Origin of the sequence: Microbacterium sp. LWH11-1.2, assembly GCF_038397745.1 — a bacterium.
Classification (GTDB): Bacteria; Actinomycetota; Actinomycetes; order Actinomycetales; family Microbacteriaceae; genus Microbacterium.
Window position 1 is genome coordinate 1,074,705 of the sequence record NZ_CP151636.1, and the last position, 56,235, is coordinate 1,130,939.

The 56,235-nt window shown below is 68.5% G+C and carries 53 protein-coding genes (2 of these 53 running past the window's edge); 28 read left to right on the forward strand and 25 right to left on the reverse strand.

Annotated features, from left to right (window positions below; translation table 11 throughout):
- From gyrB to dnaA, 5 genes are all read right to left on the reverse strand, one after another.
- Positions 1-1,187: the 5' portion of a DNA topoisomerase (ATP-hydrolyzing) subunit B gene (gyrB, locus tag MRBLWH11_RS05035; protein WP_243408736.1), read on the reverse strand. The gene continues 898 nt to the left of window position 1, outside the view; only the first 1,187 of its 2,085 coding nucleotides appear in the window; it begins with the start codon at positions 1,185-1,187; the stop codon falls past the left edge of the window.
- 118 nt (positions 1,188-1,305) lie between these two features.
- Positions 1,306-1,809 (reverse strand): DciA family protein, encoded by a 504-nt coding sequence (locus MRBLWH11_RS05040; RefSeq protein ID WP_341946966.1) that lies wholly within the window; start codon positions 1,807-1,809, stop codon positions 1,306-1,308.
- Positions 1,802-3,031, reverse strand: a complete 1,230-nt coding sequence (gene recF, locus MRBLWH11_RS05045; protein WP_341946967.1) for a DNA replication/repair protein RecF — start codon at positions 3,029-3,031, stop codon at positions 1,802-1,804. Before recF ends, MRBLWH11_RS05040 begins: the two co-directional genes overlap by 8 nt.
- Positions 3,032-3,381: 350 nt before the next feature.
- Positions 3,382-4,524, reverse strand: a complete 1,143-nt coding sequence (gene dnaN, locus MRBLWH11_RS05050; RefSeq protein WP_116633973.1) for a DNA polymerase III subunit beta — start codon at positions 4,522-4,524, stop codon at positions 3,382-3,384.
- Between the two features lie 494 nt (positions 4,525-5,018).
- Positions 5,019-6,410, reverse strand: a complete 1,392-nt coding sequence (dnaA, locus tag MRBLWH11_RS05055; protein ID WP_116633341.1) for a chromosomal replication initiator protein DnaA — start codon at positions 6,408-6,410, stop codon at positions 5,019-5,021.
- A 318-nt stretch (positions 6,411-6,728) separates the two neighbouring features.
- On the opposite strand from dnaA, the gene rpmH reads away from it, so the two are divergent.
- From rpmH to MRBLWH11_RS05115, 12 genes are all read left to right on the forward strand, one after another.
- Entirely contained in the window at positions 6,729-6,866 is a 138-nt protein-coding gene (rpmH, locus tag MRBLWH11_RS05060; RefSeq protein WP_045278552.1) for a 50S ribosomal protein L34, read from the forward strand.
- 6 nt (positions 6,867-6,872) lie between these two features.
- Complete coding sequence (gene rnpA / locus MRBLWH11_RS05065) at positions 6,873-7,229, forward strand: ribonuclease P protein component (protein WP_116633342.1); 357 nt, start codon at positions 6,873-6,875, stop codon at positions 7,227-7,229.
- Positions 7,226-7,576 carry a membrane protein insertion efficiency factor YidD gene (yidD, locus tag MRBLWH11_RS05070; protein WP_116633343.1) on the forward strand — a complete coding sequence of 117 codons (351 nt, stop codon included), beginning with the start codon at positions 7,226-7,228 and terminating at the stop codon, positions 7,574-7,576. Before rnpA ends, yidD begins: the two co-directional genes overlap by 4 nt.
- A gap of 3 nt (positions 7,577-7,579) precedes the next feature.
- Positions 7,580-8,650: a membrane protein insertase YidC gene (yidC, locus tag MRBLWH11_RS05075; protein ID WP_116633344.1), complete on the forward strand. Its 1,071-nt coding sequence runs from the start codon at positions 7,580-7,582 to the stop codon at positions 8,648-8,650.
- The gene (locus MRBLWH11_RS05080) at positions 8,647-9,138 is read left to right on the forward strand and encodes a R3H domain-containing nucleic acid-binding protein (RefSeq protein ID WP_116633345.1); all 492 of its coding nucleotides are present in this window, start codon (positions 8,647-8,649) and stop codon (positions 9,136-9,138) included. The genes yidC and MRBLWH11_RS05080 overlap by 4 nt, the downstream gene beginning before the upstream one ends.
- Positions 9,139-9,177: 39 nt before the next feature.
- Positions 9,178-9,819, forward strand: a complete 642-nt coding sequence (gene rsmG, locus MRBLWH11_RS05085) for a 16S rRNA (guanine(527)-N(7))-methyltransferase RsmG (protein ID WP_341946972.1) — start codon at positions 9,178-9,180, stop codon at positions 9,817-9,819.
- Positions 9,820-10,088: 269 nt separating this feature from the next.
- A complete protein-coding gene (locus MRBLWH11_RS05090; protein ID WP_341946973.1) occupies positions 10,089-10,451 on the forward strand; it encodes a VOC family protein in 363 nt (120 codons plus the stop codon).
- A gap of 1,484 nt (positions 10,452-11,935) precedes the next feature.
- Entirely contained in the window at positions 11,936-12,811 is an 876-nt protein-coding gene (locus MRBLWH11_RS05095; RefSeq protein WP_243408738.1) for a ParA family protein, read from the forward strand.
- Positions 12,811-13,779 (forward strand): ParB/RepB/Spo0J family partition protein, encoded by a 969-nt coding sequence (locus MRBLWH11_RS05100; RefSeq protein WP_341946975.1) that lies wholly within the window; start codon positions 12,811-12,813, stop codon positions 13,777-13,779. Before MRBLWH11_RS05095 ends, MRBLWH11_RS05100 begins: the two co-directional genes overlap by 1 nt.
- Positions 13,780-13,839: 60 nt before the next feature.
- On the forward strand, positions 13,840-15,288 hold the full coding sequence (locus tag MRBLWH11_RS05105; protein ID WP_341946976.1) for a sugar porter family MFS transporter: 1,449 nt from the start codon (positions 13,840-13,842) through the stop codon (positions 15,286-15,288).
- Positions 15,289-15,297: 9 nt separating this feature from the next.
- Entirely contained in the window at positions 15,298-15,633 is a 336-nt protein-coding gene (locus MRBLWH11_RS05110; protein WP_116633351.1) for a tryptophan synthase subunit alpha, read from the forward strand.
- Between the two features lies 1 nt (position 15,634).
- The gene (locus MRBLWH11_RS05115) at positions 15,635-16,162 is read left to right on the forward strand and encodes a GrpB family protein (RefSeq protein WP_341946977.1); all 528 of its coding nucleotides are present in this window, start codon (positions 15,635-15,637) and stop codon (positions 16,160-16,162) included.
- A gap of 296 nt (positions 16,163-16,458) precedes the next feature.
- Here MRBLWH11_RS05115 and trxA read toward each other — a convergent pair whose 3' ends face one another.
- The 4 genes from trxA to MRBLWH11_RS05135 form a co-directional block, all read right to left on the reverse strand.
- Entirely contained in the window at positions 16,459-16,782 is a 324-nt protein-coding gene (gene trxA, locus MRBLWH11_RS05120) for a thioredoxin (protein ID WP_116633353.1), read from the reverse strand.
- 68 nt (positions 16,783-16,850) lie between these two features.
- Complete coding sequence (gene trxB / locus MRBLWH11_RS05125) at positions 16,851-17,825, reverse strand: thioredoxin-disulfide reductase (protein ID WP_116633354.1); 975 nt, start codon at positions 17,823-17,825, stop codon at positions 16,851-16,853.
- A 102-nt stretch (positions 17,826-17,927) separates the two neighbouring features.
- Positions 17,928-19,544, reverse strand: coding sequence for a murein biosynthesis integral membrane protein MurJ (gene murJ / locus MRBLWH11_RS05130; protein WP_341947803.1), 1,617 nt, complete (start codon positions 19,542-19,544; stop codon positions 17,928-17,930).
- Positions 19,537-21,693 carry a DUF6049 family protein gene (locus MRBLWH11_RS05135; protein ID WP_341946978.1) on the reverse strand — a complete coding sequence of 719 codons (2,157 nt, stop codon included), beginning with the start codon at positions 21,691-21,693 and terminating at the stop codon, positions 19,537-19,539. The genes murJ and MRBLWH11_RS05135 overlap by 8 nt, the downstream gene beginning before the upstream one ends.
- A 99-nt stretch (positions 21,694-21,792) precedes the next feature.
- Here MRBLWH11_RS05135 and MRBLWH11_RS05140 point away from each other — a divergent pair, with 99 nt between their 5' ends.
- From MRBLWH11_RS05140 to MRBLWH11_RS05160, 5 genes are all read left to right on the forward strand, one after another.
- Positions 21,793-23,331, forward strand: a complete 1,539-nt coding sequence (locus MRBLWH11_RS05140; RefSeq protein WP_341946979.1) for a methyltransferase — start codon at positions 21,793-21,795, stop codon at positions 23,329-23,331.
- A gap of 28 nt (positions 23,332-23,359) precedes the next feature.
- Positions 23,360-24,415, forward strand: a complete 1,056-nt coding sequence (locus MRBLWH11_RS05145) for an LLM class flavin-dependent oxidoreductase (protein ID WP_116633357.1) — start codon at positions 23,360-23,362, stop codon at positions 24,413-24,415.
- Between the two features lie 158 nt (positions 24,416-24,573).
- A complete protein-coding gene (locus MRBLWH11_RS05150; protein WP_341946981.1) occupies positions 24,574-25,395 on the forward strand; it encodes a DUF4258 domain-containing protein in 822 nt (273 codons plus the stop codon).
- Between the two features lies 1 nt (position 25,396).
- On the forward strand, positions 25,397-25,633 hold the full coding sequence (locus MRBLWH11_RS05155; RefSeq protein WP_116633358.1) for a DUF2283 domain-containing protein: 237 nt from the start codon (positions 25,397-25,399) through the stop codon (positions 25,631-25,633).
- A 72-nt stretch (positions 25,634-25,705) separates the two neighbouring features.
- On the forward strand, positions 25,706-27,649 hold the full coding sequence (locus MRBLWH11_RS05160) for a carboxypeptidase regulatory-like domain-containing protein (RefSeq protein WP_341946982.1): 1,944 nt from the start codon (positions 25,706-25,708) through the stop codon (positions 27,647-27,649).
- A gap of 12 nt (positions 27,650-27,661) precedes the next feature.
- On the opposite strand, the gene MRBLWH11_RS05165 is transcribed toward MRBLWH11_RS05160, so the two are convergent.
- The 3 genes from MRBLWH11_RS05165 to MRBLWH11_RS05175 all read right to left on the reverse strand — a co-directional run bounded on the left by MRBLWH11_RS05165 (position 27,662) and on the right by MRBLWH11_RS05175 (position 33,067).
- Positions 27,662-29,413: an alkaline phosphatase family protein gene (locus MRBLWH11_RS05165; protein WP_341946983.1), complete on the reverse strand. Its 1,752-nt coding sequence runs from the start codon at positions 29,411-29,413 to the stop codon at positions 27,662-27,664.
- A gap of 177 nt (positions 29,414-29,590) precedes the next feature.
- Positions 29,591-32,122 (reverse strand): metallophosphoesterase family protein, encoded by a 2,532-nt coding sequence (locus MRBLWH11_RS05170; RefSeq protein ID WP_341946984.1) that lies wholly within the window; start codon positions 32,120-32,122, stop codon positions 29,591-29,593.
- Between the two features lie 135 nt (positions 32,123-32,257).
- A complete protein-coding gene (locus tag MRBLWH11_RS05175; RefSeq protein WP_341946985.1) occupies positions 32,258-33,067 on the reverse strand; it encodes a CPBP family intramembrane glutamic endopeptidase in 810 nt (269 codons plus the stop codon).
- A gap of 174 nt (positions 33,068-33,241) precedes the next feature.
- On the opposite strand from MRBLWH11_RS05175, the gene MRBLWH11_RS05180 reads away from it, so the two are divergent.
- Together MRBLWH11_RS05180 and MRBLWH11_RS05185 are read left to right on the forward strand one after the other, a co-directional pair.
- Positions 33,242-33,535, forward strand: coding sequence for a hypothetical protein (locus MRBLWH11_RS05180; RefSeq protein ID WP_116633362.1), 294 nt, complete (start codon positions 33,242-33,244; stop codon positions 33,533-33,535).
- A 23-nt stretch (positions 33,536-33,558) separates the two neighbouring features.
- Positions 33,559-34,986, forward strand: coding sequence for a CCA tRNA nucleotidyltransferase (locus tag MRBLWH11_RS05185; protein WP_116633363.1), 1,428 nt, complete (start codon positions 33,559-33,561; stop codon positions 34,984-34,986).
- Positions 34,987-34,993: 7 nt separating this feature from the next.
- On the opposite strand, the gene MRBLWH11_RS05190 is transcribed toward MRBLWH11_RS05185, so the two are convergent.
- Genes MRBLWH11_RS05190 through MRBLWH11_RS05210 form a run of 5 tightly spaced genes read right to left on the reverse strand, consistent with a single transcriptional unit; the run spans position 34,994 to position 37,727 of the window.
- The gene (locus tag MRBLWH11_RS05190) at positions 34,994-35,386 is read right to left on the reverse strand and encodes a PIN domain-containing protein (RefSeq protein ID WP_341946986.1); all 393 of its coding nucleotides are present in this window, start codon (positions 35,384-35,386) and stop codon (positions 34,994-34,996) included.
- Entirely contained in the window at positions 35,373-35,699 is a 327-nt protein-coding gene (locus tag MRBLWH11_RS05195; protein WP_341946987.1) for a hypothetical protein, read from the reverse strand. The genes MRBLWH11_RS05190 and MRBLWH11_RS05195 overlap by 14 nt, the downstream gene beginning before the upstream one ends.
- Positions 35,700-35,754: 55 nt before the next feature.
- Positions 35,755-36,393: an HAD family hydrolase gene (locus tag MRBLWH11_RS05200; protein ID WP_341946988.1), complete on the reverse strand. Its 639-nt coding sequence runs from the start codon at positions 36,391-36,393 to the stop codon at positions 35,755-35,757.
- On the reverse strand, positions 36,390-37,133 hold the full coding sequence (locus tag MRBLWH11_RS05205; protein WP_341946989.1) for a GntR family transcriptional regulator: 744 nt from the start codon (positions 37,131-37,133) through the stop codon (positions 36,390-36,392). The genes MRBLWH11_RS05200 and MRBLWH11_RS05205 overlap by 4 nt, the downstream gene beginning before the upstream one ends.
- A gap of 24 nt (positions 37,134-37,157) precedes the next feature.
- Complete coding sequence (locus MRBLWH11_RS05210) at positions 37,158-37,727, reverse strand: dihydrofolate reductase family protein (protein WP_341946990.1); 570 nt, start codon at positions 37,725-37,727, stop codon at positions 37,158-37,160.
- 157 nt (positions 37,728-37,884) lie between these two features.
- Here MRBLWH11_RS05210 and MRBLWH11_RS05215 point away from each other — a divergent pair, with 157 nt between their 5' ends.
- The 4 genes from MRBLWH11_RS05215 to MRBLWH11_RS05230 all read left to right on the forward strand — a co-directional run bounded on the left by MRBLWH11_RS05215 (position 37,885) and on the right by MRBLWH11_RS05230 (position 43,052).
- Positions 37,885-39,375 carry an amino acid permease gene (locus tag MRBLWH11_RS05215; protein WP_341946991.1) on the forward strand — a complete coding sequence of 497 codons (1,491 nt, stop codon included), beginning with the start codon at positions 37,885-37,887 and terminating at the stop codon, positions 39,373-39,375.
- Between the two features lie 32 nt (positions 39,376-39,407).
- On the forward strand, positions 39,408-40,562 hold the full coding sequence (locus MRBLWH11_RS05220; protein ID WP_341946992.1) for an FAD-dependent oxidoreductase: 1,155 nt from the start codon (positions 39,408-39,410) through the stop codon (positions 40,560-40,562).
- A 61-nt stretch (positions 40,563-40,623) separates the two neighbouring features.
- Complete coding sequence (locus tag MRBLWH11_RS05225) at positions 40,624-42,039, forward strand: FGGY family carbohydrate kinase (protein ID WP_341946993.1); 1,416 nt, start codon at positions 40,624-40,626, stop codon at positions 42,037-42,039.
- 32 nt (positions 42,040-42,071) lie between these two features.
- The gene (locus tag MRBLWH11_RS05230; protein ID WP_341946994.1) at positions 42,072-43,052 is read left to right on the forward strand and encodes an ester cyclase; all 981 of its coding nucleotides are present in this window, start codon (positions 42,072-42,074) and stop codon (positions 43,050-43,052) included.
- A 63-nt stretch (positions 43,053-43,115) separates the two neighbouring features.
- Here the strand turns inward: MRBLWH11_RS05230 and MRBLWH11_RS05235 are convergent, their stop codons facing one another.
- From MRBLWH11_RS05235 to MRBLWH11_RS05245, 3 genes are read right to left on the reverse strand one after another with little or no spacing between them, the layout of a single operon-like run.
- Positions 43,116-44,111 (reverse strand): zinc-binding dehydrogenase, encoded by a 996-nt coding sequence (locus MRBLWH11_RS05235; protein WP_341946995.1) that lies wholly within the window; start codon positions 44,109-44,111, stop codon positions 43,116-43,118.
- A 35-nt stretch (positions 44,112-44,146) separates the two neighbouring features.
- Complete coding sequence (locus MRBLWH11_RS05240) at positions 44,147-44,503, reverse strand: MerR family transcriptional regulator (RefSeq protein ID WP_341946996.1); 357 nt, start codon at positions 44,501-44,503, stop codon at positions 44,147-44,149.
- Positions 44,500-45,111 (reverse strand): TetR/AcrR family transcriptional regulator, encoded by a 612-nt coding sequence (locus MRBLWH11_RS05245; RefSeq protein ID WP_116633368.1) that lies wholly within the window; start codon positions 45,109-45,111, stop codon positions 44,500-44,502. Before MRBLWH11_RS05245 ends, MRBLWH11_RS05240 begins: the two co-directional genes overlap by 4 nt.
- A gap of 108 nt (positions 45,112-45,219) precedes the next feature.
- On the opposite strand from MRBLWH11_RS05245, the gene MRBLWH11_RS05250 reads away from it, so the two are divergent.
- The 3 genes from MRBLWH11_RS05250 (at position 45,220) to MRBLWH11_RS05260 (ending at position 47,136) form a co-directional block, all read left to right on the forward strand.
- Positions 45,220-45,663, forward strand: coding sequence for a DUF6069 family protein (locus MRBLWH11_RS05250; protein ID WP_341946997.1), 444 nt, complete (start codon positions 45,220-45,222; stop codon positions 45,661-45,663).
- A gap of 83 nt (positions 45,664-45,746) precedes the next feature.
- Positions 45,747-46,340, forward strand: coding sequence for a short chain dehydrogenase (locus MRBLWH11_RS05255; protein ID WP_341946998.1), 594 nt, complete (start codon positions 45,747-45,749; stop codon positions 46,338-46,340).
- A gap of 28 nt (positions 46,341-46,368) precedes the next feature.
- Positions 46,369-47,136 (forward strand): class I SAM-dependent methyltransferase, encoded by a 768-nt coding sequence (locus tag MRBLWH11_RS05260; RefSeq protein ID WP_341946999.1) that lies wholly within the window; start codon positions 46,369-46,371, stop codon positions 47,134-47,136.
- Here MRBLWH11_RS05260 and MRBLWH11_RS05265 read toward each other — a convergent pair.
- A complete protein-coding gene (locus tag MRBLWH11_RS05265) occupies positions 47,073-47,642 on the reverse strand; it encodes a hypothetical protein (RefSeq protein WP_341947000.1) in 570 nt (189 codons plus the stop codon). The genes MRBLWH11_RS05260 and MRBLWH11_RS05265 overlap by 64 nt on opposite strands.
- A gap of 143 nt (positions 47,643-47,785) precedes the next feature.
- Here MRBLWH11_RS05265 and MRBLWH11_RS05270 point away from each other — a divergent pair, with 143 nt between their 5' ends.
- The gene (locus MRBLWH11_RS05270) at positions 47,786-48,184 is read left to right on the forward strand and encodes a hypothetical protein (RefSeq protein ID WP_341947001.1); all 399 of its coding nucleotides are present in this window, start codon (positions 47,786-47,788) and stop codon (positions 48,182-48,184) included.
- Here the strand turns inward: MRBLWH11_RS05270 and treZ are convergent.
- Genes treZ through MRBLWH11_RS05290 form a run of 4 tightly spaced genes read right to left on the reverse strand, consistent with a single transcriptional unit; the run spans position 48,181 to position 54,812 of the window.
- Complete coding sequence (treZ, locus tag MRBLWH11_RS05275; protein WP_341947002.1) at positions 48,181-49,944, reverse strand: malto-oligosyltrehalose trehalohydrolase; 1,764 nt, start codon at positions 49,942-49,944, stop codon at positions 48,181-48,183. The two genes, MRBLWH11_RS05270 and treZ, sit on opposite strands and share 4 nt — an antisense overlap.
- Before the next feature lie 13 nt (positions 49,945-49,957).
- Positions 49,958-52,306 (reverse strand): malto-oligosyltrehalose synthase, encoded by a 2,349-nt coding sequence (gene treY, locus MRBLWH11_RS05280; protein WP_341947003.1) that lies wholly within the window; start codon positions 52,304-52,306, stop codon positions 49,958-49,960.
- Positions 52,303-54,513 carry a glycogen debranching protein GlgX gene (gene glgX, locus MRBLWH11_RS05285; RefSeq protein ID WP_116633375.1) on the reverse strand — a complete coding sequence of 737 codons (2,211 nt, stop codon included), beginning with the start codon at positions 54,511-54,513 and terminating at the stop codon, positions 52,303-52,305. Before glgX ends, treY begins: the two co-directional genes overlap by 4 nt.
- Positions 54,510-54,812 (reverse strand): hypothetical protein, encoded by a 303-nt coding sequence (locus MRBLWH11_RS05290; protein ID WP_341947004.1) that lies wholly within the window; start codon positions 54,810-54,812, stop codon positions 54,510-54,512. Before MRBLWH11_RS05290 ends, glgX begins: the two co-directional genes overlap by 4 nt.
- 172 nt (positions 54,813-54,984) lie before the next feature.
- Between MRBLWH11_RS05290 and MRBLWH11_RS05295 the strand changes: the two genes are divergently transcribed.
- Positions 54,985-56,235, forward strand: partial view of a GAF domain-containing protein gene (locus MRBLWH11_RS05295; RefSeq protein ID WP_341947005.1) — the 5' portion only. The gene runs 81 nt beyond the window's last position; only the first 1,251 of its 1,332 coding nucleotides appear in the window; its start codon is at positions 54,985-54,987; its stop codon lies beyond the right edge, outside the window.

Genomic DNA, 56,235 nt, shown 5'->3' on the forward strand with positions numbered 1-56,235 from the left:
TTGCCGAGCTTGGTCTTCGTCTGGCCCTCGAACTGCGGCTCACCGAGCTTGATGGAGATGACCGCGGTCAGCCCCTCGCGCACGTCGTCGCCGGAGAGGTTGTCGTCCTTCTCCTTGAGCAGGTTGTTCGCACGGGCGTACTTGTTGACCAGGGTGGTCAGCGCCGCACGGAAACCCTCCTCGTGCGTGCCGCCCTCGTGCGTGTTGATCGTGTTCGCATAGGTGAAGACGTTCTCGGTGTACGAGGTCGTCCACTGCATCGCGACCTCGAGGGAGATCTTGCGCTCCGCGTCTTCCGACTCGAAGGCGATGATCTCGTCGTTCACGACCTCGGCGTGACGCACCTTGTTCAGGTACTCGACGTAGTCGACCAGACCGCGCTCGTAGAGGAAGACGTCGCCGCGCTGCTGCTCGACGCTCGTGCCGTCCTCTTCGATGACCTCGGTGTGTCCGGCGCGCTCATCGTGCAGCTCGATGCGCAGCCCCTTGTTCAGGAACGCCATCTGCTGGAAGCGCGTGCGCAGGGTCTCGTAGTCGAACTCGACGCCCTCGGTGAAGATGGCGGGGTCGGGCCAGAACGTGATGTCGGTTCCGGTCTCATCGGTCTCGGCGCCGCGCTCCAGGGCCTGCTGCGGGTGACCGCCGTCGGCGAAGCTGTGGTGCCAGGTGTATCCCTGGCGCTTGATGTCGATCTCGAACCGCGTCGAGAGCGCGTTGACGACCGACGAGCCGACACCGTGCAGACCGCCGGAGACCGCGTATCCGCCGCCCCCGAACTTTCCGCCGGCGTGCAGGATCGTCAGGACGACCTCGACCGTCGACTTGTTCGGGTCAGAGGAGTGCGGGTCGACCGGGATGCCGCGGCCGTTGTCGACCACGCGCACTCCGCCGTCTTCCAGAAGGGAGACGATGATCGCGTCGCAGTAGCCGGCGAGGGCCTCATCGACGGAGTTGTCGACGATCTCGTAGACGAGGTGGTGCAGACCGCGCGGACCCGTGGAGCCGATGTACATGCCGGGGCGCTTGCGGACGGCCTCGAGTCCTTCGAGGATCTGGATCTCGTCGGCCCCGTATTCGCCGGGCTGCTTCGAGGTGGGTGAGATCGGCGAGTGTCCGTTCACGGAGCCGTTCTCGGGGGTCCCTCCGTTGGTCGATTCCGTCTCGTCTGCGGGGGATTCAGGCGTCATCAGAGGGCATTCTCCACATCGATATCACGAACTCCCATTCTAGCGGGATTTCGTCACGATATGCGGCTCAGAGGCCGCGTGTGGCCCTCTGAGCGTTTCAGACCCCTCGCATGGTGCCCTACCCGTAGGTATCGCGTGGGCCCCGTCCTGGAACGGCTCTGGGACCCCATTTCCAGGAGGGAACGTCCGGTCCGATGAAGCGGAGGTTCTCCACACCGGCATCCGGATAGCGCCGACCGATCTCGGTGAGGATGGTCGCGCGCATGAACTGGAGGTTCTTCGCCCAGGCCGTCGAATCGCACTTCACGGTCAGCAGTCCGCGCTCCAGGGAGACCGGTTCGGAGTGCTTCGCCGTGTCGGCACCGGCGAGATCGGCCCACTGGCGCACCAGGTCCTCGCGTGCCAGGGTCGTCTGCCATCCGGAGTCCCGACTCAGCCGATCGAGCACGGCACCCAGGGATCCGGGATCCCGGCCGGGGGTGAACGGCGCGTTCTCGTCGTCGACGATCCGGCGCTTGCGTTTCCACGAGGTGGAACTCGGCTTGAGTCCTCGCAGACGCAGATAGGTGGCCACCGTCTCGGGAACCTCGGCGGCCGCAGGAGTGGACGCGGCGTCAGTCATCTTCGCCCGTCTCCTCTGCGCTGGGTCCCTCGGTCTGTCCAGGGGTTCGTTCATCGCTGATCGTGCCGGCGCTGATCCGCACCACATGGGCGTGCAGCACCGCGGGGATATCCTCCTCCACCGCCGCCGTGACCACCACCTGCTCGTACGCCGCGGTCAGTGACGCGAGTCGCTGACGACGGTCGGCATCGAGCTCGGCGAACACGTCGTCCAGGATGAGCACCGGGTCACCGGCGGGGGATTCGCTCCGCAGCAGTTCCGCCGACGCGAGGCGCAGCGCCAGAGCCACCGACCACGACTCGCCGTGCGAGGCGTAGCCCTTCACCGGCAGATCCCGCACCCGCAGCACGAGGTCGTCGCGATGCGGACCGGTGAGCGTGAGGCCCCGGTCGAGTTCATTGGAGCGCTTGGCGGCGAGAGAGGCGCGGAACATCTCGGCGATCAGACGTGTCTCGCCGACCTTGTCATACGGCGCCGGCCCATCGGCATCCGTCGGCTCGGCGACGTCTTCCTCAGGGTCGCCGCCGCTCACCGACAGGGCCCACTCGAGTTGAGGACGATGGTCTTCGCCGGCGATCGCCGCGTAGGCATCGGCCACCGGCTGCTGAAGATCGGCGGCGAGACGCTGACGAGCGGTGATGATCTCGGAGCCCAGCGCGACGAGCTTGTCATCCCACACATCGAGGGTGCTGAGACCCTCCCCGCGGATGCCGCGCGCACGCGCCGACTTCAGCAGGGCGTTACGCTGCTTCAGCACCCGGTCATAGTCGCCCAGCACCGCCGCCATCCGCGGTGTGCGCTGGATGAGGAGCTGATCGGCGAAACGTCGACGTGCGGACGGGTCGCCGCGCACGATCTGCAGATCCTCCGGAGCGAACAGGACGACGTGCGCATACCGCGGCAGCTCGTTCGCCTTCGACGGGGAGCCGTTGATGCGCGCCTTGTTGGATCCCTGACGATTCAGCTGCACCTCGACGAGGACCTTGCGCTCTCCGTGCGACAGCCGCGCGCGGATGATTGCGTACTCCTGGCCGTCGCGCACCATCGGCGCATCCGACGACACCCGGTGCGAACCCAGGGTCGCGAGGAAGACGACGGCCTCGGCCAGATTCGTCTTGCCCTGGCCGTTGCGGCCGACGAGAACGTTCGGGCCGCTGTGAAGAGCGAGTTCAGCGGTCGCGTAGTTGCGGAAATCGACCAAGCTCAGGTGTTCCACAATCACGAGGGTCAGCCTACCTTCGGGGTCCGACAGTCTTGGGGTGAGCAGGGTGGCGTCGAGGCGGACGCGGGGACGCTCCCTTCGTTCGCAGAGCGGGTTCCCTCCCGCTGCGCGGGCCCCTCCCGATGCTCACTCCGGGAGCATCCCCACGTCCTCAGGTTTCGCGTATCGCGAGGTTTCGCGTATCGCGTGGGAGATGCGAGGGATACGGGGGTGGCAGCGCCTCGCTTCGCTCTCCGACTGCGTGCGATATCCGCGGTTGCCTGGTCGTTGAGCGAGCGGAGCGAGACGAAACGTGCCCCCTTGCTGGGTCCCTGAGCTTGTCGAAGGGAGCCGAGACGGCGACGGGTAGGTCAGCGAAGGAGGAGGTTGGGCTGCAGCAGGTATTTGAACGAGTCGAGACCGGCCTGATCCACCGAGGTCTGGCTCGTGATGAGGACCGGACTCAGCTTGTTGGCGTTGTCGCTCGACGTGAAGGTCACGCGGACGAACTCGCTCTTCACAGCGCCGAGCGCCTCGATCAGGTACTGCGGGTTCAGACCGAGGGTGACCTCGTCGCCACCCGAGAGGATCGCGTCAACCGACTCGGACGCACGCGCGTGCTCGCTGCCCGAGGCATCCATCGTGACGCTGTCGCTCGTGAACGTGAACCGCAGCGGAGCGGCACGGTCGAGAACCAGCGACACACGACGCACGGCCTCGACGAGATCTGCCGTGTTGACCACCGCGTAGTGATCGGTCTGCTCGGGGAAGAGACGACGGACCGGCGGGAAGTTGCCTTTGATCAGCAGCGAGGTGACGGTCTTGTTCCCCGCGGTGAAGGCGATGATCTCACGCTCACCGGCACCCGAGAAGGCGATCTGGATCGTGCCGGCGTGGCCGAAAGTCTTCCCGACCTCGACGAGGGTGCGCGCGGGGACGAGCGCGGTGGCCTCGACCTCTTCGCCGTCCCACGGCACGTCGCGGATCGAGACCCGGTAACGGTCGGTCGCGACGAGGCTGAGGCTCTGGCCGGAGACGGCGAGCTGCACACCGGTCAGCACGGGGGTGACGTCGTCGCGCGACGCGGCGAAGCCGACCTGCGCGATCGCCGTGCCGAAGTCGTCGGCGGGAACCACACCGGAGGATCCCGAGACCTCGGGGATCGACGGATATTCCTCGACGGGCATGGCGGCGAGGGTGAATCGGGCGGAGCCGCAGGTGACGGTGATCCCACCGTCGTCTTCGACGGCGATCTCGATCGGAGCGTTCGGCAGACGGCTGGCGATGTCGGAGAGCAGGCGGCCGTGGACGAGGATCGTGCCGGGCGTCTCGACCGTGGCCTCGATGGTGGTGCGAGCGGATGCCTCGTAGTCGAAAGCCGAGAGGGTGAGGCCTGAGCCGTCTGCCTCGATCAGCACACCGGCGAGGATCGGCTGCGGGTTCCGCTGCGGGAGGAGCTTGACGACGAACGACACTGCCTCGCTGAAGACATCGCGGTTGACCTGAAACCTCACGGGTGCTCCCTTGTCGTCGATCTGTGACATGTCGTCGTCAGTCCTGCCGGTGCAGGGCTTCCCATGCTAGCCCCACACTCCCGCGTATCCCTACGCTCGGAGGTTTTGTGATCCGCTCGGCGCTCGTCCCCATCGTCTGGTGATCGGATCGCCGCTTCAAAGGGTTAACTCCTTAACGGTGTTAACCGCTGTGGATTCTGTGGATAACTCGGTGGATAGCAGACGCGAGTAAGGAACTACACGGCTGTCACTTGTGGAATCCCTGAGGAATCCGCGGGTTCACGGCATCCACCCTCTCTTCGCCGTCCCCGTAGTTATCCACAGGTTTGACGTCTGAGCTCACATTCGTCCCGATGGTTTCCCGGATCATCCACAAGTTATCCACATGTGCATAGAGGCATTTATCGGATGCTGCGCAGGCGTGTCGGGACAACGAAAAGGGGGACACGGCACCGGGATCGGTGTCGTGTCCCCCTTCCGGAGGCGGCGTGAGGTCAGCGCCGGCCGAGCTGCGTCGTGATCTCAGTGACCTGGTTGTAGATCGAACGTCGCTCCTTCATGAGCTCGCTGATCTTCTTGTAGGCGTACATCACCGTGGTGTGGTCCCTGTTGCCGAAGAGCTGTCCGATCTTGGGCAGCGAGAGGCTGGTCCGCTCACGGCACAGGTACATCGCGATCTGACGGGCGGTGGCGATCTGCTGCGAGCGACTGGAGCCGTAGAGGTCGTCGACCGTGAGCTTGAAGTACTGCGCGGTGGCCGTGATGATGTCGGTCGGCGAGATGATGTTGTCCTCGGCCGTGTCGATGATGTCGCGGAGCACGGTCTGCGCGAGGGAGATGTCGAGCGACGAGCGGTTGAGGCTCGCGAAGGCGGAGACCCGGATGAGGGCGCCCTCGAGCTCGCGGATGTTCGACGAGACCACGGTCGCGATGTACTCGAGCACCTCGTCGGGGATGTGGAGAGCCTCGCTCTGCGCCTTCTTGCGGAGGATCGCGATGCGCGTCTCCAGGTCGGGAGCCTGCACGTCGGTGATCAGACCCCACTCGAAGCGGCTGCGCATCCGGTCTTCGAAGCCGGTCAGGTGCTTCGGGGCGACATCGCTCGTGATCACGACCTGCTTGTTGTGGTCGTGCAGCGTGTTGAAGGTGTGGAAGAACGCCTCCTGCGTCTCGGCTCGACCCTGCAGGAACTGGATGTCGTCGATGAGGAGGATGTCGACGTCGCGGTAGCGCGCCTGGAACGCGGCTCCGCGGTTGTTTGCGATCGAGTTGATGAAGTCGTTCGTGAACTCCTCGCTCGAGACGTAGCGCACCTTGACGCCGGCGTAGAGCGATTGGGCGTAGTCGCCGATGGCGTGAAGGAGGTGCGTCTTGCCGAGTCCCGAGTCCCCGTAGATGAAGAGGGGGTTGTAGGCCTTGGCCGGCGCCTCGGCGACCGCGACCGCCGCCGCGTGTGCGAAGCGGTTGGACTGGCCGATGACGAAGTTGTCGAAGGTGTACTTCGGGTTGAGCCGGGATTCGTGGCGCAGCTGTGTGGGCTGCTCCATGGGTGACTCGACGCGCACGGGCTCGTGTCGGCCGAAGTCGGCGACGGCGATCGGTGCGGTCGGCTGCTCGGCGAGTTCGTGGTTCACGACGACGCGGTAGGAGGTGACCTCCTCGCCGATGTGGGAGAGGGCCTCCATGATCGGCAGCCGCAGACGCTTGTTGATCTGCGCGGCGGTGAGATCGTTGGGCACCTCGAGGTAGAGCGTCGCGGCCATCACACCGGCCGGGACCGCCAGGCTCAGGAAGCCCTGCAACTGCGGCGTGACCCGGTCGTCGTCCACCAGGAGCTCCTGCACCGTGGTCCAGATCGGAACGTCGGGCTGGGCTGGTGAGGACATGACGCTCCGGACGGGGATTCGATGAGGGCTCCGACGTGCCGTGCCCCTGTGGATAACTTCGGTTGCCACGGTAGTCATCGCGGCTGGGAACGGCAACCTGCCCCGGGAATTCCGCGCGCGTGTCATGCGCCCCGGGCGTGCCCCGGTTGTGGATAATGGCTGTGCGGTTCGTGACGGGTCCCCGCCGCTCCAGCGCGCAGATTTGCTCTGCGCGCCGGCAGGACGTACCCTTACTTGGTTGACTTATGCCATTTTTTTGGCAGTTCCCCATGTCTCCGGTCGCAGTGAACCCGGTGGCAGTATTCCCGGAGTGATTCCATGACTAAGCGCACTTTCCAGCCCAACAACCGTCGTCGCGCCAAGAAGCACGGCTTCCGCGCTCGCATGCGCACGCGCGCCGGCCGCGGCATCCTCGCTGCCCGCCGCGCGAAGGGCCGCACCGAGCTCTCCGCGTAGTCCGCTGTGCTCGCCCGCCCGTATCGGCTGACCCGCGGGAGCGACTATCGACTGGTCGTTCGCCGCGGATCGCGTTGTGGCGGGTCGAGCGTCATCACGTCGATGATGTCGACGGGTGAGAGCAGGGCCGCACGGTTCGGATTCATCATCAGCAAGCAGGTGGGCACCGCCGTGGTGCGCAACACGGTGCGTCGGCGTCTGAAAGCCGTCTGCGCGGATGCGCTCCCGCGCGTACCCGAGGGCACGGATGTCGTCATCCGTGCCCTTCCTGCATCCGCGACGGCGTCCTTCGCCGAGCTCAGCGCGGATGTGAACCGCTGTCTCGGCCGGCTGGCGCCGGTGTCGACGGCTGGCACCTCATGACCGCACTGCCGGCATCGTCGATCGGCTCGGCTCGGATGCAGTCCCGCGACCTCGTGCGCAGCATCCCTCTGATACCGCGGAATCTTGTGCTGGGATTCCTGACCGCGTATCGCAAGACCATCTCTCCTCTGTATGGAGATGTCTGTGCGTACTACCCCAGCTGTTCCGCTTACGCTGTAGGTGCGGTGCAGCAGCACGGCGCCGTGCGGGGAACGCTGTTCTCTGCGTGGCGCATCCTCCGCTGCAATCCCTGGACTCGCGGCGGCGTCGATGACGTCCGTCCGCACGAACACTTCCGCTACGACCTGACTGCTCACGGTTTCGTCGTCCCTTCCCGAAAGGACTGAACGGTGGGTCTTGACCTTCTGCTCGCCAGCACCACACCCAGCCCCGACGCTGCGGGAGGTGGTTTCGACCTGATCGGCACCATCCTCTGGCCGCTGAAGTGGCTGGTCGAGATGATCCTCGTCGCGTGGCACTGGCTCCTCACCGCGGTGGGTCTGCCCGCGGCATCCGGTCTCACCTGGGTCCTGTCGATCGTCGGTCTCGTCATCGTCGTCCGTGCCGCTCTGATCCCGCTGTTCGTCAAGCAGATCAAGAGCCAGCGAAAGATGATGGAAATCGCTCCTGAGCTGCGGAAAGTCCAGGAGAAGTACCGCGGCAAGAAGGATCAGCTCTCTCGCGAGGCCATGAGCCGCGAGACCATGGCGCTGTACAAGAAGCACGGCACGACGCCGATGTCGAGCTGCCTTCCGCTCCTCGTGCAGATGCCCATCTTCTTCTCGCTCTTCAGCGTGCTGAGCGACGTCAGCAAGCACGCGAAGGCCGGGATCGGCGGCGTCGGGTTCCTCAGCCCGGAACTGACGAAGGAGTTCTACGACGCCAAGCTGTTCGGCGTCGCCTCGCTGCATGAGACTCTCGGCAATGCCGTGGATGCGCAGAACACCACGGCGATCATCATCCTGGTCACGCTGGTCGTGCTCATGATCGGATCGCAGTTCTTCACCCAGCTGCAGATCATCTCGAAGAACCTGTCGCCCGAGGCCAAGACCGGCCAGGCGTACCAGATGCAGAAGATCATGCTCTACGTGCTGCCGCTCGGCTTCATCTTCTCGGGCATCTTCTTCCCGCTCGGCGTCGTCGTCTACTGGTTCATCTCGAACCTGTGGACGATGGGCCAGCAGTTCCTCGTCATCCGCGAGATGCCGACTCCCGGTTCCGAAGCCGCCAAGGCGCGCGAGGAGCGCCTCGCGAAGAAGGGCAAGGCGATCGATTCGTCCGGCAAGGTCGTCCCGATGGCTGCGTACGAGGCGGAGCAGAAGCGCCTGCTGGACGAGGCGGAGAAGGCCAAGGCAGAGGCACCGAAGCGTCAGCAGCCGGTGGGTAAGAAGCGCGCGAAGAAGAAGGGGAGCGGTTCATGAGTGAGGTCGTGACCGAGACCACCGAACCGACGGTGGCACAGCTGGAGAACGAGGGTGACGTCGCCGCGGACTACCTCGAGGAGCTGCTCGACATCGCCGACATCGATGGGGATCTGAACCTCGATGTCCGTCAGGGTCGCGCCTACGTGTCGGTCGAGGCAGAGGGCGATGGACTCGCTCTGCTCTCGGCGCCCGACACCGTGCAGGCGCTTCAGGAGCTCACGCGTCTCGCGGTGCAGAACCGCACGGGTTCGTTCTCGCGTCTGATCCTCGACATCGGCGGATCGCGCGACACGCGTCGCCGACAGCTCGAGACGCTGGTGGATGCTGCGGCCGCGAAGCTCGACGAGGGCTCGTCTCAGGCATCCCTGCCGTCGATGTCCAGCTACGAGCGCAAGCTGGTTCACGACATCGCTGCCGACCGGGGCCTCGTCTCCGAGTCGTATGGCGAGGGCGCCGACCGGCACACGGTGCTGCGTCGCCGTTGATGTTTCACGTGAAACATCGAATGGCGAGGGTCTGATCCCATGTCCGTGAGTGCGAATGGTGCCGAGCTCGAGGTCGAGCCCGAGATCGCTGCGGAGCTCTTCGGGGATCGGATCGACGTGGCTCGATCGTTTACGGCAGCCTTGGCGCGAGAAGGCGAGGAGCGCGGTCTCATCGGTCCGCTCGAGCTCCCGCGCCTGTGGACCCGACACATCCTCAACAGCGTGATCGCTGCGCCGCTCTTCCATGGATCCGTCGCGGACATCGGTTCCGGTGCGGGACTGCCGGGCCTGGTACTGGCGATCGCCCGATCGGACGTGCAGTGGACGCTCATCGAGCCCATGGAGCGACGGGTCACCTGGCTCAACGAGCAGGTCACTGCTCTCGGGTTGGACAATGTCGATGTCGTGCGAGCCCGGGCGGAGGACGTGCGTCCTGCCGATGGCTTCGATGTCGTGACGGCGCGAGCAGTAAGTGCACTCCGCACGCTCATCCCCCTGACGGCGCCCCTCGTGCGCGACGGGGGAGAGCTCACGCTTCTCAAGGGCATGAACGCAGCGAACGAGATCGCCGCGGCACAGAAGCAGATCAAGAAGTTCCGCCTCTCCGACGTGCGCGTCGAGGTGCTGGGCGAGGGTGTGCTGCCGGAGATCACTCGAGTCGTGCGGGCCGTCGTCCGCTGAGTCGGGTTCGGATGTTTCACGTGAAACATCCACTGTTCGAAGCTCATATGTGGGGCGCTTGCTGGGCGGTGTTCCCCGTGGGCGGGTGCGGGATCGCTCCCTTCGTTCGCAAAGCGGGCACCCTCCCCGCAAGCGGGGACACCTCCCGATGCTCACGCCGGGAGCGATCCCGCATCCGCGGACGAGCTTCCATGCAGTCCATGAGCGCGAGGTCGGTCTCAACGGGTAGGACTGGTGGTCGCCCCGGGCAGTGAGGTCTTATAGGGGGCATGCATGTGGAGCGAGTGGTGCCTATCCTGACCGTGGCGGATGTCGCGAGCGCAGTCGAGGTTCATCGGCAGGTGTTGAGGATGTCGGTGGTCATGGATCACGGATGGATCGTGACGCTCGCAGATGATGCCGGTCGACAGCTGAGCGTCATGACCCATGATGCGTCCGCTGCGGTGAACCCGGATGTCTCGGTCTTCGTGGATGACGTGGGGGAGGCGTTGCGCCGGGCCGTCGCCGCCGGCGCGGAGATCGTGTATCCGATGACGGACGAACCCTGGGGCGTCACGCGCTTCTTCTACCGCGATGCCGGTGGGAGCGTCATCAACGTCGGCATGCACACGGTGCCCTCTGCTCTGCAATAGGGTGCCAGCCGTCGCCTATTCCCGCGCCTACATGCTCCGTGATGGAGGCGAGCGCGAGGAGGCCTTCCTCGGGGGGCGATGTTTCACGTGAAACATGAGGTCGAGACCGAGGTCGGTGGCCGCCTACGAGATCGACGATGTCGACGGGCTGGGAGATCTGGGCTGCGAGGGACCTTCACCGCACCGGGTAAGGGTGCATCCCTGACTGGTTGCCGGCTCACCGACATGCGTCGATGGCTCCGGTGCCTGCCCTGAGGGGAGGACCTGGGGGGACGTTGCGCCTGGCAGGGACTCATGCCCACCGTTTCACGTGAAACGTCTGTCCTCCTGACCGAGATCCGTCTTCCTGACCGAGTCTGATTTCCAGCGCGGTGGACGGGGTGGGCCGCCCTGTGGACGCGAGTACCGCGGATCAGCCCGGCGCCGCGCACTCGATCGATGTTCGAAGGAGGGTGGATCTCCGAATCCGGGGCTTCGTAATGGGGATCCTGTCCGGCGAGCATCTTGAGAACTCCCGCCCGCAGACATGCAAGACCCGCACGGGTCACGCCGCGACTGCGCGACTCGCTGATGTGAGTGCCTGGAAGAGTCTCGCGTGAGGACTGCGGGGAAAGCTAGCCGCGAGCATCCGTTTCACGTGAAACATCTCGCTTGATCGTCTCGCCTGACCCTCGAGTGACTCCTGCGGCGGGGTGGTCGGGTGCTCCGAGCGTCATGAGGCGCGTCACGGGAGGATGAACAGCGTTCTCAAGACGCGGGCGCTCCCGAAATACGACCATCGAGAGCGGTCTCCGTTCGCCGGAGACGGTCACACCGCACGGCCCTTCGGGTGCAGCCTCCCCAGAATCGTGATGGTGGAGGTGGGCGGGCACGGCGCATGGTCCTCCCCGGACGTCGTGGGGGAGAGGTCCGTGGGGTGAATGAACAGAATCGATCCCTACGGAACAGGCAGCTCGGCGCCGTCCTGGGCGAGCACCCGGTCCACGTGAGGTTGGCATCGGTGGCCGGTTGTGACCGCAGTTGCGTGAGCGCCTGACCTCGCAGGGGGGTGAAGTCCCTGGCGCGCGTACCAGAGAGAATGCGGCAGGGGAGGGTGCCTGCGCTGCGAAGAGAGAACTCCGTCGCGCCTCCCAGGGCGTTGTCAGCGCGACGCTGGGGCTTCGCGACGATACATGTTTCACGTGAAACATGTATCGTCGGCCGCCTGCTGCGGTCGCGGCTCGAGACGTGGGTGGACTGATTCCCGGAGCTGCATCCGCAGAGCCGTGGGTGGGGGAGACACCGGCGCCCTGAGTGGAAGAGTCAGCACTCCGGCACCCTGCAGAGACCGAAGGAGTGTGACCGAGGGTGTCAACCGAAGAGCCTCGGAGACCCCCGGTAAGTCCAAGGTCGCCTCCTGCGATTAGAGTGGTACGCGGCCCCGAAAGGAGTGGATGTTTCACGTGAAACAATCCGAGAAGGCATCACCGAACGAGTCGTTCGGGATGGATACACCGCTCGCGCGGGAGCTCGCCGACCTGTCTGCTCGGCGCCGCGCGCTCGAAGCCGCGAAGGTCGAGTTCACGGGGGAGACCCGCGTGCTGACGGTGTCGAATCAGAAGGGCGGCGTGGGGAAGACGACCACGGCCGTCAATGTCGCTTCGGCTCTCGCCGGACTCGGCGCAAAGGTTCTGGTCATCGACCTCGATCCACAGGGCAACGCATCCACGGCGCTCGGCGTCCCGCACAGCGCCGAGGTCCCGAGCGTCTATGACGTGCTCATCGAGGAGTTCCCGCTGGCGGACATCGTGCAGCAGAGCCCCGAGGATCCCAACCTCTTCTGTGCTCCGAGCACCATCCACCTCGCCGGCGCCGAGATCGAGCTCGTCGCTCAGGTCGCGAGGGAGCATCGGCTCCGCCGGGCCCTGGAGGACTACCTCGTCGACAGCCCGATGGACTTCGTCATCATCGACTGCCCGCCGTCACTCGGGCTGCTGACGATCAATGCCTTCACCGCGGCATCCGAGGTCTTCATCCCGATCCAGTGCGAGTACTACGCACTGGAGGGCCTGAGCCAGCTGCTCGGCAGCATCCAGATGATCCAGAAGCACCTGAACCCCTCGCTGCACCTCTCCACCATCCTGCTGACGATGTTCGACGGGCGCACCCGTCTGGCGCAGCAGGTGGCGGATGAGGTGCGGACCCACTTCCCGACGCAGGTGCTGGAGACCGTGATCCCGCGCTCGGTACGTGTGTCGGAGGCACCGAGTTTCGGCCAGACGGTGATCGCCTACGATGGGCAGTCCGCCGGCGCGATCGCGTATCGCGAGGCCGCTGTCGAGATCGCGTCGCGCACAGCGACGCAGAGCAAGGAGAAATGATGGCGAAGCGCACTGGACTGGGTCGGGGCATCGGCGCCCTGATTCCGACGGCGGATCAGGCGGAGCGTCCCGTCGACGTGTTCTTCCCGGGCGCGAATCTCCGTCCGAGCGAGGACCAGGTCAGCACGGTCGCTCGCGAGCAGGAGGAGCTGTCAGCCGTTCCCGGCATCCACCTCGTCCAGGTCGATCCGAACACCATCGTCCCGAACCCCCGTCAGCCGCGTACGCACTTCAATCCGGAGGACCTCGCGGAACTGGTGCACAGCGTCCGTGAGTTCGGCGTCCTGCAGCCGGTCGTCGTGCGGAAGAACTCCGACGGCGAGTACGAGCTCATCATGGGGGAGCGGCGCACCCGCGCAGCCCGGGAGGCCGGGCTCGACACGATCCCTGTGATCGTCCGCGAGACCGCAGACGAGGATCTCCTCCGGGACGCCCTCCTCGAGAACCTGCATCGCTCCGAGCTCAACCCGCTGGAAGAGGCTTCCGCGTACCAGCAGCTCCTCGAGGACTTCGGCATCACGCAGGAGGAGCTCGCGACCCGAATCGGGCGGTCGCGACCCCAGATCAGCAACACGATCCGGCTCCTCAAGCTCCCTGTCCCGGTGCAGCAGCGGGTCGCCGCCGGAGTGCTCACGGCAGGCCACGCTCGCGCGATCCTCAGCCTCGAGACTCCCGAGGCGATGCAGCGTCTGGCCGACAAGGTCGTGAACGAGGATCTCTCCGTGCGCGCCACGGAAGAGGTCGCGAAGTCGCAGCCGTCGACCGCGGGGAAGGCTCCGAAACCCACCCCGGGAGCGCGACGCGCCTACCTCGACGAGGTCGCCGGCAAGCTCGGCGACCGCCTGAACACCCGCGTGAAGATCGCTCTGGGTGCTCGTAAAGGCCAGGTCACGATCGATTTCGCGTCGATTCAGGATCTGAACCGGATTCTCGAGGAACTCGGCGAACAGGGATACGGGCGCGGCTGACCGCCCTCGGCGCCAGGGGGAGGCCTAGACTCGCGTCAGATGATGTCGAGGAGGGGCACAATGTCGCGCACACAACCCGGATCAGCCATACGAGGCCGCGTCATCGCGGTCAGCGTCGCCGCCGCTCTCGGCGGCTTCCTGTTCGGCTTCGACACCGCCGTGATCAACGGTGCGGTCGATGCTCTGGCCGGCAGTCAGTCCGGGTTCGACCTCGGCGTGGGCCTCAAGGGCTTCGCCGTGTCGTCGGCGCTGATCGGCTGCGCCGTCGGCGCCTGGTTCGCCGGGCCCCTAGCCAACCGGTTCGGCCGAATCCCGGTGATGGTCGTGGCCGCCGTCCTGTTCCTGCTCTCGTCGCTGGGCTCCGGGTTCGCGTTCGGGGTCATCGACCTCATCTTCTGGCGCGTCATCGGCGGACTCGGCGTCGGCGCGGCATCCGTTATCGCTCCCGCGTACATCGCCGAGGTCTCGCCGGCGCACATCCGCGGACGTCTCGGCTCGCTCCAGCAGCTGGCGATCGTCACAGGTATCTTCATCGCCCTCCTCTCCGATGCGATGCTCGCGAACGTCGCAGGAGGAGCCGCAGAGCCGCTCTGGGGACTGGACGCGTGGCGCTGGATGTTCATCGCCGGTGCGGTTCCGTCGATCGTCTACGGCGTCGTGTCGATGAGACTCCCCGAATCTCCGCGCTATCTCGTCGCGAAGGGAGAGCTCGAGAAGGCCTCCGAAGTTCTGACCACGGTCACCGGTGCGGTCGACGTGAAGGCGAAGATCGCCGAGATCACCGGCACGCTCAACACCGAGCGCTCGGAATCGCTGCGTGATCTGCGGGGCAACCGCCTGGGTCTGAAGCCGATCGTGTGGGTCGGCATCCTGCTGTCGGTCTTCCAGCAGTTCGTGGGCATCAACGTGATCTTCTATTACTCGACGACGCTGTGGCAGTCCGTCGGGTTCGGGGAGTCGGAAGCGCTCCTGATCACGGTGATCACGTCGGTGACGAACATCGTCGTGACGATCGTGGCGATCCTCCTCGTGGATCGGGTCGGCCGACGGATCATGCTCCTCGTGGGATCCGTGGGCATGACGCTCACGCTGGGACTGATGGCGCTGGCGTTCTCCTTCGGAACACTGGATGCCGCGGGCGCGGTGACGCTCCCCGACCCCTGGGCGACGGTCGCCCTGATCTGCGCGAACGGCTTCGTGGTGTTCTTCGGTGCCACGTGGGGGCCGCTGGTGTGGGTGCTGCTGGGGGAGATGTTCCCGAACTCGATCCGCGCCGGGGCCCTCGCCGTCGCCGCGGCAGCGCAGTGGGTCGCCAACTTCTTCATCTCGACGACGTTCCCGGCCTTCTCGGCGATCGGGCTGCCCTTCGCCTACGGGTTCTACGCGTTCTTCGCCCTGCTGTCGTTCTTCTTCGTGTACTTCAAGGTCGCGGAGACCAAGGGGAAGGAGCTCGAGGACATGCGCGAAGACACGAAGGTCGAGCGCCGGCGTCGCCCCAGTCGGACGTAGGCTGGAAGCATGTCAGAGTCCGTCCAGCGCCGCGCCAGCCTCGAAGTGCTGCGTGCGGAAGCGGCGGACGAGCTCGCGGTCCTCATCCAGGAGCGTCTGCTCGGCGGCGAGGACCCGTGGGACTTCATGGAGGAGCTCCCGAGCGTCGACGAGCTCGTCGTCTACCTCCTGCGGGCCGACAACATCACCGCGAACGACGGCGTGCGGCCGAACGCGGCCCGGCACTACCGGGTGCTGCGCCAGATCGCCCTGGAGTACCCCGAGCTGACCCCCGCCGTCTGGGGACTCCTCGACGAGAAGCAGCGTCACCGCCGGTGGGACCCGACGGTCGCCGACGCGTCCTGACATGCCTCGGATGCTCGTCTCGTACGATCCGTCCTGGCCGGCTCGCTTCGAGGAGATCGCCGCAGAGCTGCGCGCGCACGGCGAACCGAGCTGGCTGATCGAGCACATCGGATCGACGGCGGTTCCCGGCATGCGAGCCAAGCCGATCATCGACCTCGCCGTGCGGATCGAGGGTGCCGAGGACTTCGTACGACACCGACCGGCCCTCGAGGAGATCGGCTGGCGCCGCGGCAGCAGCGTGCAGAGCCATCCGGTGATGGTGTTCGAGGAGGACGGCATCCGCACCCGCATCGCGCACTTCTTCCCCGCATCCGACTGGGACACCGTGAACCAGCGCATCCTGCGCGACTGGCTCCTGGCTCACCCCGCGGATGCCGACCGCTACACGCACGCGAAGTGCGACGCCGTGGCCGCTGCCGCCCACGGCACCTCCACCTACAACGCCGCCAAGGCCCCCGTCATCCAGGACCTCGTCGACCGTGCCCGTGCCGCCCGCGGCCTGCCCTCGGTCCCCGTCGCCGACAGGTAGCCGCGTCGCAGCATCCGCCTGCCCCGATCGTCTCCTCACCACAACCTCTGTGTGGTTCATCCCAGGCGGCTGCGCCCGTCCGCGCAGCGCAGGGCGCAGGGATGTTCCCCGAACGAGCATCGGGAGGGGCCCGCGCAGCGGGAGGGAACCCGCTCTGCGAGAGAGGGGAACATCCCGGAGCCCGGAACCACAGGAACCGACGTTTCGTCTCGCTTCGCTCGCTCAACGACCGAGAGCCGGGCACAGAAAAGGCCGCCACCTCCGGAGAGGTGACGGCCCTGCTGGGTCTCAGTGGATCAGCCGATGAATGCGGCGAGGTCCTTCTCGAGCGCGAACTTGGGCTTGGCGCCGATGATGGTCGTCTTGACCTCACCGCCGTCGAACACCTTCATCGCCGGGATGGACGTGATCTGGTACTTCATCGCGAGCTCGGGGTTCTCGTCGACGTTGAGCTTGAGGATGGTGATCTTGTCGGGGTTCTCGGACTGGATCTCGTCCAGCACCGGGGCCACCATGCGACAGGGACCGCACCACTCGGCCCAGAAGTCCACCAGCACGGGACCGTCGGCCTGCAGAACGTCCTGCTCCCAGGTCGCCTGGCTCGTAGCCTTTGCACTCATCAGAGTCTCTCCTTGATTCGAGGTTCGCCTGCTACAACAGCAGACGAGGTGAAACTGTTCCCGCGCGCCTAGGCGGTGAGGATCTCGGCGGCCTCCGCGGCCGGGAACTCGACCGAGGCGTCGTCAAAATCCGCGAGGAAGTGCTCCGCGTCGAGGGCCGCGACCGTTCCGGAGCCGGCAGCCGTGATGGCCTGGCGGTAGGTCGGGTCGATGACGTCACCCGCGGCGAACACCCCGGGCACCGACGTGACCGACGAGCGGCCGTCGACCCAGATGGTGCCCTCGGCGGTCAGCTTCAGCTTGTCGTGCACGAGGTGCGTGCGCGGGTCGTTGCCGATCGCGATGAACAGGCCGTCGAGCGGGAGATCGCTCAGCGTGCCGTCGACGGTGTTGCGCAGCTGCACACCGGTGACGGAGTCGCCGCCGAGGACTTCGGCGACCTCGCTGTTCCACACGAACTCGATCTTCTCGTTCGCGAACGCGCGCTCCTGCATGATCTTCGAGGCACGCAGGGTGTCCTTGCGGTGGATCACGTAGACCTTGTCGGCGAAGCGCGTGAGGAAGGTCGCCTCTTCCATGGCGGAGTCGCCGCCGCCGACGACCGCGATCGTCTTCTGACGGAAGAAGAAGCCGTCGCAGGTGGCGCACCAGGAGACGCCGTAGCCGGAGAGGCGCTCCTCGCCCGCGATGTTCAGCTTGCGGTACGCCGAACCGGTCGCGTAGATCAGGGTCTGCGTCTCGTGCACCGCGCCGCTGCCGAGCGTGACCGTCTTGACGGGGCCGTCGAGGGCGAGCTCGGTGACGTCGTCGTAGAGCACCTCGGTGCCGAACTTCTCGGCCTGCTCCTGGAACTTGGCCATGAGCTCAGGCCCCTGGATGCCCTCGGGGAAGCCCGGGTAGTTCTCGACCTCGGTGGTGTTCATCAGCTCGCCGCCGACCTCGACGGAGCTCGCGATGAGCAGCGGCTTGAGGTTCGCGCGTGCAGCGTAGATGGCGGCCGTGAATCCGGCGGGGCCGGAACCGATGATGATGACCTGACGCATGTGCTCTCCGTCTGAGAAATTACGGTGGCGTCGAAAGACGTCCCGAGTGATTCAACCCATGGTAACCGCGCGGCATTCCCTGCGCTGAGTGCCCGGCGGGAGTCAGCGACCGGGGAGGAACCGGCGCACCAGAGTGCCGGCGACCTTGAGCTCGGGCGCGCGCAGCAGGGCGAGGATCGCGAGGTAGACGACGACCACCACGAGCCCGATCACCGCGGTGCCGAGAGCGCCGGGGATCTTGTCGGCGACGGTCCAGCCGGCGCTTCCGCCGAACAGCACGAAGACGCCCCAGCCGGCGAGTCCCGCGGGGATCGCGGCGACCGCGAAGCGGCCGAGCGTGACCAGCCAGGACCGCACACCGAGACTGCCGATCTTGCGGTGCAGCAGCCAGGTGGCGACGATCGTCTGGACGGTGCTGGAGATGGACTGCCCGAGTGCGACGGCGGCCGCCAGACCCGTGATCGGGATGATGTCGGCCTGGAGCAGGCCCCACGCGATCAGGGCCGTGGCGACGATGAGGCAGCACTGGAAGATCGTGAACCAGAACGGCGTGCGCGTGTCGTCGTAGGCGTAGAACGTCCGCTGGACGATGAAGAGGATCGTGAGGGGGATCAGGCTCACGAGATAGCAGATCAGCACCAGGGCTGCCGCTTCGGCATCCGCGGGGGAGCTCGTGAAGACCCGGGACGCGGGGATCGCGGCCGCGGCGACGGCGGCGACGGCCGCGACGATGAAGAACAGCAGGGTGCGGATGCTGCGCGAGATGTCCTCGCGGACCTCGACATGACGCCCGGCTGCTGCGTGCTCGCTGATCTGGGTGAAGTACGGCGTCCCGATCGACAGCACGATCACCGAGTACGGGAGCATGAAGATGAGCCAGGCGTTGGCGGTCACGGTCGCCGAGGCGCCTGTTCCCGAGGCCGCACTCACGATGTTGCCCTGCAGCACACCGGCGGCGAGGCTCGCGAAGGCCATCAGGAACGTCCAGCCCGCCAGCTTGCCGACGGCCCCGAGTCCGACGCCCCGCCAGCGGAAGTCGGGCTTGAGCGCGAGCCCGGTGCGCCGCCAGAACACCAGGAGCACGACCGCCTGCAGCGCGATGCCCAGGGTCGCCGTGGCGCCGAGGGTGGTGATCATCGCCGGCGTCCACTCCGCGGCCTTCGTCGGCACCGGGGCGAAGAGCGCGCCGAGAAGCAGGAAGCCGACGATCGAGACGATGTTGTTCACGACGGGCGCCCAGGTGAAGGGCCCGAAGATCCGGCGGGCGTTGAGCGCCTCTCCGAGCAGGGCGTAGAGCCCGTAGAAGAGGATCTGCGGCAGGCACCAGTACGCGAGGGCCGTGGCGAGCGCCTGAGCTTCGGGAGGCGCCTGGCCGGCGACCAGCACGACGAGCCAGGGCGCGGCGATGGTCGCGATCAACGTGGTGACGACGAGCACGACGGTGCCGAGAGTGAAGAGCTTGGAGATGAAGGCGTTTCCGCCGTCGGCATCCGCCGTCGCCTTCACGATCTGCGGGACGATCACGGCCGTGAGCACACCGACGGAGATCAGGCCGAAGACGCTGTTCGGCAGGGTGTTGGCGAACGTGAACGCGTCGGCGGCCTCCGAGCCGACGGCCCCGAGCACTCCGACGAGCACGATGCTCCGCAGGAGTCCCGTGACGCGCGACACCAGGGTGCCGGCGCCGATGACGGCGCTCGCGCGCCCGAGGCTACTCACCACGTCCGTCCTTCGGCTCTGCTGCTTCCAGCGCTGCGGCATCCGCTGCTGCCTCCTCGGCCGCCTCGCGGCGCTTGCGACGCACGGTGCGGATCACGCCGAGGCCGATCAGCAGCACGGCGAGTCCGCCGAAGATGCCGAGACCGATGCCTTCCCATTCCGCGCGTACCGCGACGCGCACGGTCTGGTCGCCCTGGATCTGCACACCCGTGGGGCTGATGAGGCCCAGGCGCAGGTCGACCTCGCCGCTGCCGACGCGGGCCGAGACGGGAACCTTGACGCGTGCGGTGTTGTTCGCCTGCACGACCGTCTCGACGAGCGGCTTCACCTCGAGGCGAGGATCGCTGGGCGAGGCGGTCAGCTGCACCGTCACCGGCCAGGGCAGATCGTTGCGCACGCGGATCGGCAGGTCGGCGTTGGCCGAGAGCAGCTGGATGGTGCTCGACGGCGGGATGTTCACCGCACCGAGCGTGGCGGTGGTCTGCGCCCGGTGCGCGGCGACGCTCGCAGCGAAGGCTTCCGCCGGTGTGCCGACCGCGAGCGTGCGCAGGATCCTGATCCGCTCCGGGCCGAGCAGCACCCGCGGGTCGGTGAGGATCGACGAGAAGGCGACGAGGGTCTGCTCGTCGGCGAGCAGGCTCATGACGTCCGCCGCCCCCGGAGTGCCCGTCTCGACGGAGAGCGCCGCGGCGGCCGCGGGGATGTCGCGCAGCGCGCCGAACTCGAAGCCGATCGAGTCCGCCGCCGAGATCACCTCGCGCAGTGCATCAGGCGTCCGGGTCTCGTCACGGTCCAGCCCGATGAGCAGCGGCGCCCCGGGAGCCCGAGCCTCGGCGAGGAACAGTCGCGCGGCGCCCTCGGCGAGAAGACGCTGGCGGGCGGCGGGGTCGGCCTCGGCTGCGGCATCCGAGAGGGCGGAGGACGCCGCCGCATCGGTGACGAGCAGATCCTGGCCCGCGGCTGTCGCGTGCGCCGCGCTCTGTCCGCCCACCGTGGCGGATGAGACGATCGTGGTCGTTCCCTCACCGAGGTAGGTCTGGAAGGCGGCGAGATCATCCGCTGTCACGTCGGCACGCGGCCACAGGATGCGGGGCAGCGCGCCGTCGACGGCCGCGAGCTCCTCGTCAGTCGGGACGACCGGGGCCTCGGTCGGAGCAGGCGTGGGCGCGGTCGTCTCATCGGCGGCGGTGGTCGGGGGTGTGGTGACACGCGCGACCGGGAAGTTCGCGGGATCGAGGAAAGGCGCGAGCGTCGTCGGCTGGAGCAGCTCGGAGAGCTGCGCCTGCGCCTGCACGGCGGCATCGGCGTCGCCGAACTGAAGGGCGAAACGCTGGTTCGGGAGGTCGTCGAGGCGCGCGAGCCACGCCGTCGCCTGCTCGGGCGCCGCGGTGCCGAGGGCACGGATCGCGGCGGGGATCGACGGGTCGATCGCGAGCACGGCCGTGGTTCCCGCGACGCCGTCGAGCTGCGCCGTCAAGGCACCCTCGGGCGCGGTGAGGGCCGCGAGCTCTTCGGAGGTGAGGAGTGCTCCGCCGGCCGGCGTCGCCGTGATCGGCACGAGCACGCCGATCAGGGAGCTCTGCGTCGCGGTCACGACGAGAACGCTGGTCGCCGTCGCGTCCCTGGCCACGGTGTCGTCTGCGGCAGGACCGCCGGTGGTCGCACCGGTCAGCTCCGCCCGCAGCGGATAGATGCCGGGAGCGAGCTCACCGACCGCGCTCTCGGGCGCGAACACCGTCGTGGTGGCGGATTCGCCGGCGTCGATCGACGCGGTGCTGTCGGTCCCGAGCGCCGTGAAGTCACCCGGTGCCTCTTCGTCGTCGAGCCAGTTCGTGACGGCCTCGTCGTCGGCCAGCGGCGTGCTTCCGATCTCGACCTGGACGCGCCCGGTGCTCAGCTCCGAATCGGTCCTGTTGCGCACGGTGATGGTCGCGGAGGTCGATGAGCCGGGGGCGATCGTGCCGCGGAGACCGGCGGAGACGTGGAGCTCGATGCTCTGCTCGTCGTCGGGCGACGGCGTCTCGGCGGCGGACACGGCGCTCGGAACCGCGGATCCGCCGAGGGTCAGTGCGATCGCGAAGACGACGGTCCTGCGTGCGAGCCGCTGCAGGCGCGCACGGAAGCCGGTTTCGGGGGTGTTCACGGACATGAAGGTCTTCCTCGAACGCCCCGGGACGGGGGCTGCTCGTGAGTACTGACCTTGTGATTCTAGGAGGCCCGAGGAAGGAGAACCCTGAAGACGCGTAGAGTGACGGCCGTGTCCGACACCCCCGCGCCCGTTCCCGAGCCGCTGCGCAGCGCCGACCTCGCCGCCGATCTCGATGCCGCCGACCTCCGTTCGGAGCCGTTGCGACGCCTGTGGGGGGAGGAGGCGGACGACGCTCTGGCGCGCGGAATGCGCGAGCCGATCCTGCGCGCGATCGCCGGTGACGCCGGTGTCCTCGCCACCCTCGGACGCCTGCTCGTGCTCGGGATGCCGCAGCCGAGGGCCGCTGTCGGTGCCGCCCTGCCGCGCCTGGGTGTCGACGGGCTCATCGCCCTCGGCCTCGCGACGGCGGATGCCGAGACCGTGACGCCCACCGCCCTGCTGCGCCCGCAGTCGTTCGTCGACGCCGACGGTGTCGGGGAGTGGTGGATCGCCAGCGATCTCGATGAGGTGGCGCTCGACGGCGCGCTGCCCGCGGACCACGTGCTCGGCGTCGGCGGGGCCTCGCGCACGCTCGCCGAGACGATCGTGCCGATCGAGGTCGATCGCGCCCTGGACCTCGGCACCGGGTGCGGCATCCAGGCGCTCCTCGTGGCCCGTCGCGCGCGGACCGTCGTCGCGACCGACGTCTCCGCACGCGCTCTCGCCTACGCCGAGCTCAATGCCCGGCTCAACGGGGTGGGCAACATCGAATTCCGCCTCGGGAGCATGTTCGACCCTGTCGAGGGAGAGGCGTTCGACCTGATCGTGTCGAACCCGCCCTTCGTGATCACGCCGCGCGGCGACGACGTGCCCGCCTACGAGTACCGCGACGGGGGACTGGTCGGCGATGCGCTGGTCGAGCAGTTCGTGCGGACGGCGCCGGCGTTCCTCACGGTCGGCGGCATCGCGCAGCTGCTCGGCAACTGGGAGTCCCGCGCGGGCGTCGCGGGGCTGGCGCGTCTCGACGCCTGGGTGCCGGCCGAGCTCGACCTCTGGGTGATCGAGAGGGAGCAGCTCTCGCCTCTCGGATACGCCGAGCTGTGGATCCGCGACGGAGGGACGACGCCGCGGGATCCCGAGTTCACCCCGCTGCTCTCCGCCTGGCTCGACGACTTCGCGGCGCGTGGGGTCACCTCGATCGGCTTCGGTTACGTGCTGATCCGACGCCCCTTGACGGGCCCTTCGACAGGCTCAGGGACCCAGGACGCGCCGATCCGTCGTGTGGAGAAGGTGTCGCAGCCGGTGTCGAACGTCGGCGCCGCGCTCGCCACTGGACTCGCTGCCCACGATCTTCTCGCCGAGGGGATGCCGGCGACGCTCGTGACGGCAGCCGACGTCACCGAGGCGAGGCATCTGCTGCCAGGCAACGATGATCCGAGCGTCATCGAGCTGCGACAGGGCAGCGGATTCGCCCGCACGGTAAACGTCGATCCGGCGCTCGCCGCGTTCGTCGGCGCCTGCGACGGCGAGCTGACCGTCGGGCAGATCGTCGCCGCGCTCTCCGACCTCTTCGAGGTTCCCCTGGCCGATCTCTGGTCCGAGCTCGAGCCGCGCATCCGCGCGCTCGTCTTCGACGGCCTCCTGGTGCCGGGGGAATAGGGTCGGCATCCATGCGTTGGAATAGATCATGAAGGCTTTCGGATTCCTCTCCTTCGGGCACTATGCGGATGTGCCCGGCTCGGCGACCCGCACGGCGGGCGACATGCTGAAGCAGACGATCGAGATCGCCGAGGGCGCAGACGAGATCGGCGTCAACGGCGCCTCGGTGCGCGTGCATCACTGGGCGCGGCAGGCGGCGTCTCCGATGCCGCTGCTGTCGGCCATGGCGGCGCGCACGAAGCGCATCGAGGTCGGCACCGGCGTGATCGACATGCGCTACGAGAACCCGCTGCAGTTCGCCGAGGAGGCAGCCGCACTCGACCTGATCGCCGACGGCCGGATCGCCCTCGGCGTGAGCCGTGGTTCACCCGAGACCGCTCTGCGCGGCTACGAGACCTTCGGCTACGTCGATGAGGAGGACCCGGAGCGCGGGAGCGTGCTGGCCCGCGAGAAGTTCGACATCTTCCTCCGTGCGATCGAGGGCGAGCGGATCGCCGCCGGAGACCCTCGCATGGTCGGAGAGGGACGATACCTCGCGATCGAGCCGCAGTCGCCGACGCTCCGCGATCACATCTGGTGGGGGTCGGGTTCCCGTGCCACGGCCGAGGAGACCGGCCGGAAGGGCCTGAACATGATGAGCTCCACGCTCGTCACCGAGGCCACCGGCCAGCCGTTCCACGAGCTGCAGCGCGAGCAGATCGAGCTCTTCCGCGCCGCGTACAAGGAGGCCGGCCACACCGGTCAGCCGCGCGTCTCGGTCAGCCGCAGCGTCTTCCCGCTGATCTCCGACATGGACAGGGCCTACTTCGGCCTGCGCAGCGAGGAGAACGGCGACCAGATCGGCGTCATCGACGGGTTCCGCTCGACCTTCGGGAAGACGTACGCCGCGGAGCCCGACGTTCTCATCGAGCAGCTCAAGCGCGACGAGGCCGTCATGAGTGCCGACACCCTGCTGCTGACGATCCCGAATCAGCTCGGACCGGCTTACAACCTCCACGTGCTCGAGTCGTTCGCGACGCATGTGGCTCCGGCGCTGGGGTGGAAGCCCAACACCGAGGGACCCGTCCAGGGCGACGCGGTCTAGCTCGTTGAAAGAGCGGATGCTGCAGCATCCGCTCTCCCGGAATACCGGTATGTGGTTATGGCTCGCCGCGAGGCGATTCCGAGCGACGCTCCATCTCGACGTTACGTTCCCCGGGTCGTACCGGGTGCTCGGTACGCCAAGAGTCAGGGAGACGAACAATGCAAATACTCACCACCACCGCGTTGTCCACCGCAGTTGCACTCGTGCTGACAACAACGATGCCGACTGCTGGTGTGAATGCCGCGCCCGACACCGACTCCGACATTCAGAAGGCGCTCGAATCGCGGCCCGAGGTGTTCATGGACACCTCATCGATTCCGGAGGGGCAGGTCGATGTCTCTCGAGGTGTCATCACGGCGCCCGCAGCCGGACACGCTGAGCTCGAACTCTCGTTTCCTCTCAAGGATCTCGAGCAGGTCGGGGTCTCCGCCCAGTCCGAGAATGAGGACTTCGCCGTTGCGGTGATGGACGAGGGGGACGGAGCGTTCCGCGCTCTCTTCCACATTCCTGACGCGAGCTCTCCGACCGAGTACCGCTTCGAGATCGATGACGACTTCGAACTGGTCCCTTTGGAAGATGGGGGGATCACGGTGCGAACCGCGGATGGTGAACTTGCGGGTGTGATCTCTGCCCCTTGGGCCTCCGATGCCAACGGTGCAGCCGTGAGAACCGACTATGTGATCGAAGGAAATGCGGTCGTGCAGCGAGTCCACACCTCGTCCGCCACTGCCTTTCCCGTCGTCGCGGACCCGTTCTGGATTCCTGCGCTGCTTGTCATGGCGCACCTGACGAGGCATGCGATCACCCAGGCGGCCGCACGTGGAGTGAGCCAAGCGCTGATCAAGCAAGTGGTTCAGAATGGTGTCAAGTCCGCGGGACAGAAGGGGACTTCGGTCTTCACGCAAGGAAGCGGTGCGAACCGAATCCGAGTCATCGTCGACAACAAGACGGGCAACATCATCACCGTGACGAAGGGCTGACATGAAGATCACGTATGACGCGGAAGCGGATGCCGCCTATATCTCGATCGTCGAGAGGATCGGCGCGGGCGATGCGGTTCAGCAGGTCTCCTTCATCGATACTCCGAACGGTGAATCGCAGCTGAACCTCGACTTCGATGCCGCGGGGCGGCTTCTCGGGGTGGAGGTTCTCGTGGCCTCGAAAGCGCTTGCGAGCGAGGTTCTCGCTTCCGCCGCAGCACCGGGCGACGTCGAGTAGGGAAGGGCGGATGCCACGGCATCCGCCCGAAGGTCTCTTCACGGGATTCCGGTATATCGGTACGCTGGCCGCATGCGTGTGCGTCGAAGTGGAGTCCTCGCCGGAGCGATCGTACTGGTGGCGGTGCTGGTCGGGGCCATTCCCGCCGCGGCGGCGACGACCAGTGCCTGGGCGACCTGGCAGCCGCTCGCCGGCGGCGCCGGGGCGTATACGACGACCGTGCAGATCGCCGCCCAGCCCGCGCTCACGGCCACCATGACGAGCGACTCCCGCGGGGGCGGCCCCGGCGTGATCTCGGGAGCATCCACCTGGCTGTCCGAAGGCACGCCCATAGGCGCGAAGTACGGATCGAGTCGCGACCAGGCGTACCTGAACCTGCGGCCGAAGGCCGACAACGCGGCGAGCCCGTCGACCACGACGTATTCGTTCGCGACGCCGACGCCCTCCTCCGGATGGGCGTTCGCGCTCGGCGACATCGACGCGGACTCCGTGCGCATCCAGGCCATCGGGCCAGACGGACAGGCGCTCGACGCCACGGAGCTCGGCTTCCAGGGCGGCTTCAACTACTGCGCACCCGGGGTCGTCGGCAAGCCCTCGTGCACCGGCGCGGCCGATGACATCCCGAGCTGGGACCCCGCGACCCTCACCCTCACCGGGAACGCGGCCGCCGCCGACACCAGCGGCTCTGCGGCGTGGTTCGAGCCGGCCGCGCCGATCACCTCCCTCACCTTCTTCTTCACCCGTCGCGCGGGCTTCCCCGTCTACCAGACGTGGTTCGCGTCACAGGCCAGAGACATCACCGGCTCGGTCGTGGACGTGGTGGACGGACCCCTCGCGGGCGTCGGCCTCACGCTGATCGACGGCACGGGCGCCGTGGTCGGCACGACGACGACCGCGGCTGACGGCACATACGCGTTCCCGGGCTTCATCGCGACCGACGGGTACCTCGTGCGCGTCGCGCCTCCGGCCGGAAAGATCTCGACGGGCCCCGTGACGGTGGCCGCGGATCTGACGACCGCTGACGCGGTCGCGGACTTCACCGTGCGCGACATCGTCCCGGTCGCGGTCTCCGGGCAGGTGACCGATGCCGGCGGCGGGCCGGTCGCCGGCGTCACCGTGACGATCGACGGGCAGACCACCACGACGGATGCGGACGGGCGCTACCTGTTCGATTCGATCCCGGTCGGCACGCACACCGCGACCATCACCCCGCCCGACGGGTACACCCTCGTCACGTCACCCCCCGCCTTCACGATCCCGCCCGGGAGCGAGGATCCGATCGAGAACGTCGACTTCCAGGTCGCCGAGAACCCCAGCCTCAGCGGAGCGGTCTCGTCGAACGGCACCGGCGTCGCGGGCGTGACGGTCACGGCGACCGGCCCCGGGGGCACGGTCCTCACGACCGTGACCGACGGCAGCGGCGGCTACGCCTTCCCGCGTCTTCCGGCGGGTGACTACGAGGTCACCATCACGACGCCCGGCGGGTACGTGGCGGTGACGCCGATCACGCGGAACGAGCAGATCGCGGGAGCCGACGTCGAGAACGTCGACTTCGAGCTCGCCCGCCTCGGCGCCGTCGACGGCACGGTGCGCACCGACGGCGGCGCGCCGGTACCCGGAGCGGTCATCCAAGTCACCGGTCCGGGTGTGCCCGCCCAGTTGATCACGGATGCCGACGGATCGTTCGGCCTCGGCGATCTCCCGCCCGGCACCTACACGTTCACCGTCGTGCCGCCCACGGGGACCACGGTCGTCGGTTCGGCGACCAGGACCGTCGTGATCACCGCCGCGGGCGAGGCCGTGGTGGAGCAGGATTTCGTCGTCGCGGCGATCGTCGTCACACCTCCGTCGCCTGATCCCGATCCGCCCGTCAGCGGCGGGAACGGTGGTGGAAAGCCGCTTCCGGCCACGGGCCTCGGCCCCGAGACGCTCGCCTGGGCGGCGGGAGGCGCGGCCGTGCTCGTCATCGGAGCCGTGCTGCTCGTCGTCTCGCGCCGTCGGTCGACCAGGGACTGAGCAGGATCGTCTTCAGCTGCCCTTCGGCGGCCCGAACAGCTCTTCGCCGTGCTCGTGGAGCAGCCGGTAGGCGTCGGCGAAGGTCTGCGGCTCGGGCTCACCGGGCTTGCCGTAGCGCGCGATGAGCAGACCGAGCAGGCCGCGCGCGGGCGGCGTGAGCGGCTTGGTCTGATCGGCCTCGTTCGGCTGCGGCGGCGTCTGCTCGGGGTTGGGCGGGGTATAGGCCGGGGTGGTGACCGGCCAGTCGGCGGGATGCCGCGGCTTGTCGAGGTTCACCACGTTCTGCAGGGTGTTGGCCGACTGATCACGGTCGTTCAGCGGCTTCAGCCCGTGCAGGCGGGAGAGCGTCGCCGTCACCGAGCCATGGTGCATCTCGTCGTGGATGATCGTGCCGCGCTTCGTGTAGGCCGACACGGCGATCGCCGGGACGCGGCATCCGAGCCGGTCGAACGTGAAGCCCATCTCGCCGGCCTTCGTGTCTGCTGTCGGCTTCGTCGCGGCCGGCGGAGGCACGTGGTCGTAGCATCCACCGTGCTCGTCGAAGGTGATGAGCAGCAGCGTGTTGACGGCGTTCGAACCGTCGGGAGAGGCGCTCGTGCGCACCGCCTCGTAGATGTCGTGGATCAGACGGTCGCCCGCACGCACGTCGGACACCGCGCTGTCGAAGATCTCCTCGCCGTCGACTGTGCTCTCGCGCACCGCGCCGAACGGCGGATGGAAGTCGTTGTGGTCGTAGACCATCCGCGGCTCGATGAACGCGTAGGCGGGGAGCTTCCCGGCCTTCGCCTCGGCGTAGAAGTCCTCCATGGTGCCGAAGTGCTCGGTGCGCCAGTACTTCTCGAGCACGGCCGCATGCAGCATCCCGGTGAAAGAGACGAGCTGGAGCTTGTCGAGATAGATCTTCCAGGTCAGCTTCTTGTCTTCGAGCCGGTTGAAGACCGTCGGCGCGGCCGGGGCGTCGAGCCACTTCCGGTACCCGCCGTCGCCCTGGTTCGTGACGAAGCCGTGCGAGGTCGAGGCGTGGAAGAACGACCTGTTGCAGAACGTCTGCGACGGCACTCCGGCGTACCAGTGGTCGAACACGGCGAACTCGGCGGCGAGCGTCGACAGCACGGGCAGCATCTCGGGCGAGAACGAGCCCATGATGTGCGCGGCCTCCTCCGGCCGCGGCTCGACCCCACGTCGGAGGCGCCGGAAGTTGATGATGTAGTCCTCGAGGAACCCCGACATCGTGGCCTTCTCGCCCTTGGTCGGAGCGTTGAACGGCGCGGTCATCTGGTCGACGAAGAGGTCGGCGTTCGTCTTCGGGTCGATCGTGCCGAAGATCTGCGTGTTGACGTGCGGGTACTCCTCACCCGGATCGGGGTCGGGAAGGCTCATGATCCGGTCGGTGTCGCCCTGGTGGATGTGGGCGGCGACGACGGTCCCGTCGGAAGCGGTGTTGCTGTGGTCGCCGAAGGCGAGCCCTTCGAAGGTCTCGCCTGTGGGCAGATTCTCCTTCGAGTAGAGGTAGCCGAGCAGGTTGTCGAACGAGCGGTTCTCGCCCATCACCACCACGAGGTGGTCGAAGCCGGGTTCGCTGCGCGGGGTCAGAGCGGCGAAGGGATCGGGATCGGAGGCGAAGCCGTCGCGGTGGCCCCCGGCGATCGTCGCCCCGATGGCGGCGCCTCCGGCTCCGCCGACCACTGCTCCGGCCAGCGCGGCCCCGCCCATCTTGAGGAACCCTCGGCGGGAGGGGACGGGAGGGGAGTCGTCTTCGGTCACGAGGCCGATCCTACGACCGCGTCCGGTGACGTTTCACGGAGGAGGTGACGTTTCGCGGAGGATTCTCCGTGGATGGGTCCGCGATTCGTCACGGACTCCGCGAAACGTCGGGTCCGGAGACAGAGGGCGCCGCCGGAGCCGAAGCCCCGACGGCGCCCTGAGGACGGATGCTGCAGACTACTCGGCGCGCTGCCGGCGACGCCGCAGAGCGACGAGGCCGAGGCCCAGCGCGAGGAGCACCACGGCGGCGACCACGTACGGGGTGCTGTCGGCACCGGTCGTGGCGAGGCCGCCGGTCGATGCGCCGCCGTTCCCCGGAGTCACCGCGCCGCCGCCCGACGTCGCCGCCGTGACGGTGAGCGAGGTCGTGACCTCGGTGCCGTCGGCGAGGATCACCGCGAGGGTGTGCGCGCCGGCCGGGGTGGCCGTCGGGATCGTGACGGTGCGCGAGAACGCGCCGTCCGCGCCCGCGGTGACCGTGCCGAGGTCGACCGGGTCGGAGCGCAGCTCGAGCCGCAGCTCGGCATCCGCGTCGAATCCGGTACCCGAGACCGTGACGGTGCCGCCGGCCGCGACGGATGCCGCCCCGAGCTCGACCTTCGCGGGTTCCTCGGGCTCGGTGGTCGGGGGCGTGACCCCGGCCTCGGTGACCCACTTCTCACCGGCATCCGACTTCGTCACCGTGAAGGTGTCGTAGACGGCGCCGACGGGAAGGTCGGTCGTGGCGTTCGGCTGCTTCTCCGCAAGGTACGAGCGGTAGACGAGCTGGTCGTGCGAGACGTCGATCACCTGGTAGGTCGTGACACCCTGACCGCGCAGCACCTGGGTGGCGCCGTTGTTGGTCCAGACGTTCTTCTCGGGGGTCTCGAGCTCGTAGTGCTTCGCGCCCGAGTTCGAGACGACGTAGACCGGGCCGGTCGTGAGGCCCGGGGTCTCGGTCGCGTCGGTGTTCACGTAGCCGCGGGCGTAGGTGTGGTCGTGGCCCATGAGCACGAGGTCGATGTCGTTGCGCTGGAAGACCGGCACCCAGTCGGCACGGAGCTTCGGCTCGTCGCGACCCTCGGATGCCGAGAACACCGGCTGGTGGAACGTGACGACGTTCCACTTCGACGGGCTGTTCTGCAGCAGCAGGTCGAGCCAGGCACCCTGGAATCGGATCCACAGCTCCTCGCCCTTGTTGATCGGGCAGTCGGCACCCGTGCAGGACGGCAGAGCCGGCGGGGTCAGGAAGGTCGCATCGCGCGTCGCATTGAGAGTGATGAAGCGCACGTCCTGGTAGTCCGTGTAGTACGCAGTCTCAGCAGCGAACGCGCTCCAGTGCTCGAACAGCGAGCGGTACTGCGCCGCGACCTCGGTGTCACCCTTCGCGAGGTCGGCCAGTTCGCCGATCGATTCCATCGACGGGTTGTTGTGCGGGTACTCGAACGCGGCCTTCCACGCCGTGAGCAGCTTGTCGCCGGAATACTCGTGGTTGCCCGGAGCCGCCATCACGTTCGTGCTGACGGCCGAGTCCTCCATGCCCTTGAACCAGTTCAGCCACTCGTCCTCGTTGTTGGACTTGTTGATCAGGTCACCGGCGTGCACGGAGCCGATCGACCGGGGCGCGTTCGCCTCGGCCTGCTTGACGACGCTCGGCCAGGTGGTGTCGAGGCCGATCTGCGCGTCGCCGTAGTAGACGAACTGGAAGTCGGTCGCGTTCGGGTCGGCCGTCGTGAACTCGAACCAGTCGCTCCAGCTGCCCGGGAGTCCTACCCGGTAGCGGTAGGCGGTCGCCGCGGCGAGGTCGGTGACCGTGGCGGAGAAGTGGTGGTTCGGGTTGCCGTTGACGACGCCGACGTCGTAGGCCTCGATCGTGCGGGTGTCGCCACCGGCGGCCGGGGCAATCTCGACCTGGCCGATCGTGTGCGAGGCGTCACCCGCGAGCCAGGAGAAGGACTGCGAGATCTCGGGCTGCTCGGTCGGCGTCAGGATGACGCGGGTCGGCGGGGCGACCACCGGGGTACCCGGCTCGGATGCCTTCACCAGGGTGAGCGACGACATGTCGAAGTAGACGTCCGAGCTCGTCTCCCGGTCCTGGAACAGCGCGACCGCGATCGTGTTCGTGCCGTCCTGCAGCACGTCGCCCTCCGCCGTGATGGTGCTCGTCAGCGGGTCGCCGTTCGAGTCGCCGGCGTACTCGACGTTCGCGGTGTCGGTGATGCGGCCGTCGACGAAGCGGGCGACCTCTTCCCCGTTGATCCACACGACGAGCGCGTCATCGAACGTGACGGAGCTCGACAGCGACGCGACCTGCTCCGCGACGCCCGCCTCCAGCTCGAACGTGCTGCGGAAGAAGTAGGTGGGGACGGTCGGGGCGGTGCTGCCGTCGAGGTAGTGGTTCAGGAGCGTCTTCGGGGTGACGGGGCCGACCGCGGCGAGCTTGCCGTTCTTCGCGCCGAACGAACCGGGTGCGGTCTTCCAGGCGCTGTCGTCAAACCCGGGGAGCGTCCAGTCGCGCAGCGCCGCGGGTGCGGGGGACGGGTCCGAGCCGTCGTCGAGGTAGTGCCAGGCTGTGTCGCCGGTGATCAGCGATCCGGTCGGCACCTCGGGTGCGGCATCCGGTGCGGCGAAGGCCGCGGGGGCGACGACGGCGCCGCCGAGCAGGGCGAGGAGCGCGACGGACGTCAGTCCGCGACGCCGCCACCGCACCGCAGGGGTGGGGGAGGTCATGTCAGTCCTTTGTGGGGTGGGGGTTCGTGCTCAGCCGCACGGGGCCCCCTCAGCCCATCGAAGACGGATGACGCCCGGCTGACTTCGAGGCGACGGGAACATGAACAGAGCGGATGCCGCGGCATCCGGTGCCGTCTAGCTCGCCTCGACGAACCGCGCCTTGCTCGGACGCATCAGCCACGCGGCCGCCGCGAGTGTGAGCACCCAGCCGATCACCTCGATGAGCAGGTGATCCGTCGCGTTCGGGACGGACTGCAGCAGGTAGACCCGGATGCTGTTGATGGCGCCGTGCGTCAGAACTGCCGGCCAGACGCTCCCCGACCGCCAGCGCAGCGCGAGCAGCAGCGGCGCCCAGGGCAGCATGCCCGCGAAGTAGATGACGATATCCCAGAACGGTCGTTCGCCGATGACGGCGAGCACGGGCAGGTGCCAGACGATCCAGACCAGGCCACTGACGAGCGCCAAGGGCCAGAAGCCCCACGATGCGGCGCGCGTCACGAGCCACCCGCGCCAGCCGAACTCCTCGCCGATGGCGAAGATCGACTGCATGAGCAGTACCGGGACGACCCAGATGGTCGCGGCGGCGATCTGTTCGAGAGGGTTGAGCTGCCAGATCCCCGCCGTTAGGGCGATCGCGGTCTGGATCGCGGCGATCGCGGCGATGATGGCGATGCCGATCCCGATCCACCGGGCTGTGCCGCGCCAGCCCGTGGCGAAGGTCTGCCGGAACGTCCCGGGCCGTCGGACGAGCCACATGATGATCGCGGCGAGCAGGGGTGTGAGCTGCAGGAGCGGGGTGATCAGGTTGTTGACGTCTTCCGGGACCAACCGGAACACCATCGGCACGGACAGCGCGAAGCACAGCAGGACGGCGATCGCGAAGAACCACGTGACGTCGGCGGTGATCGATCGGGAAGCTCTCGGGTGTGGGGAAGACGCAGTCATGATGACCTCGGTTCGTGTGGGGAACGGCCGCGGGCACCCCGCGCGTCTAGGACTCTAGGGAGAGGCGCCGGCCCGCCGGAACGCGGGAAACCAGCGGTTCGTTTCGGGGGATCCATAAATCCGCGCGGCCTCTCACGCTGCCCGGCCGGTCGGCGTGCTCGCTACCCTGGGCTCATGACCTACGCCGGTGACTCCTCGATCGATGCCCGCGTCCGTGAGGTCGTCGCGGACTTCGGGCGCCGCCAGACCCGTCTCTTCGTCACCTTCGCGCTCGTCGAGGGCGCTGTGCTCGCCGTCCTCGTCGCTGTGATCTACGGGTTCGGGCTGATCGATCCCGAGATCGGCATCTGGTACATCGTGGCGGTCGCACTGCTCGGCGGGTTCCTGTTGAGCATGTTCCTGGTGCGGTTGATGCAGGCCCGCACCCGGGCCATCGCGCAGGCCAAGGGCGAGAATCCGCTGTTCTGACCCGCCCCGGTACGCTGGAACCCATGCTCAACATGGCCGACGGCCTCCTCCGTCTCGGCGCGCTCGCCGAGGATCCGGTCGTCCGCACCCTCGCTGCGGCGTTCGCCGATGCCGGGTTCGATCTCGCGGTCGTCGGCGGACCGGTGCGCGATGCGCTGCTCGGTCGCGAGACGCACGACCTCGACTTCACCACGAACGCGTCGCCCGACGAGATCCTCAAGATCGTCAAGCCCATCGCGACGGCGCACTGGGACATCGGCCGTGCGTTCGGCACGATCGGCGCACGCGTGCAGGGGGAGCAGGTCGAGATCACGACCTACCGCGCCGATAGCTACGACGGCGTGACCCGCAAGCCCACCGTCGAGTTCGGCGACTCGATCGAGGGCGACCTCGTGCGCCGCGACTTCACGGTCAACGCGATGGCGCTGCAGGTCCCGTCCGTCAAGCTCGTGGATCCGACCGGCGGGGTCGAGGACCTCCTCGCCGGCATCCTGCGCACACCCGCCGATCCGCACGTCTCGTTCGGCGACGACCCGCTGCGGATGCTGCGCGCCGCGCGCTTCAGCGCTCAGCTCGGCTTCCGCGTCGACGACGACACCTTCGACGCGATCGCGCAGCTGCGGAAGACGATCGAGATCGTCAGCCCGGAGCGCATCCAGTCCGAGCTCGTGCGCCTCATGCAGACCGACGACCCGGTGCGCGGCATCCGCGTGCTGGTCGAGACCGACCTGATCGACGAGTTCCTGCCCGAGGTCAGTGCTCTGCGACTCGAAGTCGACGAGCACCACCACCACAAGGACGTCTACGAGCATTCGCTCACCGTGCTCAAGCAGACGATCGAACTCGAGCACTCCCGGCATCCCGGTGCCGCACCCGACGTGCCCCTGCGCATCGCCGCCCTGCTGCACGACATCGGCAAGCCGCGTACCCGCAAGCTCGAAGACGGCGGCGTGGTGACGTTCCACCACCACGACATCGTCGGCTCGCGCATGGCGCGCAAGCGCCTGCAGGCACTGCGTTTCGACACCGAGACGACGGATGCCGTCGCCACCCTCATCGAGCTGCACCTGCGCTTCTTCGGCTACGCCGAGGGAACGTGGACGGATGCCGCGGTGCGCCGCTATGTGCGCGACGCCGGCGAGCGGCTCGAGCGGCTGCACATCCTCACCCGCGCCGACGTCACCACGCGCAACAAGCGCAAGGCCGGACGCCTCGCGAGCGCCTACGACGACATCGAGTCTCGCATCGCGGCGCTGCGCGAGCAGGAGGAGCTCGACTCCATCCGCCCCGAGCTCGACGGCAATCGCATCCAGAAGGTCCTGGGCATCAAGCCCGGCCGCGAGGTCGGCGAGGCCTATCGCTTCCTGCTCGATCTGCGGCTCGACGAGGGCGTGCTCGGAGCCGAGGTCGCGGAGCAGCGCTTGCGCGACTGGTGGGCCGCGCGCGCCTGACCTGCGCTCAGCGAAGCTCGGGCACGACGATCTCGACGAAATCGCTGACGAGCTCGAAGTCTCTGGGGTTGAGAGTGGCGATGCGGGCGCCGAGCGCGGCCGCGTGCCCCGCAAGCATGATGTCCTTGCTCCGCGCATGGCGTGGCCTCTGCAGCGCGACGCGTGCCGCGAGCCGTGCACAGCTCTCGGCGGCAAAGGTGTCGAAAGGCAGCCACTCCGCTTCGAGGGTGTCTCGAAGCCATGCCATTCGTGTCGTGCGCTCACGGCGAAGCGTCTCGGTCGCCGCTGCCTCGATACCGAACAACAACTCGGAATAGGTCACTGTGCTGAAGGCGAGCGCTTCGTCGGGAAGGCTGACCCTTTCCACGTCGATGAGCACTGACGTGTCAAGAAGCAGCATGCCGGTCCCAGGGATCGCGGAAGTCTTCGGCATCGCCGTCTGCACGGATGTCGGCGAGCCAGGCTTCAGCGTCGACGGGAGGTGGGGGGCTCTGAGCGATTCGCGCCATCAGCTCGTTCGCCGGCACAGACCATCGCGGTCGGATTCGTGCGGCAAGATTTTCCTCCACCCCGCTCGTGAGGTCCTCGCCCTCCGCGATGCGCATGAGCGCTTCGCGGGCTTCGGCCTCCATGGACCGAGAGTTGCGTCGCGCGCGCTCTTTGAGCGCGGCGACCACCTCATCGCTCAGATTCCGGATCGTCACCGTCGCCATGCCGCACCTCCTTGACAGCACAATGCTAGCAATCCGCCCCGGCGGAAACAGGGCTTCAGCCCAGCCGGCGGAATCGTATTCCGGCATACTCGAACGCCGTCACCGAACGTCGCGATGGCCCGACGAGAACGACGTCCTGCGCGAGCTCAGCCAGCGGCAGATCGCTCGCCGAGTCGGTGAAGAAGCGTCCCAAGCGTCCGGTCGGGTGCGCGGCCCGGTAAGCGAGAGCCTTCCGTCGTCCGACGTTGTGCGACCGGAAGCTCGGCCCGGCGTGCGAGAACACGAACTCCGACGCGTGCACCTCCGCGCCGGACACGCCGATCTCCGCCAGGAACCGCTCGGCGAGGAACCTCTCGGTGGCCGTCGTCACCAGGCACGTACCTGCGGCGCTCGCCGCACGTGCGGCGTCCACGATCTCGGCCGTGGTGTTGTCCGGTCGGGACGCGAGCCGCCGGGCCGTGCGCCGAGCCAGCCGTCGGTACTCGTCTTCCGACATCCCTCGCAGCGCGAGGTGCACGATCGCCCGATTGCACCGCGGCCGCAGTTCCCCCTCCGCGGTCGCCGGCGCCGCGACCGCAGCGAGGACGCCCACCGGGAGAGCCAACCACGGCCGGGTGCGCAGCCGGGCGATGATCAGCGTGGCCATCGTGTCGGCGCGACTGAGCACCCCGTCCAGGTCGAAGACCGTGATCACTCGTCCTCCACGGCCCGCTCGATGAGCAGGGAGACGCGGTCGGAGCGGTAGACGTCGACGGCGTACTCGACGCACTCGCCCGAGTCGATGAACGTGCGGCGGGTGAGCTGCAAACCTCCGGCCGCCTGACGGGCTCCGAGGTGCGCGCTCGTCTCGGCATCCAGGACCACGACCTCGAGCTCGGCTGACGTCCGGGCGAGCCGGAGATCGAACCGGCGACGGATCTCCTCCCACAGCGACCCGCTGAGGTCTCCCTCCAGCAGGCCGGGAACCAGGTCGGCGCGGTAGTAGGTCGTCTCGACGGCGAGCGGCTCGTCATCGGAGCGCCGCAGGCGCTGCAGCGCGTATACCCGATGCCCGGGCGCGACACCGAGGCCGGTGGCGACCTCGGCGTCGGCCGGTCGCTCCTCGGCCCAGAAGAGCTCGGCTCCGGGGTTCCGCCCCGCGCGGGCGACCTCCTGCGAGAACGACCCGAGGCGGAGCTGCACACGCGGGGCGGAGACGAACGTGCCGCGGGTCGCGTCGCGGTGCACCCGGCCGTCCTGCTCGAGCACGCCGAGTGCGCGCCGCAGGGTCATGCGACTGACGCCGAGCTCGACGCAGAGGTCGCGCTCGGGTGGAAGGGGAGAGCCCGGAGCGAACTCGCCCGATTCGATGCGCGCGCGCAGTGCGGTCGCGATGCGCAGGTACGCCGGCTCGCCGCCTCTCGCCGAGGGGGAGGAGTCCGGGTCCGTGCTCACGCCTGACACGCTACCCGCTGGCCGTCATCCTTCGCGCCGGCGGACGAGTTCCGACACGACGACTCCCGTCCGAAACGCGGAGCTCTCCACGAGGTCGAACCGCTCCGGACGGTACGGCCGTTCGCCGAACAGCGGGATGCCGTCGCCGAAGAACAGCGGCTGCCGCTTGAGCACGAGCCGATCGATCTCGTCGGCGAGCGTCGCGGCCAGGGCCCCACCGCCGCACAGCCAGATCGCTCCACCCTCCTCGTTCTTGAGCCGCTCGACCACGGCGCGCGGATCCTCGGACGTCACCTCGAGGTTCTCGCCGTCTGCTGTGTGCGTGCGACTGAACACGATCTGCCGGAGGTGGCGGTAGGGGCTGGGCACTCCGCCGACGGCATAGGTGTTCCAGCCCATCAGCACCGTGTCGAACTCGGTGCGCTCCTGACGGATGCCGAGTGCGGCGGCCGCGTCGGTCGGGATCGTGTCGGCGAAGCGATCGTTGATGGCATCCATGTGGTCTCCCTCGACCAGGAAGGCATCGAACTCGCCGTTCGGACCGGCGATGTAGCCGTCGAGCGTGACGGCGACGTAGTACACGAGTTCTCGCATGATCTCTCCATTCACCACAGTTGTCGTACATGAAACTACAACGGATGTAGTGATTCTGCAATCGTCAGATGCCTGTTGACAGCAGGCGGGGGAGAGGACTAGCTTCTTGGTATATACCAAGATGGTCTATACCAACCCGTCCGAAGAAGGTCGCGCCATGGAACCCACCGCATCATCCACCCCGGCATCCGGTGAGAGTACGACCCGCATGAAGCGGGAGCTGGGCCTCTACGCATCGTTCGCCGTGGCCTTCGGCTTCGTGTCGATCGCGACCGGCATCTTCACCACCTACGGTGCGGTGCTGGGCAGCAGCGGGCCGCGGGGGATCTGGGCCTGGCCCATCGCCGTCGTCGGCCAGACCATGGTCGCGCTCATCTTCGGCGCCCTCGCCGCGCGCATCCCGATCAGCGGCTATGCCTACCAGTGGGTGTCGCGCCTCGCGAATCCGATCCTCGGATGGCTGACCGGATGGGTGTCGTTCGCGTTCCTCGTGATCGTCGTGGTGGCGGTGGACTACACCATCGCGGCAACGATCCTCCCCGAGCTCTTCGGCTACAGCCCGACACCGGCGAACTGCTGGGTGATCACCGCCGTCGTCATGCTCCTCCAGGCCATCCTCGTCGCGATCAGCACCAAGGTCACCAACCGGGTGAACGAGGTCGCGGTCACGGTGCAGATCATCGGGATGATCGGCATCACGGTGCTGCTCTTCGCCGTCGGCGCCGCGCTCGGCCGCCTCGACTTCACGCAGCTCTTCGCCACCGCACCGGTCGCCGAGGCCGGCTACTGGGACTTCGGCGGTCTCACCGACGCAGGACCCTTCCCCCTCGCCTTCCTGCTCGGGGCCTTCACGATCGTGGGGTTCGAATCGGCCGCCAACCTCGCCGAGGAGACGAAGAACCCCGAGCGTGTCATCCCGCGCGCCATGGTGCAGGCGGTCATCGCGCTCGGAGTGCTCGGGATGCTGTTCCTGATCGCGGTGACCGCTCTCGCGGGGGACACGACCGAGCTCGCGAAGTCCGCCACACCGGTCGCGACCGTCATCACCTCCGTGCTCGGACCCGTCGTCGGCAAGGCTCTGCTGGTGCTCGTGGTGATCTCGATCTTCTCCTGCGGACTCGTGATCACCCTCAGCGGCACCCGCCTGATCTGGGCGATGTCGCGGGACGAGCGCTTCCCCGCCTGGCAGCTCCTGCGGCGCGTGCACCGCAGCCGGCACACGCCGGTCGCGGCGACGCTCGGCTACCTCGTCATCACGCAGGCGATCCTGGCGCTCTTCAGCGGCACGGCCGACGCGCTCTTCATCCTGTTCTCCGCGGCGACGCTCCTGCCGGCGATCATCTACGCGGGCACCGTGCTGCTGTACATCGTGAAGAGGAAGTCGCTCCCGGCCAGCAAGGGCTTCACCCTGGGTCGCTGGGAGGTCCCGGTGCTGATCCTCGCCAGCGTCTGGCTGGTCTACGAGCTCCTCATCTTCCGGGACGTGTCCTTCGAGCAGCCGCGACTGTACGTCGGGATCATGCTCGTCATCGGCATCGCCTACCTCGTCTATCTGCTCGTCACGCGCGGCCGGAAGGGGCTGACCATGCCCGACATGGCCGACGTCGACCGCGCCTTCGATGAAGACACAGCCACCCCGACCGCGTAAGACTGCTCGTAACCACTGAAGGAAGAACCACCATGTCGTCGCACTCTCCGTCCCGCCCCGTCGCCATCATCGGCGGAGGAATCGTGGGATCGGCCCTGCTGTACACGCTCGCGCACCGGGGGGTCGACGCCGTGCTCCTCGAGTCCGAATCCGCCCTCGCGCTCGGGGCGAGCGGCACCAACTCCGGCGTCCTGCACACCGGATTCGACTCGACTCCCGGGCAGCTCGAGACCGCGCTGATCCTGCGCGCGGCCCGCATCCGCCCGGCGGTGCTCGATGCTCTCGGGGTTCCGGTGCTCCACACCGGCGCTGAGCTCGTGCCGCACTCCGCCGAGGACCACGAGACCGTGCGCGCCCTCGCAGAGAACGCCGCTGCGAACGGCGTGGAGGTCGAGGTGCGCGGGTCCGACGGCGCGCTGCTCGTGCCGGGCGAGTCGGTCAGCGATCCCGTGGCGTTCGCGCTCGCGCTCGCCGCGTCCGCCGTCGCAGCGGGCGCGCGGATCGAGCTCGAGGCGCGCGTGACGGCGATCTCTCCGATCGCCGACGGCCTGGCGCTGGAGACCGCGGACGGCAGACGCCTCGAGGTCGCCGCCGCGATCAACGCCGCCGGCCTGTATGCCGACGAGGTCGCGCGACTGGTGGGCGATGACTCGTTCGAGATCTATCCCCGCAAGGGCGAGTTCTTCGTGTTCGAGCTGCCCGACGGGCAGACGCTCGACCGCATCATCCTGCCCGTGCCGACCAAGCGCACCAAGGGGGTGCTCGTCTTCCCGACCCTCGACGGCAAGGTCGTGGCCGGACCCACGGCCGTGGACCTCGACGACAAGGACGACTGGTCGGTGCGGCCGGAGGCGCGCGACGAGATCCTCGCGAAGGCCGTGCAGCAGTATCCCGCACTCGACGGCCTCGAGCCCGTCGCCAGCTACGCGGGCCTGCGTCCGGCGGGACGGGGCAGCAACTACGTGATCGGCCGGTCGGAGAAGAACGACCGGCTCATCAACGTCGCAGCGATCCGGTCGACGGGTCTCACGGCCTCCCTGGGCATCGCCGACCACGTGGCGGAGATGCTTCCCGAGCTCGGCATCGAGGTCCGCGAACTGCGTCCGTCCACGGTTGCGGCGACACCGGCATCCGACGGCCCGTGGTGGCTCCGCACCGCGCGCCACCACCGCACCCCCACCCTCTGAACCCGTGGGGCGGAGGGATCGAGCCTCCGCCCCACGCTCCACGCTCCACCGAAGGAACACCATGACCACCGTTCTGGCGATCGATCAGGGCACATCCGGCACCAAGGCCGTCGTCGTCGATGAGGCCGGCGAGGTGCTCGCCCTCAGCGAGGTGTCGGTGCGCCCGACCTATCTGCCCGGCGGCGGCGTCGAGCACGACCCGCAGGCGGTCCTCGACTCGGTGCTGCGCGCCGGACGGATCGCCGCCAACCAGGCGAAGGCCGACATCGACATCGTCACGCTCGCGAACCAGGGCGAGACGGTGCTGGCCTGGGATCCCGACACCGGCCTGCCGCTGTCGAACATGATCGTGTGGCAGGACCGGCGATCCGAGTCGGTGTGCGCGGAGCTGCGCGACCACGCCGACGACATCGCCACGCGCACGGGGCTCGTCCTCGACCCGTACTTCAGCGCTCCGAAGCAGGCCTGGCTCCGGCGCAACGTCACCCGCGAAGGCGTCGTCACGACCTCCGACACCTGGCTGCTGCATCAGCTCACGGGCGAGTTCGTGACGGATGCCTCGACCGCCAGCCGCTCGCTGGTGATGGACCTCGACACCGCGACGTGGGACGCCGGACTGCTCGACCTCTTCGGTCTCGGCGACGAGCGGATGCCGGCGATCCTCGCCTGCGACGACATCGCCGGGTCCACCACCGCCTTCGGCGGCACCGCCGCGGTCGGCGGACTCATCGTGGACCAGCAGGCCGCGCTCGTCGCACAGAACTGCCTGCGGCCGGGCGAGGCGAAGTGCACCTTCGGAACCGGCGCCTTCCTGCTCGCGAACACGGGTCGCACCGCGGTCCGGTCCTCGGCGAACCTGTCGTCGTCGGTCGCGTGGCGGCAGGGCGGACAGAACACCTACTGCCTCGACGGACAGGTCTACACCGCGGCATCCGCTGTGCAGTGGCTCGAGAAGCTGACGTTCATCGACACCGCGGCCGACCTCGACCGCGTCGCCGCCGACGACGCCCATGGCGTGCTGTGCGTGCCGGCGCTCGCCGGACTCGCGGCTCCCTGGTGGCGGCCGGATGCCACGGCGACCTTCACCGGCATGACCCTGTCGACCGGCAGCGAGCACCTCGTGCGCGCGGTCCTGGAGGGGATCGCCGCGCAGGTCGCCGAGCTCGCTCGAGCCATGGCATCCGATCTCGGTCAGCCGCTGCAGCGTCTGCGGGTCGACGGGGGCCTCACGCAGAGCCGTGTGCTCATGCAGGCCGTCGCCGACCTGATGCGCATTCCCGTGGACGTGTATCCCTCGCAGCACGCGACGCCGCTCGGTGCGGCCGCCCTCGCGCGCTGCGCGATGAACCCGGAGCTCGCGCTCGACGACGCGATCGTCGCGTGGTCGCCGTCGCACACCTTCGAGCCGCAGTGGACGGATGCCCGTGCTTCCGAGTTCTCCGATCGCTGGCGGTCCGTCGCCGATTCCCTCGTCTGAATCCCGCCCGCACACGAACCCAGGAGTGACCCGTGGCCCTCGACCCCGTCGCGTACCAGCCCTACCAAGACCCCGACGACTTCATCCGCGAGGTGACCGACCTCATCTGGGTCGACCGTTCGATCAGCTTCATCCGTGAGAACTACGAGCCCGACTCGATCGTGCACGGCGGGTTCGGCACGGCGACGACGCGCGAGGAGGTGCTCGAGGGCACGCTCATGCGCATCGCCGAGTCGCCGGACCGGGTCAGCCAGACCGAGGACATCGTCTGGGAGCCCCGCGGGGACGATGCCTTCCTCAGCTCGCACCTGGTGGTCGTCGGCGACCTGCTCTCGCCGCGCGTGAGCCGCACGATCGCCAACTGCCTCTACCGCCGCGGTCGCATGGTCGAGGAGTGGGTCGTGCGCGACACCCTCGCCGAAGCGCTGCAGGACGGACTCGACCCCGACGAGGTCGCGAGGGATCACGCGTTCCGGGGGTACGTGGCGAGCTGGACCGACCCCGCGCCGGTCGATCCGATCTCTGCGGGCGACTCCGGTGTGCGACCCGACGAGCACCGTGCCGACGTCGAGACCGTGCTCGAGATGATCGGGACCGTGTGGAACGACCGCGACCTTCGTGCCGTCGAGCGGTTCTTCCACCGGGACCTGACTCTCCTCACCGTGGGGAACCGGCACATCATCCGTCCGGAGGGATATCGCCGCGCCCTGCTCGCACTGCTCGAGTCCTTCCCCGCGGGGACGTTCGAGGTGCGCGACGTGCAGGCGCATCACGACATCCGCTACGCCGGCACGCGCGTCGCCGTGACATGGAAGTTGGTCGGCGACTACACCGGCGTGCCGAACTACGGGCCTCTCACGGGAAAGCCCGTCGACCTGCTCGGCATCTCGCAGTTCACCCTGCATCAGGGCGCCATCGTGAAGGAGGTGCGGCTGTGGGACGACGTCGCGCTCCGCACGCAGATCGCGAGCATGCGCGGCGACGAGCCGGTGGGGCCGTCCAACATCTACTGACGCTCGCCGCCGGCGCCCTCGATCCCAGAGAAGAGGGACATGGCCGCCGCCGAGGAGGCCATGTCAGCGCCAGGGATCGAGGCCGTGCTTGCCGATCGTCGACCCGGCTTCGAGTCGGGCGAGCACCGCGGGGCCCTCGTCGAGCGCGTGCATCTGCGGGGAGCCGGGGGTGTAGACGCCCTGCGCGATGAGATCGTCGAGCTCCGTGAGCAGATCGCGGTACGCGGCGCGCGCTGCGGCTGCCAGCGCGCCGATGTGCAGGCCGCGCAGCTGTGCGTGATGCTCGAAGATCAGCTCCTGCGTCGACACAAGGGCGGGGCCCGAGGCGGAGCCGAAGATCACCACTCGTCCGGTGAAGGGCTTCGCGACCGCCAGGCTGACGCCGAGAGTCGCCTGTCCGACGGATTCGAGCACGAGGTCGACGGGTCCGACCGCGTGGAGCACCGTCTCCCCGAGATCGGGCCGTCGGCTGTCGAGGATCACGTCGGCTCCCAGCGTTCGGAGCACATCGTGCTTCGCGGATGCCGCGGATGCCACGACGCGCGCACCGTGGTGGCGGGCGAGACGGACCGCGGCCTGACCGACGCCACCCGCCGCAGCGTGGATGAGGACCGTCTCTCCCCGTTCGAGACCGCCCACGGTGCGCAACGCGGCGGCCGCGGTCGCCCAGTTGAGGATCATGCCGAGGGTCTGCGCGTCGCTCCAGCCCGCGGGCACCCTGATCGATTCCGCCGCCGTCACCGCCGCGTACTCGGCGAAAGCACCCGGCCCGCTCCCGATGATGCGCGTGCCGAGAGGCAGCGGGTCCGCGACGCGAGGGCCGATCTCGACGATCTCCCCCACCGCCTCGAAGCCCGCGCGATACGGCGCCTGCGGACCGCCGCCGTAGATCCCACGGGTCTGCGAGACGTCGGCGAAGTTCACGCCCGCGGCGCCGACCCGGATCAGATACTCACCCGGCGCGGGTCGGGGTCGGGGCACCCGCAGGAGGATCAGGTCCTCGGGACCGTCGAGTGTCTGCTGAACGAGGGCACGCATGTCGGTGTGAGTGTCGCGCATGCCGAGAATCTACGAGCCTGCCACCAGTGGCAAGGTCAACCCCCGTCGACCCGGCTCTCCAACTCGTCGAGGTAGGCATCGAGAGCGTCCTCCTGCTCCCGAAGCGCGGCGATGCGCGTGGAGAGGCGATCGCGATAGCGCTGCACGTCGCGCAGCAGCTCCTCGTCGGTGACGTGCTGCCCCTGCGTCTCCTGCAGCACCCGTCGGATGAGCCGCACGGGCAGGCCGGAGTCGAGCAAAGAGCGGATCGTGAGCACGCGATCCACGGTCCCTGCACAGTAGTCGCGGTATCCGCCCTCCGTGCGACCGGGCACGATCAGGCCCTGGTCCTCGTAGTACCGCAGCGATCGCGGGCTGGTGCCGCTGATCGACGCGGCCTCGGAGATCCTCATTCCTCGACCGCCCGTGCGGCCGGCACGCGGAGCGCGGGGAGCAGCACGAAGTCGACGAGCTCCGCGACCGCTTCGGCCTCGAGGGAGCGCTGACGGAGCATCACGCTGCCGAAGGCCGCGGTGGGCACGATGCCGGCGACGAGCGCCACCGGCACGTCGGCGGGAACCGTGCCGCGCTCGATCCACCGCTCGATCACGGCGACCAGTGCGGCCACCGGAGGCTCGCCGATGGTCCGGTATGCCACGTCACGCAGCTCCGGGTCGCGTCCGATCTCGCTCAGCAGGCTCGCGAGCACGTGTCCCGAGCGCTCGTCCGATCGGGCGAAGTGCATCGCGGCGGCGATCAGATCCCCGCGCAGGGTTCCGGTGTCGGGGGTCTCGGTCGTGATGTGCAGGGCGCGCACGGCGGCCACGACGAGATCGACCTTCGAGCTCCACCGTCGGTAGATCGCCGACTTGCCGCACTGGGCCCGCTGAGCGACGCCGGCGATCGTCGTTCCCGCATATCCGCTCTCGACCAGCAGATCCTGCGTGGCGAGGAGGATCCCGCGCTCGACTTCGGGATCGCGCGGACGACCCGATGCCCTCGACTCTTCGCCACTGTCCATGAGCACCCATTGTACATTCCGGGACCGGCTGGTACCGTAATGCAATAACGGGACCGTTGAGAACCGTAATACCTCCTCGGTCCATCTTCATCGACCAAGGAGCACGCCATGACCGCATCACCCACCGCCGAGCGCGTCGCATCGCGACCTCGGCTCCGTACCGCCGTCATCCTCATCACCGCCGTGATCGTCGCTGTCGCCGTGAACGCGGCCATCGCCGCCGTCGCGATCGCTGCGGGCGCACCATCGACCTACGGCCCACTCACCCTTCCCGCCTACGCCCTCTTCACGACTCTCGGTGTCGCCGCCGGGTGGGCGGGATGGGTGCTCGTCCACCGCCGCGCCCGCGACCCCCGACGCACGCTCCGAGTCCTGGTGCCGGTCCTGACGGTGCTGTCGTTCGTGCCCGACGTGCTGCTCCTCGCCTTCGGGTTCATCCCCGGCACGACCACGCCCGCCGTGATCGCCCTGATGCTGATGCATCTGGTCGTCGTCGCCGTAGCAGTGCCGGCCTCTGCGCTCGCGATGCGGATGCCGGCGCGCACCGTCTGACCCGTGCGCACATCCTCGGGAGGTACGTTGGAGATTCCGCGCGCGGTCGTCGCGCGGGGAGCTCGACGGAGGGGAACCCGGACATGCGCACATTGGTGATCGGCGCGACAGGCAGCATCGGCGGCGTGGTCGCGACCACTCTCGAGAGCCGTGGGCATGAGGTCATTCGGGCATCGCGGAACTCCGAACCCTCGGTCGATGTCACCGACCCGGCATCCGTCCGTGAGCTCTTCGCCGGACTCGACGACCTCGACGCCGTGGTGGTCGCGGTCGGTTCCGTCGGCTTCAAGCCGCTCACCGAACTCACTCGAGACGACTATCTCGCCGCGTTCACCAAGAAGACCCTCGCACAGATCGAGGTGCTCTCCCAGGCCCTTCCGCACGTGCGCGACGGCGGGTCGATCACGCTGACGAGCGGCGTGCTGGCTCGCGAGCCCCTCGCCACCGGTGCAGCCGCCGCGATGGCGAACGGGGCCCTCGAGTCGTTCGTGCTCACGGCGGCCGCCGAGGCGCCGCGCGGCATCCGCATCAACGCCGTCTCGCCCGACGTGCTCGCGAACTCGCCCGGCTATCACGCCGCCTTCCCCGGACACCGCCCCGTGACGGACGACGAGGTGGGTACCGCCTACGTGCGCGCCGTCGAGGGCGTCATCAACGGCCGGGTCCTCGCCGTCTGAGCAAGCATGCCGGGGCTAGGCTCTCGGCATGCGTGACCCCCGGCATTTCGAAGGGCTGGCCGACGTGTACGCGGCAGCTCGGCCGCCGTACCCGACCGCACTGTGGGATGCCGTCCGCGACCTCGGCGTTCTGCAGCCCGGGCGCCGCGCCCTCGACCTCGGCGCCGGCACGGGCCAGGCGACCGGTCCGCTTCTGGCGGCAGGGCTTTCGGTGACAGCGGTCGAACCCGGTCCTCGGCTCGCCGAACAGCTGCGGATGCGGCATCCCGAGGCCACCGTGCTCGTCGATCGCGCCGAAGACGTGGAGCTCCCGCCGGAGTCGTTCGACCTCGTCGTCGTCGCCACCGCCGTCCACTGGATGGACCTCGGGATCCTCCTGCCGAAGCTGCACAGGGTGCTCGCCGCAGGAGGGCACCTGCTCGTCTGGCGCACCGTGTTCGGGGATGCCGCCGCTCCGGTGACGCCGTTCCGCGAACAGGTGACCAGGATCGTGCACGACCGTCAGGCGCTGGACGACCCGGGAACCGACACCGAGGATGCCGCGGCGACCGCGGCATCCCTGACGGCATCCGGTCTGTTCACTGTCGCCGACATCTCACGGTTCCGGTGGGACGTCGAGCTCGACGTCGACCAGGTGCGCCGGCTGTTCGCCACCTTCAGCAACTGGTCCGCAGAGGAGGTCGACCGCGCGGCTTCTGCCGCCCGCGACCTGGGCGGGCGCGTCGTCGAGCACTACTCCTCGTGGCTCATCGTGCTCCGACCGACGGATGCCGCCATTCCTCCGCGCGGGAGCTGAGGGCGCACGTCGTGGAGGGATGCCGCTCCGAGGCAGGGCACGGCGACGAGGTCTCCTTCGCGCAGATCCCCCGGAAGCATCGCGACCGGATGCGGCCACGACGCATCGCCGACGTCGCCGGGGATGAGCTCGATGCGCGCGCTCCTGCTGCACGAGGCGCGTCCGATGAGCCGGCATTCGCTCCACTGCGCGGTGACGCCGTCGAACCTGCAGTCGGTCAGGGCGATCCTCTTGTCCTCCTGGGTGTCCACGCGCAGCGTGATGCGGAAGACCAGCACGGTCACGTCGGTCCCGCCGGTGAGTGCGCGCTCGCGCGGTCGCCCCGGACGAGGAAGGTCCCCGGTGAGCACGGCAGGGGTGCCGCTGACCTCGGCGAGCCTGATGAGCGAGACGCCCGCGACGACGACGTCGGAGACGGTCGCCTGGGTGTGCACGGGCCAGGAGTCGACGGCGAGCGGGGACGGGATGCTCAATCGCATCGTGGGGAGGATCTCGGTGAGAGTCATGTCTCTGTCTTAGGTGCGGGACGACGCACGGGGAACGCCTCCACACGGAACCCATGCGGCCTTCCTGCGAACCGTCATCGGGTCACCGCGGGTAGGCTCGGCTCCGTGATCACTTCGCCGCAGACCCCGCCGTCGGGCTGACCGTGGAGATCATCGACAGCATCGGCGTGGTGGGTGAGGTCATCGGCTGGGTCGGCCTCATCGTCGGCCTCCCGCTGCTCCTGATCGCTCTGCTGACGCGCAGCATCCAAGGCGGCCACACCCGCATCAGGATCGCGATCCTCGAGGACCTCGAGGATCGGCCGATGGCGCTCTGGTCGGCGGGCGACCGCACGTACACGAGAGCGCTGACGCCCTCGGAGACACGCCACCTCGCCGACACCGCGGAGCCGTTCGGCTACGTCGCCGACCGCGATCCCGAGCGTCTGCGCCTCGAAGCCCGGTCCCCCTTCGAGCGGGCCTGCATGACGATCTCGTTCGTGATGCTCGGAGCGGCCGTCATCGGCTTCGCCGCATCGTTCCTTCCCGTCTTCTGGAACTAGGTCGAGCGCCGCAGCGTCGGCCCGACGACAGCGGCCGAGTCCGGCGGCAGCAGCAGCGTTCCGGCATCCGCCACGACCGGTGCGGTCGAGATCAGCACCGCGGCATCCGCCGCGAGTCCGAACTCCGCCGACCCGCTCGAGAGATTGACCAGCACCGCGAGCCCACCGCGGTCGATCCGGTACACGCGATGCGCAGGGGAGCCGTCGGACTCCTCCACGGACACTTCGGTGCGTGACGCATCGGGATCGGTCAGCTCCGGGCGCTCCCGCCGCAGCGCCGCGAGCTCCCGATACAGGGCGAGCAGCCGCGCGTGGGCGGGTTCCGCGAGCTCGCGCCACTCGAGGTGCGAGCGCTCGAACGTCGCCGGGTCCTGCGGGTCGGGCACGGCATCCGCGTCCCAGTCCATCTTCGCGAACTCGGCCTTGCGCCCCTCCGACACGGCGCGGCCGAGCTCGGGTTCGGGATGCGAGGTGAAGAACTGCCAGGGCGTCGAGGCGCCCCATTCCTCGCCCATGAACAGCATGGGCGTGCCGGGCGCGGTCAGGGTGAGCACCGCGGCGATCGCGAGCCGCTCGGCCGAGAGCGTCGCCGACAGGCGGTCGCCCGCAGCGCGGTTGCCGATCTGGTCGTGATCCTGCGCGAAGGTGACCAGACGCCAGGTCGGGACCTCCCGCGGGATTGGCGAGCCGTGCGGGCGCCCGCGGAACGACGAGAAGGTGCCGTCGTGGAAGAACCCACCCTCCGAGACCTTGGCGACGGCATCCTCCGCGGCGAAGTCGGCGTAGTACCCGGCGGTCTCTCCCGTGAGGGCGACGTGCACGGCGTGATGCCAGTCGTCGGACCACTGGGCCGTGAGTCCGTAGCCGCCGGCCTCTCGAGGAAGGATCAGGGTCGGGTCGTTCAGATCCGACTCCGCGATGAGGCTGAGCGGACGATCGAGCAGCGCCGAGAGAGCGTCGACGCGCTCCGCGAGCTCGCGCAGGATGTGCACCGGCTGCTCGTCGTGCAGGGCGTGCACGGCATCCAGCCGGAGACCGTCGACGTGGAGGTCGCGCAGCCACATCAGCGCGTTGTCGACGATGTACTCGCGCACGGCCCGCTCGTCGAGATCGACCGAGTCGCCCCAGCCGGTGTTGTCGCCCGACCGGAGATACGGACCGAACTCGGGCAGGTAGTTCCCGCTCGGGCCCAGATGGTTGTAGACCACGTCCTGGATCACCGCGAGTCCGCACGCATGCGCCGCATCCACGAACCGCTGGTACGCCCGCGGACCGCCGTACCCCTCGTGCACCGCGTACCAGAGCACGCCGTCGTAGCCCCAGTTCCAGACGCCGTTGAAGGCGTTGACCGGCAGCAGCTCCACGTGCGTCACGCCGAGGTCGACGAGGTGACCGAGGCGTCCGACCGCCGCGTCGAGCGTGCCCTCCGGCGTGAAGGTGCCGAGATGCAGCTCGTAGATCAGTCCGCCCGCGAGCTGCCGACCGGTCCACGCGTGATCCGTCCAGGCGAAGTCCGCCGGGTCGAATGCCGCTGACGGGCCGTGCACCCCCTCGGGCTGCCGTCGCGAACGCGGATCGGGGCGCAGCTGCTCGCCGTCGTCGATCAGGAAGCCGTACCGGTCGCCGTCGGCGAGAGCGAGATCGATGCCCCACCAGCCCTCCGCCCGGGCATCCAGCTCCCGCTCCTCGATCGTCGCGCCGTCGCCGTCGAGCAGCCGCACCCGCATCCGTCGTGCGCGCGGAGCCCAGACCTCGATCACCGTGCGAGTCCGATCACCGGGCGTCCTCGATCAACGCCACCGGGTACGTCGCCAGGAGGTCTGCGAGACGTACGGGTCCCCGCTCGATCCGTCGCCCGGTCAGCACGTCCGTCCCCGGGACGTCGGCGCGCATCAGGACGGTGTCGCCCCAGCCGCCGCGCCGGGCCAGCCCGACCGGGAGGCGCGTCGCCACCGCGGTCACACCTCCGCGATGGACGGCGACGCCGTGCTCGGCGGCCGCGCCCTCGATCACCGCGGAGCGATAGACGCGGAAGAGCTCGGGGTTGTCGCGACGCAGGCGCAGGGCGCGCGACGTGACGAGCAGCTTCGCCCTGCCCGAGTCGTCGACCGGAGGAAGGATGCCGCGCGCCGCGTCGGCGTCGACCTCCTTCAGCAGTCGTGCCCGAGCGGCGAAGTCGACCGGGCGGCGGTTGTCCGGGTCGACGAGCGACAGGTCCCACAGCTCGCTGCCCTGATAGACGTCGGGGACCCCGGGGCCGGTGAGCTGCAGCAGCTTGGCGGACAGCGAGTTCGAGCGCCCGGCATCCGTGATCTCGGCGACGAAGCGATCGAGGATGCCGCGGGCGCCGCCCTCGACCGACCGCGCGATCACAGCGAGACCTTCCTCGAAGGCGGCATCCGGATGCTGCCATGCGGTCGACTCCGACGCCTCGCGCGCGGCCTTCGTGGCGTACTCCAGGAGCCGCTCGGACGAGAGCGGCCAGGCGCCGACGGCGGCCTGCCAGATCAGGGCGTCGAGCGGACCATGCCCGGTGCCGGCGACTGCTCGGAGCTCGTCGAGCACCTCGGCCCAGCGCTCGGGGATCTCGGACAGCACCGTGAGCCTGGCCCGCACATCCTCCGAGCGCTTCGTGTCGTGCGTCGAGAGCGTCGTCATCGAATGCGGCCACGCGGCCAGACGAGCCGCCTGCGCCTCGTGGAAGTCATCGACCGACAGCGCGGTGATCGACGGATCGGCACCGACCTCGGTCAGCGTCCCCAGACGCGTGCACCGGTAGAAGGCCGTATCCTCCACGCCCTTCGCCATGACCGCCCCACTCGTCTGCGGGAAGCGCTGCGCGACCTCCAGTGACGGATCCGCGAGCAGCGGCTCCAGCTCGTCGAACGCCTCCGCGAGATCCGGGCGCCGCCGTCGGGCCTCCGCGAACGCATGCTGCAGGTGCGCGATGCCGTCGGGCAGGTACGAGCGGTAGACCGGGAAGCAGGCGAGCAGCTCGGCGAGAGCATCCTCCGCGTGCACGACGCCGCGCGGGAGCGTGCGGACGAGGCGATGCACCTCCGAAGCGAGCAGCTCGTCGGCGATCATCCGCTTGGTGGTGTGGATGAGGTCCGGCCACGGCTGCGCCTCGGGCAACCCGGTCTCCGCGCGGAGGCGTGCATCGAGCCGATCGAGCGCCTCGACCCCGTCGCGGTCGACGAGCACCCGGTCGAGCTCCGCGAGCGCGTCGTACCCGGTGGTCCCGTCGGTGCGCCACCAGGACGGCAGGGGCTCGCCCGGCTCGAGGATCTTCTCGACCAGCGTGTACACCCCGCCCGTGGCATCCGCCAGCTGCTCGAGGTAGCGACCCGGATCCGCCAGTCCGTCGGGGTGATCCACGCGGATGCCGTCGGCGAGGCCGTCGCGCACCCACCGCACGATCTCCCGGTGGGACTCCGCGAACACGTCGGGCAGCTCCACCCGGATGCCGGCGAGCTCGACCACCGCGAAGAAGCGCCGGTAGTTGAGCGCGGTGTTCTGGTCCTGCCAGAACCGCAGCTCGTAGTGCTGGGCGGCGAGGAGCGCGGGGAGGTCGTCGGCGTGCTCTCCCGACCCCGGGGCCAGCGGCAGCACGTGGTCGTAGTACGTCAGGGTGCCGTCCGGTGCGTCGTCGGCGGGGGAGGCGTCGACCACGAGCTCGCCGTTCGCGACGACTTCGTCGGGCGCGGCGCCCAGGATCGGCAGGAGCAGCCTCCCGCCTCCAGCAGGCCAGTCGATGTCGAACGCGACCGCGTGCCGCGATGCGCGTCCGAGTCGCAGCACATCCCACCACCAGCTGTTCAGCCGCGGCTTCGCGACGCCGACGTGGTTCGGCACGATGTCGACCAGGATGCCGAGCCCTGCGGCGCGGGCGGCGGCAGCGAAGCGCTCCAGCCCCTCGGCTCCGCCGCGACCGGGGTCGACGCGGGAGTGGTCGACGACGTCGTACCCGTGGTTCGAGCCCGGCACCGCGGCGAGGAGCGGCGACAGATAGGCCCAGCCCGCGCCGAGATCGGCGAGGTACTCGGTGACGGCGGCCGCATCGTCGAGCGGGAACCGATCACTGATCTGCAGTCGATACGTCGAGAGGGGCCGCTGTGTCATGAGGTCGCCTGCTCCGCTCTCGGCGCGGGTGCCACGCCGTCCGCCTGATCGTTCTGCATCCGGAGGGACGCGTCCACCGAGTCGTCCGTCGACGGCTCCGGACCGTCGACCTCCTGCAGCACGAGGAGCGCCTTCGCCTCGATCGTCAGCTGCGTGCCGGCCGCATGGTCCGATCCGTCGGCCATCTCGCCGGCCGTGTCGACGGCCACGTGCCAGTGCTCGCCGTGGCGCTCGTCCGGGAGCACGATGTCGACGGGCTCGTCGCCGCTGTTGAAGTAGACGATGAAGTTGACGTCGGTGACCGCCCGGCCGCGCAGATCCTTCTCGCGGATGCCCTGGCCGTTGAGGAACATGCCCACCAGGCGGCCGAAACCGGAGTCCCAGTCGGCGGGCGCCATCGGGCTGCCGTCGGGACGCAGCCAGACCACGTCGGCGATGCGCTCGTCGTCGAGTTCCACCGGACGGCCGTTGAAGAACCGGCTGCGCCGGAACGTCGGATGCCGGCGGCGGAGGCGGGCGACGGCGGCCGTGAACTCGACGAGAGGAAGATCGGCCGACTCCCAGTCGATCCAGGTCGTCTCGTTGTCCTGGGCGTAGCCGTTGTTGTTGCCCCGCTGGGTGCGTCCGAGCTCGTCGCCGTGCGAGATCATCGGCACGCCCTGGGACAGCAGCAGCGTGGCGAGGAAGTTGCGCTGCTGGCGGGCCCGTCGACGGTTCACGGCCTCGTCGTCCGTCGGACCCTCGACGCCCATGTTGTCGGAGCGGTTGTGGCTCTCGCCGTCGTTGTTGCTCTCGCCGTTGGCCTCGTTGTGCTTCTCGTTGTACGAGACGAGGTCGCGCAGGGTGAAGCCGTCGTGCGCGGTGACGAAGTTGATCGATGCGACCGGGCGGCGCCCCGAGTGCTCGTAGAGGTCGGCCGAACCGGTCAGGCGCGACGCGAACTCGCCGAGAGCCTGCGGCTCTCCGCGCCAGAAGTCCCGGACGGTGTCGCGGTACTTGCCGTTCCACTCCGTCCACTGGGGCGGGAAGTTGCCGACCTGGTATCCGCCGGGGCCGACATCCCACGGCTCCGCGATGAGCTTGACCTGCGAGACCACCGGATCCTGCTGCACGAGCTCGAAGAACGTCGACAGGCGGTCCACGTCGTAGAACTCGCGCGCCAGGGTCGAGGCGAGGTCGAAGCGGAAGCCGTCGACGTGCATCTCCGTCACCCAGTAGCGGAGCGAGTCCATCAGGAGCTGCAGTGCGTGCGGGCTGCCCGCGTTGAGGCTGTTCCCCGTGCCCGTGTAGTCCGTGTAATAGCGCTTGTCCTTCTCGAGGCGGTAGTACGCCTCGTTGTCGATGCCGCGCATCGAGAGGGTCGGACCCAGGTGGTTGCCCTCGGCCGTGTGGTTGTAGACGACGTCGAGGATGACCTCGATCCCGGCGGCGTGCAGGGCGCGGACCATGGCGCGGAACTCCTGCACCTGCTGCCCGTGCTCGCCGCTGGACGAGTAGCCGCTGTGCGGTGCGAAGAAGCCGAGCGTGTTGTAGCCCCAGTAGTTCGACAGCCCCTTGTCCTCGAGGACCGAGTCGTCGACGAACTGATGCACCGGCATGAGCTCGAGCGCGGTCACGCCGAGGCGGCCGAGGTGCTCGATGACCGCGGGGTGCGCGATGCCGGCGTAGGTGCCGCGAAGCTCCTCCGGCACGTCGGGGTGCCGGACGGTCAGCCCCTTGACGTGCGCCTCGTAGATGACGGTCTGCGCGTAGGGCGTCTTCGGCAGGCGGTCGCCGGCCCACTCGAAGAACGGGTTGATGACGACGCCCTTCACCATGGATGCCGCCGAGTCGTCGTCATTCCGGGAATCGGGGTCGCCGAAGTCGTATCCGAAGGGGGCCTGTCCCCATTCGATCCGGCCGGAGACGGCCTTGGCGTACGGGTCGAGGAGGAGCTTGTTCGGGTTGAAGCGCTTGCCCTCGGCGGGAGCGAAGGGACCGTGCACCCGGTACCCGTAGAGCTGCCCCGGCTGCACCGAGGGGAGGTAGCCGTGCCAGACGAAGGCGTCGACCTCGGTGAGCGTCACACGCTGCTCGCCGCCGTCGTCGTCGAAGAGGCACAGCTCCACCTTCTCCGCGCCCTCGCTGAACAGCGCGAAGTTCGTTCCCTGTCCGTCGAAGGTCGCTCCGAGGGGGTATGCCGATCCAGGCCAGATCTCGTGACTCATGGGGCGAGCTTAGGCCGCCGCGACGTGGCGGCCCGCTCTGCGACGATCTGCACCGCGCGGTCGAAGTCGAGAACCTGCGCGATCTCCTCTGCCAGCGCATAGGGGTGGCCCAGGTAGCAGACGAAGACGGGGGAGACGACCTCGACGTAGCCGATGGGGCCGTCCTGGCTCACGACGTAACGGTCGAAGTCGAACAGCTCGGCCGTGGGCGTCGCCGGACGCTGCTGCTCCTTCGACGGGACCGGCTCGTGCGCGGCGCGCACTTCGGAGCCGGAGGGGACGGGGGTTCTGACAGACATGAGACCTCCTGACTCGGGATGATCCTCACGGTAGAAGGGCTCGACGATTCTGAGAACGGCATTGCCAGGAGGCCGGGAACCCGCTACGGACACACCGATATACCGGTTTCGCCCGCGGCATCCGGCTCCTACACTGAGGAAAACGCACCATCTTCGACGATCGGAGAACGCTGTGTCTGCACCGTGGCAGGTCTCGCGCGATGCGCTGCCCCACGCATCGCGACTGCTCATCGAGCGCGCTCACGAGGAGATGCTGGCGGGGAACCTCGACGATCGGCGGCTGCAGGAGGTGCGCCCCCTCGTGCGGGAGTCCTGGGAGAGATCCTGGCGGGGGAGGGTGGGGCCGGAAGGCCCGCCGCCTCTCGACCTGCACACCGAGGAGCTCGAGGACTATCGACTCGCGCATCCGCTCGCCTCGGCGATGGACATGATCCGCGCCCTGCTGCTGCCGGACACCGAGGAGGACTCGGGCGTCATCATCGCGATCGGCGACAAGGCGGGACGGCTGCTCTGGATCGAGGGCGACCGGCAGCTGCGGTCGCTCACCGACGACATGGGGTTCGTGGCGGGAGCGAACTGGTCGGAGGATGCCGTCGGCACGAGCGCCCCCGGAACCGCGCTCGCGCTCGGGCAGTCGGTGCAGATCCGCGGAGCCGAGCACTACAACCGCCTCGTGCATCCGTGGTCGTGCACGGCCGCTCCGGTGCGCGACCCCGAGACGCAGCGCGTGCTCGGCGTGATCGACATCACGGGCGGCCCCGAGGTCGTGTCCCCGCAGGCGCGCCTGCTCGTCGACGCCACGGCGCGCGCCGTCGAATCCGAGCTGATGGTCACTCGCCTCCGGGAGCGCAGCGAGACCGCCCGGCAGCGTCCGACGCCGGTGAGAGCCCGCACGCTGAAGACCGCCAGGGCGACGCTGCACGTGCTGGGCAGGGATCGCGCACGGCTGGAGACCGAATCCGAGCACGACGAGTCGATGATCGAGCTCAGCGCCCGGCACGCGGCCATCCTGCTCATGCTCGCCGTGCACCGCCAGGGCCTCTCCGCCGAGCGGCTCTGCGAGCTCGTGTACGGCCCCGGCGTCTCTCCTGACACCCTGCGACCCGAGATGGTGCGCCTGCGCAAGGTGCTCGAGCGCACGGCCCCCGATCTGGTGCCGGAGTCGCGGCCGTATCGACTGCCGGTGGCGCTCGAGACCGACGCGCACGACGTGCTCTCGCTGCTCGACCGCGGCGCGCACCGGGTCGCGCTCACCGCGTATCGCGGTCCCGTGCTCCCCGAGTCGACGTCGCCCGGCGTGGAGGAGTTCCGCGAGTCCGTTCGCGGCGCGCTCCGCGAGGTCATGCTCTCGGAGGCCAGCCTCGACGTGCTGCTGGCCTACGCCGAGATCCCCGAAGGGCAGGGCGACGCCGAGGCGCTGCGG

Coding starts and splice junctions, on each gene's coding strand:
- MRBLWH11_RS05040 (WP_341946966.1), bottom strand. CDS start 1,809: ATGACTGACGCCGCGTCCACTCCTGCGGCCGCCGAGGTTCCCGAGACG.
- dnaA (WP_116633341.1), bottom strand. CDS start 6,410: ATGTCCTCACCAGCCCAGCCCGACGTTCCGATCTGGACCACGGTGCAG.
- rpmH (WP_045278552.1), top strand. CDS start 6,729: ATGACTAAGCGCACTTTCCAGCCCAACAACCGTCGTCGCGCCAAGAAG.
- yidD (WP_116633343.1), top strand. CDS start 7,226: ATGACCGCACTGCCGGCATCGTCGATCGGCTCGGCTCGGATGCAGTCC.
- MRBLWH11_RS05080 (WP_116633345.1), top strand. CDS start 8,647: ATGAGTGAGGTCGTGACCGAGACCACCGAACCGACGGTGGCACAGCTG.
- rsmG (WP_341946972.1), top strand. CDS start 9,178: ATGTCCGTGAGTGCGAATGGTGCCGAGCTCGAGGTCGAGCCCGAGATC.
- MRBLWH11_RS05090 (WP_341946973.1), top strand. CDS start 10,089: ATGCATGTGGAGCGAGTGGTGCCTATCCTGACCGTGGCGGATGTCGCG.
- MRBLWH11_RS05095 (WP_243408738.1), top strand. CDS start 11,936: ATGGATACACCGCTCGCGCGGGAGCTCGCCGACCTGTCTGCTCGGCGC.
- MRBLWH11_RS05100 (WP_341946975.1), top strand. CDS start 12,811: ATGGCGAAGCGCACTGGACTGGGTCGGGGCATCGGCGCCCTGATTCCG.
- MRBLWH11_RS05105 (WP_341946976.1), top strand. CDS start 13,840: ATGTCGCGCACACAACCCGGATCAGCCATACGAGGCCGCGTCATCGCG.
- MRBLWH11_RS05110 (WP_116633351.1), top strand. CDS start 15,298: ATGTCAGAGTCCGTCCAGCGCCGCGCCAGCCTCGAAGTGCTGCGTGCG.
- MRBLWH11_RS05115 (WP_341946977.1), top strand. CDS start 15,635: ATGCCTCGGATGCTCGTCTCGTACGATCCGTCCTGGCCGGCTCGCTTC.
- trxA (WP_116633353.1), bottom strand. CDS start 16,782: ATGAGTGCAAAGGCTACGAGCCAGGCGACCTGGGAGCAGGACGTTCTG.
- trxB (WP_116633354.1), bottom strand. CDS start 17,825: ATGCGTCAGGTCATCATCATCGGTTCCGGCCCCGCCGGATTCACGGCC.
- MRBLWH11_RS05135 (WP_341946978.1), bottom strand. CDS start 21,693: ATGTCCGTGAACACCCCCGAAACCGGCTTCCGTGCGCGCCTGCAGCGG.
- MRBLWH11_RS05145 (WP_116633357.1), top strand. CDS start 23,360: ATGAAGGCTTTCGGATTCCTCTCCTTCGGGCACTATGCGGATGTGCCC.
- MRBLWH11_RS05150 (WP_341946981.1), top strand. CDS start 24,574: ATGCAAATACTCACCACCACCGCGTTGTCCACCGCAGTTGCACTCGTG.
- MRBLWH11_RS05155 (WP_116633358.1), top strand. CDS start 25,397: ATGAAGATCACGTATGACGCGGAAGCGGATGCCGCCTATATCTCGATC.
- MRBLWH11_RS05160 (WP_341946982.1), top strand. CDS start 25,706: ATGCGTGTGCGTCGAAGTGGAGTCCTCGCCGGAGCGATCGTACTGGTG.
- MRBLWH11_RS05170 (WP_341946984.1), bottom strand. CDS start 32,122: ATGACCTCCCCCACCCCTGCGGTGCGGTGGCGGCGTCGCGGACTGACG.
- MRBLWH11_RS05175 (WP_341946985.1), bottom strand. CDS start 33,067: ATGACTGCGTCTTCCCCACACCCGAGAGCTTCCCGATCGATCACCGCC.
- MRBLWH11_RS05180 (WP_116633362.1), top strand. CDS start 33,242: ATGACCTACGCCGGTGACTCCTCGATCGATGCCCGCGTCCGTGAGGTC.
- MRBLWH11_RS05185 (WP_116633363.1), top strand. CDS start 33,559: ATGCTCAACATGGCCGACGGCCTCCTCCGTCTCGGCGCGCTCGCCGAG.
- MRBLWH11_RS05190 (WP_341946986.1), bottom strand. CDS start 35,386: ATGCTGCTTCTTGACACGTCAGTGCTCATCGACGTGGAAAGGGTCAGC.
- MRBLWH11_RS05195 (WP_341946987.1), bottom strand. CDS start 35,699: ATGGCGACGGTGACGATCCGGAATCTGAGCGATGAGGTGGTCGCCGCG.
- MRBLWH11_RS05210 (WP_341946990.1), bottom strand. CDS start 37,727: ATGCGAGAACTCGTGTACTACGTCGCCGTCACGCTCGACGGCTACATC.
- MRBLWH11_RS05215 (WP_341946991.1), top strand. CDS start 37,885: ATGGAACCCACCGCATCATCCACCCCGGCATCCGGTGAGAGTACGACC.
- MRBLWH11_RS05220 (WP_341946992.1), top strand. CDS start 39,408: ATGTCGTCGCACTCTCCGTCCCGCCCCGTCGCCATCATCGGCGGAGGA.
- MRBLWH11_RS05225 (WP_341946993.1), top strand. CDS start 40,624: ATGACCACCGTTCTGGCGATCGATCAGGGCACATCCGGCACCAAGGCC.
- MRBLWH11_RS05235 (WP_341946995.1), bottom strand. CDS start 44,111: ATGCGCGACACTCACACCGACATGCGTGCCCTCGTTCAGCAGACACTC.
- MRBLWH11_RS05240 (WP_341946996.1), bottom strand. CDS start 44,503: ATGAGGATCTCCGAGGCCGCGTCGATCAGCGGCACCAGCCCGCGATCG.
- MRBLWH11_RS05245 (WP_116633368.1), bottom strand. CDS start 45,111: ATGGACAGTGGCGAAGAGTCGAGGGCATCGGGTCGTCCGCGCGATCCC.
- MRBLWH11_RS05250 (WP_341946997.1), top strand. CDS start 45,220: ATGACCGCATCACCCACCGCCGAGCGCGTCGCATCGCGACCTCGGCTC.
- MRBLWH11_RS05255 (WP_341946998.1), top strand. CDS start 45,747: ATGCGCACATTGGTGATCGGCGCGACAGGCAGCATCGGCGGCGTGGTC.
- MRBLWH11_RS05260 (WP_341946999.1), top strand. CDS start 46,369: ATGCGTGACCCCCGGCATTTCGAAGGGCTGGCCGACGTGTACGCGGCA.
- MRBLWH11_RS05265 (WP_341947000.1), bottom strand. CDS start 47,642: ATGACTCTCACCGAGATCCTCCCCACGATGCGATTGAGCATCCCGTCC.
- treY (WP_341947003.1), bottom strand. CDS start 52,306: ATGACACAGCGGCCCCTCTCGACGTATCGACTGCAGATCAGTGATCGG.
- glgX (WP_116633375.1), bottom strand. CDS start 54,513: ATGAGTCACGAGATCTGGCCTGGATCGGCATACCCCCTCGGAGCGACC.
- MRBLWH11_RS05290 (WP_341947004.1), bottom strand. CDS start 54,812: ATGTCTGTCAGAACCCCCGTCCCCTCCGGCTCCGAAGTGCGCGCCGCG.